Annotated in this window: 56 protein-coding genes (2 of these 56 cut by a window edge); 30 read left to right on the plus strand and 26 right to left on the minus strand. The window is 38.5% G+C overall.

Annotated features, from left to right (window positions below; translation table 11 throughout):
• From QLG01_RS09155 to QLG01_RS09170, 4 genes are all read right to left on the minus strand, one after another.
• On the minus strand, positions 1-14 hold the start of the coding sequence (locus QLG01_RS09155) for an SPFH domain-containing protein (RefSeq protein WP_013196946.1). Its footprint begins 841 nt before the window's first position; only the first 14 of its 855 coding nucleotides appear in the window; it begins with the start codon at positions 12-14; its stop codon lies off the left edge, out of view.
• Positions 15-42: 28 nt separating this feature from the next.
• Positions 43-504 carry an NfeD family protein gene (locus tag QLG01_RS09160; protein ID WP_004789340.1) on the minus strand — a complete coding sequence of 154 codons (462 nt, stop codon included), beginning with the start codon at positions 502-504 and terminating at the stop codon, positions 43-45.
• A gap of 104 nt (positions 505-608) precedes the next feature.
• Positions 609-1,526: a patatin-like phospholipase family protein gene (locus QLG01_RS09165; protein ID WP_282496296.1), complete on the minus strand. Its 918-nt coding sequence runs from the start codon at positions 1,524-1,526 to the stop codon at positions 609-611.
• A 66-nt stretch (positions 1,527-1,592) separates the two neighbouring features.
• Positions 1,593-2,219 (minus strand): lysophospholipid acyltransferase family protein, encoded by a 627-nt coding sequence (locus QLG01_RS09170; RefSeq protein WP_282496297.1) that lies wholly within the window; start codon positions 2,217-2,219, stop codon positions 1,593-1,595.
• A gap of 128 nt (positions 2,220-2,347) precedes the next feature.
• On the opposite strand from QLG01_RS09170, the gene QLG01_RS09175 reads away from it, so the two are divergent.
• The 6 genes from QLG01_RS09175 (at position 2,348) to QLG01_RS09200 (ending at position 9,306) form a co-directional block, all read left to right on the plus strand.
• A complete protein-coding gene (locus QLG01_RS09175; protein ID WP_282496298.1) occupies positions 2,348-3,607 on the plus strand; it encodes an MFS transporter in 1,260 nt (419 codons plus the stop codon).
• 73 nt (positions 3,608-3,680) lie between these two features.
• On the plus strand, positions 3,681-3,872 hold the full coding sequence (locus QLG01_RS09180) for a hypothetical protein (RefSeq protein ID WP_034591627.1): 192 nt from the start codon (positions 3,681-3,683) through the stop codon (positions 3,870-3,872).
• Positions 3,873-4,145: 273 nt separating this feature from the next.
• Positions 4,146-5,429, plus strand: coding sequence for a DcaP family trimeric outer membrane transporter (locus tag QLG01_RS09185; RefSeq protein WP_151768298.1), 1,284 nt, complete (start codon positions 4,146-4,148; stop codon positions 5,427-5,429).
• Between the two features lie 179 nt (positions 5,430-5,608).
• Positions 5,609-7,258 (plus strand): phosphoethanolamine--lipid A transferase, encoded by a 1,650-nt coding sequence (locus tag QLG01_RS09190; RefSeq protein ID WP_282496299.1) that lies wholly within the window; start codon positions 5,609-5,611, stop codon positions 7,256-7,258.
• A gap of 14 nt (positions 7,259-7,272) precedes the next feature.
• On the plus strand, positions 7,273-7,941 hold the full coding sequence (locus QLG01_RS09195) for a DNA-binding response regulator PmrA (RefSeq protein ID WP_005309947.1): 669 nt from the start codon (positions 7,273-7,275) through the stop codon (positions 7,939-7,941).
• 30 nt (positions 7,942-7,971) lie between these two features.
• The gene (locus tag QLG01_RS09200) at positions 7,972-9,306 is read left to right on the plus strand and encodes an ATP-binding protein (RefSeq protein WP_282496300.1); all 1,335 of its coding nucleotides are present in this window, start codon (positions 7,972-7,974) and stop codon (positions 9,304-9,306) included.
• Position 9,307: 1 nt separating this feature from the next.
• Here the strand turns inward: QLG01_RS09200 and QLG01_RS09205 are convergent, their stop codons facing one another.
• The 3 genes from QLG01_RS09205 to QLG01_RS09215 all read right to left on the minus strand — a co-directional run bounded on the left by QLG01_RS09205 (position 9,308) and on the right by QLG01_RS09215 (position 12,610).
• Positions 9,308-10,003, minus strand: a complete 696-nt coding sequence (locus QLG01_RS09205; protein ID WP_282496329.1) for a phosphatase PAP2 family protein — start codon at positions 10,001-10,003, stop codon at positions 9,308-9,310.
• Positions 10,004-10,235: 232 nt separating this feature from the next.
• On the minus strand, positions 10,236-11,423 hold the full coding sequence (locus QLG01_RS09210; RefSeq protein WP_016137075.1) for an ammonium transporter: 1,188 nt from the start codon (positions 11,421-11,423) through the stop codon (positions 10,236-10,238).
• Positions 11,424-11,725: 302 nt separating this feature from the next.
• The gene (locus tag QLG01_RS09215) at positions 11,726-12,610 is read right to left on the minus strand and encodes a LysR family transcriptional regulator (protein WP_282496301.1); all 885 of its coding nucleotides are present in this window, start codon (positions 12,608-12,610) and stop codon (positions 11,726-11,728) included.
• Positions 12,611-12,725: 115 nt separating this feature from the next.
• Between QLG01_RS09215 and QLG01_RS09220 the strand changes: the two genes are divergently transcribed.
• The 3 genes from QLG01_RS09220 to QLG01_RS09230 all read left to right on the plus strand — a co-directional run bounded on the left by QLG01_RS09220 (position 12,726) and on the right by QLG01_RS09230 (position 15,539).
• Entirely contained in the window at positions 12,726-13,631 is a 906-nt protein-coding gene (locus QLG01_RS09220) for an AEC family transporter (RefSeq protein WP_013196956.1), read from the plus strand.
• A 125-nt stretch (positions 13,632-13,756) separates the two neighbouring features.
• On the plus strand, positions 13,757-14,773 hold the full coding sequence (locus QLG01_RS09225) for a molecular chaperone DnaJ (protein WP_282496302.1): 1,017 nt from the start codon (positions 13,757-13,759) through the stop codon (positions 14,771-14,773).
• A gap of 187 nt (positions 14,774-14,960) precedes the next feature.
• On the plus strand, positions 14,961-15,539 hold the full coding sequence (locus tag QLG01_RS09230; protein ID WP_282496303.1) for a methyltransferase domain-containing protein: 579 nt from the start codon (positions 14,961-14,963) through the stop codon (positions 15,537-15,539).
• Between the two features lie 65 nt (positions 15,540-15,604).
• On the opposite strand, the gene QLG01_RS09235 is transcribed toward QLG01_RS09230, so the two are convergent.
• A complete protein-coding gene (locus tag QLG01_RS09235; protein WP_282496304.1) occupies positions 15,605-18,502 on the minus strand; it encodes a valine--tRNA ligase in 2,898 nt (965 codons plus the stop codon).
• Positions 18,503-18,698: 196 nt separating this feature from the next.
• Here QLG01_RS09235 and QLG01_RS09240 point away from each other — a divergent pair, with 196 nt between their 5' ends.
• From QLG01_RS09240 to QLG01_RS09250, 3 genes are read left to right on the plus strand one after another with little or no spacing between them, the layout of a single operon-like run.
• A complete protein-coding gene (locus QLG01_RS09240; RefSeq protein WP_282496305.1) occupies positions 18,699-19,370 on the plus strand; it encodes a hypothetical protein in 672 nt (223 codons plus the stop codon).
• 27 nt (positions 19,371-19,397) lie between these two features.
• Positions 19,398-20,204, plus strand: coding sequence for an SDR family NAD(P)-dependent oxidoreductase (locus QLG01_RS09245; protein ID WP_282496306.1), 807 nt, complete (start codon positions 19,398-19,400; stop codon positions 20,202-20,204).
• 54 nt (positions 20,205-20,258) lie between these two features.
• On the plus strand, positions 20,259-20,693 hold the full coding sequence (locus tag QLG01_RS09250) for a nuclear transport factor 2 family protein (protein WP_004789364.1): 435 nt from the start codon (positions 20,259-20,261) through the stop codon (positions 20,691-20,693).
• On the opposite strand, the gene QLG01_RS09255 is transcribed toward QLG01_RS09250, so the two are convergent.
• From QLG01_RS09255 to sdsA, 8 genes are all read right to left on the minus strand, one after another.
• Positions 20,690-21,124, minus strand: coding sequence for a YbjQ family protein (locus QLG01_RS09255; protein ID WP_151989033.1), 435 nt, complete (start codon positions 21,122-21,124; stop codon positions 20,690-20,692). The two genes, QLG01_RS09250 and QLG01_RS09255, sit on opposite strands and share 4 nt — an antisense overlap.
• A gap of 7 nt (positions 21,125-21,131) precedes the next feature.
• A complete protein-coding gene (locus QLG01_RS09260) occupies positions 21,132-21,482 on the minus strand; it encodes a YbjQ family protein (RefSeq protein WP_151768326.1) in 351 nt (116 codons plus the stop codon).
• Between the two features lie 109 nt (positions 21,483-21,591).
• Positions 21,592-23,046, minus strand: a complete 1,455-nt coding sequence (gene adeK / locus QLG01_RS09265) for a multidrug efflux RND transporter outer membrane channel subunit AdeK (RefSeq protein ID WP_282496330.1) — start codon at positions 23,044-23,046, stop codon at positions 21,592-21,594.
• Positions 23,046-26,222: a multidrug efflux RND transporter permease subunit AdeJ gene (adeJ, locus tag QLG01_RS09270; protein WP_005309992.1), complete on the minus strand. Its 3,177-nt coding sequence runs from the start codon at positions 26,220-26,222 to the stop codon at positions 23,046-23,048. The genes adeK and adeJ overlap by 1 nt, the downstream gene beginning before the upstream one ends.
• 12 nt (positions 26,223-26,234) lie before the next feature.
• Positions 26,235-27,482, minus strand: a complete 1,248-nt coding sequence (adeI, locus tag QLG01_RS09275; protein WP_004789373.1) for a multidrug efflux RND transporter periplasmic adaptor subunit AdeI — start codon at positions 27,480-27,482, stop codon at positions 26,235-26,237.
• Positions 27,483-27,505: 23 nt separating this feature from the next.
• A complete protein-coding gene (locus tag QLG01_RS09280) occupies positions 27,506-28,132 on the minus strand; it encodes a phosphatase PAP2 family protein (RefSeq protein WP_004789375.1) in 627 nt (208 codons plus the stop codon).
• Between the two features lie 183 nt (positions 28,133-28,315).
• Positions 28,316-30,376 carry a site-specific recombinase gene (locus QLG01_RS09285; RefSeq protein ID WP_282496307.1) on the minus strand — a complete coding sequence of 687 codons (2,061 nt, stop codon included), beginning with the start codon at positions 30,374-30,376 and terminating at the stop codon, positions 28,316-28,318.
• A gap of 14 nt (positions 30,377-30,390) precedes the next feature.
• Positions 30,391-31,368: an All-trans-nonaprenyl-diphosphate synthase gene (gene sdsA / locus QLG01_RS09290; protein WP_005310003.1), complete on the minus strand. Its 978-nt coding sequence runs from the start codon at positions 31,366-31,368 to the stop codon at positions 30,391-30,393.
• Positions 31,369-31,811: 443 nt separating this feature from the next.
• Here sdsA and rplU point away from each other — a divergent pair, with 443 nt between their 5' ends.
• The 7 genes from rplU (at position 31,812) to QLG01_RS09325 (ending at position 37,601) form a co-directional block, all read left to right on the plus strand.
• Entirely contained in the window at positions 31,812-32,123 is a 312-nt protein-coding gene (gene rplU / locus QLG01_RS09295) for a 50S ribosomal protein L21 (protein ID WP_004639133.1), read from the plus strand.
• Between the two features lie 18 nt (positions 32,124-32,141).
• Entirely contained in the window at positions 32,142-32,399 is a 258-nt protein-coding gene (gene rpmA, locus QLG01_RS09300; protein WP_002116037.1) for a 50S ribosomal protein L27, read from the plus strand.
• A gap of 240 nt (positions 32,400-32,639) precedes the next feature.
• Positions 32,640-33,335: an outer membrane lipoprotein chaperone LolA gene (gene lolA, locus QLG01_RS09305; RefSeq protein WP_005310008.1), complete on the plus strand. Its 696-nt coding sequence runs from the start codon at positions 32,640-32,642 to the stop codon at positions 33,333-33,335.
• 117 nt (positions 33,336-33,452) lie between these two features.
• Positions 33,453-34,253 (plus strand): RsiV family protein, encoded by an 801-nt coding sequence (locus QLG01_RS09310; protein ID WP_151768328.1) that lies wholly within the window; start codon positions 33,453-33,455, stop codon positions 34,251-34,253.
• 118 nt (positions 34,254-34,371) lie between these two features.
• A complete protein-coding gene (serS, locus tag QLG01_RS09315) occupies positions 34,372-35,643 on the plus strand; it encodes a serine--tRNA ligase (protein ID WP_013196969.1) in 1,272 nt (423 codons plus the stop codon).
• A 67-nt stretch (positions 35,644-35,710) separates the two neighbouring features.
• Complete coding sequence (gene cysG, locus QLG01_RS09320) at positions 35,711-37,084, plus strand: siroheme synthase CysG (protein WP_199987534.1); 1,374 nt, start codon at positions 35,711-35,713, stop codon at positions 37,082-37,084.
• A gap of 43 nt (positions 37,085-37,127) precedes the next feature.
• Positions 37,128-37,601, plus strand: coding sequence for a tRNA (cytidine(34)-2'-O)-methyltransferase (locus QLG01_RS09325; RefSeq protein WP_002116042.1), 474 nt, complete (start codon positions 37,128-37,130; stop codon positions 37,599-37,601).
• A gap of 59 nt (positions 37,602-37,660) precedes the next feature.
• Here QLG01_RS09325 and QLG01_RS09330 read toward each other — a convergent pair whose 3' ends face one another.
• Positions 37,661-39,220 carry a PT dipeptide repeat lipoprotein gene (locus tag QLG01_RS09330; RefSeq protein ID WP_282496308.1) on the minus strand — a complete coding sequence of 520 codons (1,560 nt, stop codon included), beginning with the start codon at positions 39,218-39,220 and terminating at the stop codon, positions 37,661-37,663.
• A 100-nt stretch (positions 39,221-39,320) separates the two neighbouring features.
• Between QLG01_RS09330 and QLG01_RS09335 the strand changes: the two genes are divergently transcribed.
• The 3 genes from QLG01_RS09335 (at position 39,321) to QLG01_RS09345 (ending at position 42,055) form a co-directional block, all read left to right on the plus strand.
• A complete protein-coding gene (locus QLG01_RS09335) occupies positions 39,321-40,511 on the plus strand; it encodes a cupin-like domain-containing protein (protein WP_199943695.1) in 1,191 nt (396 codons plus the stop codon).
• Positions 40,512-40,596: 85 nt separating this feature from the next.
• The gene (locus QLG01_RS09340) at positions 40,597-41,406 is read left to right on the plus strand and encodes a DUF6502 family protein (RefSeq protein WP_013196974.1); all 810 of its coding nucleotides are present in this window, start codon (positions 40,597-40,599) and stop codon (positions 41,404-41,406) included.
• A gap of 16 nt (positions 41,407-41,422) precedes the next feature.
• Positions 41,423-42,055 carry a hypothetical protein gene (locus QLG01_RS09345; RefSeq protein WP_282496331.1) on the plus strand — a complete coding sequence of 211 codons (633 nt, stop codon included), beginning with the start codon at positions 41,423-41,425 and terminating at the stop codon, positions 42,053-42,055.
• 71 nt (positions 42,056-42,126) lie between these two features.
• On the opposite strand, the gene QLG01_RS09350 is transcribed toward QLG01_RS09345, so the two are convergent.
• Positions 42,127-42,507: a helix-turn-helix domain-containing protein gene (locus QLG01_RS09350; protein ID WP_013196976.1), complete on the minus strand. Its 381-nt coding sequence runs from the start codon at positions 42,505-42,507 to the stop codon at positions 42,127-42,129.
• 116 nt (positions 42,508-42,623) lie between these two features.
• On the opposite strand from QLG01_RS09350, the gene QLG01_RS09355 reads away from it, so the two are divergent.
• On the plus strand, positions 42,624-43,184 hold the full coding sequence (locus QLG01_RS09355) for a flavodoxin family protein (RefSeq protein ID WP_151822092.1): 561 nt from the start codon (positions 42,624-42,626) through the stop codon (positions 43,182-43,184).
• A gap of 37 nt (positions 43,185-43,221) precedes the next feature.
• Here the strand turns inward: QLG01_RS09355 and QLG01_RS09360 are convergent, their stop codons facing one another.
• From QLG01_RS09360 to rpoD, 6 genes are all read right to left on the minus strand, one after another.
• The gene (locus QLG01_RS09360) at positions 43,222-44,607 is read right to left on the minus strand and encodes an APC family permease (protein WP_013196978.1); all 1,386 of its coding nucleotides are present in this window, start codon (positions 44,605-44,607) and stop codon (positions 43,222-43,224) included.
• A gap of 266 nt (positions 44,608-44,873) precedes the next feature.
• Positions 44,874-46,058, minus strand: a complete 1,185-nt coding sequence (locus QLG01_RS09365; RefSeq protein ID WP_282496312.1) for an iron-containing alcohol dehydrogenase — start codon at positions 46,056-46,058, stop codon at positions 44,874-44,876.
• Position 46,059: 1 nt separating this feature from the next.
• Positions 46,060-46,593 (minus strand): hypothetical protein, encoded by a 534-nt coding sequence (locus QLG01_RS09370; RefSeq protein ID WP_004789401.1) that lies wholly within the window; start codon positions 46,591-46,593, stop codon positions 46,060-46,062.
• Positions 46,594-46,674: 81 nt separating this feature from the next.
• Positions 46,675-47,328, minus strand: coding sequence for a lipoyl(octanoyl) transferase LipB (lipB, locus tag QLG01_RS09375; RefSeq protein WP_282496314.1), 654 nt, complete (start codon positions 47,326-47,328; stop codon positions 46,675-46,677).
• 206 nt (positions 47,329-47,534) lie between these two features.
• On the minus strand, positions 47,535-47,822 hold the full coding sequence (locus tag QLG01_RS09380) for a DUF493 domain-containing protein (RefSeq protein WP_002116017.1): 288 nt from the start codon (positions 47,820-47,822) through the stop codon (positions 47,535-47,537).
• 97 nt (positions 47,823-47,919) lie between these two features.
• Complete coding sequence (gene rpoD / locus QLG01_RS09385) at positions 47,920-49,803, minus strand: RNA polymerase sigma factor RpoD (protein ID WP_005310050.1); 1,884 nt, start codon at positions 49,801-49,803, stop codon at positions 47,920-47,922.
• Positions 49,804-50,161: 358 nt separating this feature from the next.
• Between rpoD and QLG01_RS09390 the strand changes: the two genes are divergently transcribed.
• The 3 genes from QLG01_RS09390 to QLG01_RS09400 all read left to right on the plus strand — a co-directional run bounded on the left by QLG01_RS09390 (position 50,162) and on the right by QLG01_RS09400 (position 52,282).
• Complete coding sequence (locus QLG01_RS09390) at positions 50,162-50,368, plus strand: hypothetical protein (RefSeq protein WP_002116495.1); 207 nt, start codon at positions 50,162-50,164, stop codon at positions 50,366-50,368.
• A gap of 74 nt (positions 50,369-50,442) precedes the next feature.
• Entirely contained in the window at positions 50,443-50,967 is a 525-nt protein-coding gene (locus tag QLG01_RS09395) for a YecA family protein (RefSeq protein WP_004789407.1), read from the plus strand.
• Between the two features lie 226 nt (positions 50,968-51,193).
• On the plus strand, positions 51,194-52,282 hold the full coding sequence (locus QLG01_RS09400) for a hypothetical protein (RefSeq protein WP_250375752.1): 1,089 nt from the start codon (positions 51,194-51,196) through the stop codon (positions 52,280-52,282).
• A gap of 71 nt (positions 52,283-52,353) precedes the next feature.
• Here the strand turns inward: QLG01_RS09400 and QLG01_RS09405 are convergent, their stop codons facing one another.
• Complete coding sequence (locus QLG01_RS09405; protein WP_005310055.1) at positions 52,354-53,286, minus strand: rhodanese-related sulfurtransferase; 933 nt, start codon at positions 53,284-53,286, stop codon at positions 52,354-52,356.
• A 111-nt stretch (positions 53,287-53,397) separates the two neighbouring features.
• Between QLG01_RS09405 and QLG01_RS09410 the strand changes: the two genes are divergently transcribed.
• Entirely contained in the window at positions 53,398-53,883 is a 486-nt protein-coding gene (locus QLG01_RS09410; RefSeq protein WP_005310058.1) for a DUF1289 domain-containing protein, read from the plus strand.
• 80 nt (positions 53,884-53,963) lie between these two features.
• Here the strand turns inward: QLG01_RS09410 and gltA are convergent, their stop codons facing one another.
• On the minus strand, positions 53,964-55,238 hold the full coding sequence (gene gltA / locus QLG01_RS09415; protein WP_004789414.1) for a citrate synthase: 1,275 nt from the start codon (positions 55,236-55,238) through the stop codon (positions 53,964-53,966).
• 942 nt (positions 55,239-56,180) lie between these two features.
• On the opposite strand from gltA, the gene sdhC reads away from it, so the two are divergent.
• The 3 genes in view from sdhC to sdhA are tightly spaced (at most 12 nt apart) and all read left to right on the plus strand, a layout consistent with a single transcriptional unit that may run on beyond the window.
• Positions 56,181-56,582 (plus strand): succinate dehydrogenase, cytochrome b556 subunit, encoded by a 402-nt coding sequence (sdhC, locus tag QLG01_RS09420; protein WP_081399112.1) that lies wholly within the window; start codon positions 56,181-56,183, stop codon positions 56,580-56,582.
• Positions 56,582-56,947, plus strand: a complete 366-nt coding sequence (gene sdhD, locus QLG01_RS09425) for a succinate dehydrogenase, hydrophobic membrane anchor protein (RefSeq protein WP_003655454.1) — start codon at positions 56,582-56,584, stop codon at positions 56,945-56,947. The genes sdhC and sdhD overlap by 1 nt, the downstream gene beginning before the upstream one ends.
• Positions 56,948-56,959: 12 nt before the next feature.
• Positions 56,960-57,671, plus strand: partial view of a succinate dehydrogenase flavoprotein subunit gene (sdhA, locus tag QLG01_RS09430; RefSeq protein WP_144734960.1) — the start only. It continues 1,124 nt past the right edge of the window; 712 of the gene's 1,836 nt are visible here — the first part of the coding sequence; its start codon is at positions 56,960-56,962; its stop codon lies off the right edge, out of view.

Below are 57,671 nucleotides of genomic sequence, written 5' to 3' on the forward strand. Positions count from 1 at the left end.
GTACCGACTGGCATGAAAATACCCTCTCTTTATCTTTAATGTTTATGAAGTGCCATGGGTTTGAACAATTAAGTCATTACCCGAAATATCAATAACTCTAACACGATCGCCTACTTTAACAGGAGTAGTGCTCCGACAATTCCACTCATCGGCTCCTAAAATAGGCATTGGAAAGCGAACAATAATTTGATCATGGTCTAGACCGGTTTGAATCACCATTCCAATTTGACCAATGGTTGCTTCACGGGGTAATCCCGCTTTCGTTTTATCAATTGATAAGGGTTTAATAAATTTGAACCAAAGAATGGTGCATAGCACGGATAGTATTATCCACAATACAATTTGTGTTGTGAGGCTAATATCTGGAAATAACCAATAGAGAATGCACACCATAATGGCGGCAATACCAAACCAGAGTGCGGCAAAGGCAGGTAGAATCAGTTCAGAAAGAATAAGTAAGATACCCAATACAAACCAGTGCCAAGGTTGTACAACAAACTCCATAAATCTGCTCTTTTATATATCTTTATGATGGGTAAAAGTGACTAATATCACTTTTACCACTGTAGCAGATGATAGGAAATGTGGATAGAAAAAAACCACTTCAATTAGAATTTAGAACGTGGCGCGGGCTTAAATGCTGCTGGAGATTTTTTGAAAGTTGCAATTGCAGTTTCAATTTGGCGAATTTGAGCTTGAGCAGCTTTTTCACCTTCCAAAATTGCCTGATTACTTGATTTGAGGTCAAGTGTACCTAAATGACCCACTTTAGGCTGAATCACAACATTGGCTTGCTTGAGTTCTTCATTAATACTTTGTTGGCCCATAATGTTAATGGTTTGATCTAATAATCCCCACATATTGGCTGGGCGATTACCTGCTGGACGCGCTGAAATATCAACGGCAATCACAATATCTGCACCCATATCACGAGCTGTTTTAACAGGAATTGGGCTAACTAATCCGCCATCAATGTATTTTTGATTGCCGATTGTGGCTGGCACGAACACATTTGGAATACTGCAAGAGGCGCGTACTGCTTGGCCTGCATTGCCTTTAATAAAGTCTGCCTTTTGACCATTATCAAGACGAGTTGCCACAGCCGCAAAACGGATTGGGAACTTCTCAATCGGTTTATTGCCAACATTACGGTTAACGTAGTCTTGTAACTTTTGTCCAAGAATAATGCCTTGACGGTTAAGCGTTAAATCACGGATATCAGACTCTTGTAATCTCAGAGCCAGACTTTGCAATTGATAAGGTGTTTGTCCACTTGCGTAGATACTTCCAACAAAGCTACCTGCGCTGGTACCCGTTACAATTTTAGGCTTAATTCCATGAGACTCTAAAACCTTGATTACACCAATATGTGAAAATCCTTTTGCTCCACCGCCACCTAAAGCAAGAGCAATTACAGGTTCACGGGCTTTAATTGAGGTAGTCAGCGTTGGTGTTTTGCTAAATTTATCACAGCCAAAGAGTGCTAGAGAGATAAATCCAATACTGGCAAATTGAGCAATTTTCATCTTTAAAAATAATCTATGTCGAGATAAATTAAGAAGGGCCATAAGACCAGATTCGCTCAATTTTTGCTAGGTTTTTTTCACTAGATTTTGTAAAGGTTCGGCAAGCCAATTGCGATTTTTAGGTGAAATTTTTCCTTTATAACGCTCAAAAATCTTGGCGAGATCTTCAGCATAGTTACCACTTGAGTCTAAGTGACCTAAGCAGTGAATCGTCTTACGGTCATAATCAAAAGAAAACATCACAATGGGAATATTGGCTTTTGCGGCAATATGGTAAAAACCACTTTTCATTTTTTTTGCTTTTTTACGTGTGCCTTCGGGCGCCATCCCAATCCAGATCTTGTCATATTTTTGAATGGTTGCAACCACTTGTTCAGTAAGTCCATTGGCTGTGTCACGTTTAACAGGAATAACGCCAGCCCAGTCTAACGCTCGCTTAAACGGTGGTTTAAAAAGGGCATCTTTACCTAATACTGTAATTTGGATACCTAATCCAAAAATCGCAAGAAAGCCATACCATCCATCAATATTGGACGTATGGGGTGAAATAATTGCTACTGCTTTTGGAAAATTAGGAACTTCGCCTTCAATTGTCCAACCTTGCGCTAAAAAAAGTTTCTTAAATAGTGCCCGGCTTAAAGCAGTGCCACGTTGGGGTACCAAATCAGGTAAATTAGGGAAATGTTGATCCATATTTTTTTAAATTTTAACTTGTCCTAGTTTTATCTTAATCTTTTGAAATATATGCTTCATTGGCAAAATGTAAGAACAACATGACATTTGATGTTATTCCTCATTAAAGAAATAAAAAGTAGGTATATATGTTTCGGCAGCAAAATCTTTATCTTCTGCTATTTTCCTTATATTGGGCACAAGGGCTACCTGTCGGTTTTATGACCCATGCTTTACCTGTTATTTTAAGGGCACAAGGTGTGTCACTCGCTCATATTGGTGGTTTTGGTCTATTAATGTTGCCTTGGTCAATTAAGATCTTTTGGGCGCCATGGGTTGACCGACATGCACTTTCCCGTTTGGGGCACTATCGTAGTTGGATTTTACCTACGCAGTTTTTGACGGTAGCTGTGCTGTGTATTTTGTCTTTTTTTCCCATTCAAGCTTTAGACCAGCCTCTTTATTTATTTGCCTTTTTTATTTCGCTTCTTTTAATGAACTTAACTGGGGCAACACAAGATATTGCGACCGATGCTTTGGCCGTCAATTTGTTAAAGCATGACCAGCAACATTGGGGAAATACATTTCAGGTGGTTGGTTCCCGACTCGGTTTTATTGTCGGTGGAGGTGCCGTACTCTGGTGTTTAGACTGGTTAACATGGCAACCCACTTTCCTGTTATTAGCAGCCTTAGTGTTTTTAAATACTTTACCCGTTTTATTATTTAAAGAACCTAAACATGCAGGTTATTCAGGTCATCAACTTAAACCTAGCCAGCAAAATTTAGTCATAAAGATTAAAGCCTACTTGAGTTATTTCTCTCAAAATAAAGAGCTTCGTTCTTGGTTAGTTGTCCTTATTACTTTTAAAGTAGCAGATGGTTTAGCTGGACCATTACTTAAAGCTTTAATGGTCGATATGGGGCTAAGTTTTACTCAAATTGGCGTTTATATCACTATGCTCGGTGCAGTGGCAGCACTGGCAGGGGCAGCAATCGCTGGTGGAGTGCTTAAATATTTCTCTAGACCCACTACTTTAATTATTTTTTCAGTATTTAAAATCATGAGTTTAGCTGCCTATGCCTATTTAGCTTATGCTTACGAACAGAAAATTCAACTCAATATCTGGGCTATCTATACAGTCAATGCTTTAGAGGACGCATTCTCGGCCATGTTGTTGGTGGTTATGTTGACCTTAGTCATGCACTACAGTCGAAAAGAATATGCAGGTACAGATTTTACCTTTCAGGTTTCAGTCATGGCGACTGTGAGTGGGGGGCTTTATAGCTTGAGTGGTGTGTTTGGAGATGCTTTCGGTTATTTCCATTATTTGATAGCTATTGTCATTATTGGCACTGTTACTTTGCTCCCTATTTCTCTCTGGAAACATGCAAAACTACAAGAAAAATAATGTTAACTAAATGAAATAAAGAAATTTAATATCGATTAAGGAGTGATCTAGTCATAATCTACTACCTTTGTCTATGTTTTTAAAAATGTATGTTTTTAGCTATTTAAATGCTCTATTAATTGTGCCATCTTGTTTGGGTAGCAAATGGAAGCTAACTGGAGTAAAAATGGATTTCGTTAACAAGAAAAATCATGTGAATCAATTAAAATGGGTAGAAAAATGTTCAAGTAGATTGGATATTAGCCTAAAGTCTAAAAAAGAATAATGAAATAACGATTTAATCATTCTATAAGATAAGAGAGTTGTGTAGGATTCGTTACAACATGAAGTTAAGGTAAAAATCTGTAAGTCAAAGTATGTTTTTTATGTCTTTGGTTATTGGTTTTGGTCTTGCATAACGTTGAAATTGGTTTTGGTTGCGGTAATAAAATTAATGTAACCAAAGTGGAGGAGAGTTGATTTTTTAGCCCCTTAATTTAATGGCGTAAATCAACTTGGCATGGATAGGCAACATAAAATATATTTTTTGGAGTTTTTGATGGATCTATTCCTTAATCGTAAATCTTTCGTTGTTAAAAGTTTAGCTCTTACAGTTACAGCTTTAATGATGAGTGGGGCACATGCTGCGACTTCCGACAAAGCGGAAATTCAACAGCTTCGTAAAGAAGTTGAGGCTTTAAAAGCTTTAATTCAACAACAAAGCCAAGTACAGCAACAACAACAGCAAGTACAGCAACAACAGCAAGTTCAACTCGCTGAAGTGAAAGCACAACCTGTAGCTGCACCAGTTTCGCCGTTAGCAGGATTTAAATCTAAAGCTGGCGCTGATGTGAACCTATATGGTTTTGTTCGTGGTGACGCTAACTATATTATTGAAGGTGCGGATGACGACTTCAATGCTGTAAGCAAGTCAGATGGTAAAACACATGATAAATTACGTGCGACTGCTAAAACGACACGCCTTGGTTTAGATTTTACTGCTCCAGTAAGTGATGCCAAAGTTGGTGGTAAAATTGAAGTTGACTTTGGGGGAACAAGTGATGCATTCCGTATTCGTCATGCTTACTTGACTTATAACAACTGGTTATTTGGTCAAACAACATCTAACTTCTTGGCAAGCCATGCTCCAGAAATGATCGACTTCTCGACCAACATTGGTGGCGGTACTAAACGTGTACCTCAAGTACGTTATAACTACAAACTAGGTCCTACAACTCAATTGTTTGTTTCTGCAGAAAAAGCAGATAGTTCAACATCTACTACTGGCGACCTCAAATATAGCCTACCTGCATTAACTGCTAAAATTACTCAAGGTTATGCAGAGGGTAAAGGTTCTGCATCAGCTCGTGTTCTAGTAGAAAATTATAAATCACAGCTTGCTGATGATAATAAAACTGGTTGGGGCGTAGCTGTTGGTACTGACTTTAAAGTATCTGATCCTTTAAAACTCTTTGCTGACGCATCGTATGTAGTAGGTGATAATACTTATTTATACGGTAGTAACTCTGCTTACGCTGTAGAAGGTAATTCTATTGAGCAAAATAAATTTGTAGCAGTACAAGTGGGTGGAACTTATAAGATTTTACCTAACTTACGTTCTACTCTAGCATATGGTGCTCAATTCGCTGATGATGGTACTGATTTTGCAAGATTAAATGCCTCTGCAAATGAAAAAGTTCAACAAGCATGGCTTAACGTAATTTATACACCAGTAAAACCAATTGATTTGGGTCTGGAATATATCAATGGTAAACGTGATACCTTTGATGGTAAGTCTTACAAAGATAACCGTGTTGGTTTAATGGCTAAATATAGTTTCTAAGAACAATATTTAGTTAAAAATCAAAAAGACGAGGTTAAATTTAACCTCGTCTTTTTATTAGAAAAATTTTGAAATAAGTGTTTTTTAAGATTTATGTATTAGATCATTTTTTATTTAAGTCATTTTTAAGTTTCAATTTCTACAGTAAAGCATCATAAAAAGATTGTAGTTCCCCCAAGATGCTGAATTTTTTTTCTACCTTAAAAAATAAACAGATTTCACTGTTTATGTTTAATTTCATTATAGCCATTTGGTTAGGTGCAGTTTTAAATATTGGTTTTTATAACAAAGTACATCTTTTGACTCCATATTTTGGAGTAAAAGCTATTCTATTTTTAGCTGCTACAGTGCTTATTGTTGTTGCTGCGTATTATGCACTTTTACAAATTTTAAACTGGAAATGGACTGCCAAACTTTTTGCAATTTTGCTGGTCTTTATTGGTGGTTTTAGCTCTTATTTTGTAAATACGTTAGGTGTAATCATCTCGCCTGATCAGATTCAAAATATGATACAAACAGATGTATCTGAAGTTTCTGACTTGGTTTCATTACGCTTTGGACTTTGGACAGTTTTCTTCGTTGTTTTACCTATTTTTTTGATTACTCAGGTAAAGATCAAAAAAGAAAGAATAGTTCCTCTCTTAGTTAAGAAAGTATTATCTATAGCTATTGCCTTCGCAGTTGTAGGTGGTTTGTTGTTTACATATTATGTTGATTTTGCAGCAATATTTAGAGAGCATCGTGATTTAAAAGGTATGATATCTCCTCAAAACACTATTTCTTCTTTAATGTCTTATTATCATAAAAAGGCACCTAAGAAAAATCTTCCTCTTGTGAAATATGGTCAAGATGCTCATCAGGTTCAGTCAGTACAAAAGAACCTGCCTAAATTAATGGTGCTGGTTGTCGGTGAGACAGCGCGTGCGGAAAGTTTTTCACTCAATGGTTATGCTAAAAACACGAATCCAGAGCTTTCTAAACAAGATATTTTGAATTTCTCTCAGGTAAGTTCATGTGGTACAGCAACAGCAGTTTCAGTTCCATGCATGTTCTCGGGCATGCCACGTGTTGACTATGATGAGCAATTAGCAAGTCATCGTGAAGGATTACTTGATATTGCAAAGCGTGCGGGTTATCAGGTGACTTGGATTGATAATAATTCTGGTTGTAAAGGCGCATGTGATCGTGTTGAACAATATCAGATTTCAGAAAAGTTAAAGCAAAAATGGTGTAAAGATGGCGAATGTCTTGATGGTATTTTAATTGATAGCTTAAATGAATATTTAGCTACTATTCCTAAAGAAGACACGCGTCCACGTTTAATTGTTTTACATCAAGTCGGCAGTCATGGCCCAGCCTATTACAAGCGTGCACCTGTGGAATATCAAAAGTTTAAACCGACTTGCGATACTAATGCGATACAGGGTTGTTCTCCAACCGAATTAATAAATAGCTATGATAATTCAATCGTATATACAGACCATGTATTAAGTCAGATGATTAATAATTTAAAAGAAGTATCGAAATATCAAACAGGTTTATGGTATTTATCTGATCATGGCGAATCAACTGGCGAACATGGTTTATATTTACATGGTTCACCTTATGCAATTGCACCGACTCAACAAACACATGTACCAATGATTATGTGGTTCTCTGATAACTGGAAACAGCACAATCTTGCGCAAGTGAGTTGTTTAGGCCAACAAACGAAACAAAAGTTAAGTCAGGATAATTTATTCCCAAGTTTGTTAAGTATGCTGGATGTGAAAACTCAGGTCATTAACCCTCAACTGGACATGTTGCACTCATGTGCCCATGTGAATTAAAGCGAGCCTAGAACATGACAAAAATCTTAATGATTGAAGATGATTTTATGATTGCTGAGTCAACAATAACGTTGCTGCAATATCATCAATTTGAGGTGGAGTGGGTCAATAATGGCTTGGATGGTCTGGCTCAATTAGCTAAAAATAAGTTTGATATCATTTTATTAGACTTAGGTTTGCCGATGATGGATGGCATGCAGGTTTTAAAGCAAATCCGTCAAAGAGCTGTCACTCCAGTTTTAATCATTTCGGCACGAGACCAGTTGCAAAACCGCGTGGATGGATTAAACCACGGTGCAGATGATTACTTAATTAAACCATACGAGTTCGATGAGTTACTTGCCCGTATTCATGCGCTATTGCGCCGTACTGGAGTAGAGGCCCAGCTTGCGAATCATGAGCAACTTTTACAAAATGGCGATCTGGTTTTAAATGTTGAACAACATATTGCAACCTTTAAAGGCCAGCGGATTGATTTGTCGAACCGTGAATGGGCGATTCTTATTCCTTTAATGAGCCATCCAAATAAAATCTTTTCTAAAGCAAATCTTGAAGATAAGTTATATGATTTCGATAGTGAGGTGACCAGTAATACGATTGAGGTATATGTGCATCACTTGAGAGCTAAACTTGGAAAAGACTTTATTCGAACTATTCGAGGGTTGGGTTACCGTTTAGGGTAATCCTCGCTTCAATTTTGGAACTTTATAAAAGTGCATTATTCATTAAAGAAACGACTGATTTGGGGCACCTCAATTTTCAGTGTCATCTTAGGTTGTATATTAATTTTTAGTGCCTATAAGGTTGCACTTCAAGAAGTTGATGAAATTTTAGATACTCAAATGCAGTATTTAGCAGAACGAACAGCTGAGTATCCTTTAAGAACAGTAAGTAGTAAGTTTGATTTACATAAAACTTATCATGAAGAAGATTTGTTTTTAGATATTTGGGCTTATAAAGATCAGGCTCATTTATCTCATCATTTACATCTGTTGGTTGCACCTGTTACACAAGCTGGTTTTTACTCACATAAAACTAGCCAAGGTGTAGTACGAACTTATGTTTTGCCTTTAAAAGATTATCAGATTCAGGTTAGTCAACAAGAACGAGTTCGTGAAGCTTTCGCTTGGGAACTTGCAGGAAGTATGTTTATTCCATATTTAATTATTCTGCCATTTGCAATTTTTGCTTTGGCTGCAATTATTGGTCGAGGCCTAAAGCCGATAGATGACTTTAAAAATGAGCTGAAGGAACGCGATTCGGAAGAGTTAACTCCCATTGAAGTTTCGGACTATCCTCAAGAGTTATTGCCAACTATTGATGAAATGAACCGTTTGTTTGAGCGTATTTCTAAAGCTCAAAATGAGCAAAAACAGTTTATTGCAGATGCTGCTCATGAATTACGAACTCCTGTCACAGCTCTAAATTTACAAACCAAGATTTTAATCAGTCAGTTTCCTGAGCATGAAGCGCTGCAAAACTTGAGTAAAGGATTAGCGCGTATTCAGCATTTGGTTACCCAGCTTTTGGCTTTGGCTAAGCAAGATGTCTCTTTAAGTGTGATTGAACCGACCAGAACTTTTCAACTCAATGATGTCGCTTTAAATTGTGTTGAACAACTGGTTAATTTAGCTATGCAAAAAGATATTGACCTAGGGTTTGTCCGTAACGAACCTATTGAAATGCATAGTGTTGAGCCAACAGTACACTCAATTATTTTTAACTTAATTGATAATGCAATTAAATATACGCCTCATGAAGGAATGATTAACATCTCAGTCTTTACTGCTAAAGATGGCGATGCGTGTATACAAATTGAAGATAGCGGTGCAGGGATTGACCCTGAACATTACGATAAAGTTTTAAAACGTTTTTATCGTGTACACCACCACCTTGAAGTGGGTAGTGGTTTAGGTTTATCAATTGTTGACCGAGCGACTCAGCGTTTAGGTGGAACTTTGACACTAGATCGAAGCTTAGAGCTTGGCGGACTTTCAGTTTTAGTTAAACTGCCTAAAGCTCTACATATTCATGAAGTAAGAACTTGATTTAAACAAGTTCTTGCTTGATTCGTTTTTCAAATTCAAAGCGGTGAATACATACTTTATAAAATAAGATATTCACTGCCCAAACCACCCAGCCTGTCCATAAATTGTGGCTAAGGAAATGGGCGCCACGCATCATTTGTCCCCAGCCCATTAGAAAGCCTAAGATAATGCCAGCGATCAGATAAAAATAGGCGCGTTTAGGTTGCTCAAGGCGATAAACAAAAAAGCCTGTCATTAAAATAAAGCCTGCACTTGCGTGACCACCTGGAAAGCAATGACCATGGGTAGCGGTAAAGTCCCATACATAACTTAAAGCAGTCGGATGAACCATGTTCCAAGGGCAAGCGTGAGCCGATTGTGATTTTAATAGGCCAACTACACCGCTACCAATCATGCTCACAAAAAACATATAGCCATATTGCCAGCGATAAAGCTTCAATTTTTCTACTTTGAATGATGCAATCCACAAACCTAAAAAGATCACATAAACAGTGGTAATGATTTGTTTTACGATTTCATGGTTAACTCTGACAAGGTACCAATTGTCCCGATTAAAGAAATGACCCGTTGAATCCATCCAAGGGTGGATGAAATACATATCAATTTTCCCACCCACTGGAAATATAAATAAAAGTATAAAAAAACTAAGGGCAAGAAAAATAAGATGAAGTTGAAAAAATTGTTTTTGTTGGTTCATTGCCATGCAACATCAATTTGAGTGTGAGTTGAAGGCATTACATAAAATAAAACTTAAATTGTTCTTAAACTAAACAAAATTTAATGTTGAAATAAAATTGTGACTTAAAAAATAATATTGAGGATTCATAGATATATATTATTTATTTAAAGAATTTTAATTAATTTGGATAGTAAAGAATTTTAAGAAAATGATAAGCAGGACATTTTGCCCCTGCTTATCAACTGTTGAATTAGAACATACCTTCTTCAGAGTTTGCAGAAATTTTATGAATAGATAAATCTGCCCCTCTAAACTCATCTTCTTGAGATAAACGAATACCAATAGTTGCTTTGAGTAAGCCATAAACAATAAAGCCACCAGCGAGCGCAATCGCAATCGCTAGCACTGTACCAATGAGCTGTGAAGCAAAAGATACACCGCCTAAGCCACCAAGCCATTTTTGACCGAATAGACCTACTGCAATACCACCAAATGCCCCGCATACGCCGTGTAAAGGCCATACACCCAGCACATCATCTACTTTGAGCTTGTTCTGTGTGTAGGTGAATAGATACACGAACATTGCACCAGCTGCACCACCAATAACCAGCGCACTGACTGGATGAACAATGTCAGAACCCGCACAGATTGCAACTAAGCCTGCAAGTGGACCGTTGTGTAAGAAACCAGGGTCATTTTTCCCAATCGCATTTGCTGTAATCGTTCCGCCCACCATAGCCATGAGTGAGTTAATTGCAACCAGACCAGAAATAGCATCAACACGCTGTGCACTCATCACATTAAAGCCAAACCAACCTACAATTAAAATCCATGAACCGAGCGCTAAAAATGGAATAGAAGATGGCGGATGAGCACTTACACGGCCATCTTTCTTATAACGACCAGAACGTGCACCCAATAAAATCACGGCAGCAAGTGCAATCCAGCCGCCCATAGCATGCACTACGACTGAACCCGCAAAGTCGTGAAAGGCTGCACCAAAAGTTGCTTCTAACCATTTTTGCAGACCGTAGTTACCATTCCAGACCATACCTTCGAAAAATGGATAAACCAGTGCAACTAAAGCGAGTGTCGCAATTGCTTGTGAACGCATTTTTGCACGTTCAGCAATACCACCCGAAATAATGGCAGGAATAGCCGCAGCAAACGTCAGTAAAAAGAAGCAACGCATCAGGTTGTAGCCATGATCACTTGCGAGGCTTGTCCCATCATGGAAGAAGTGCTGACCATAAGAAATGTAATAGCCAACAAAGAAATATGCGATTGCAGAAAGGGCAAAGTCAGTCAGAATTTTACTAAGTGCGTTCACCTGATTTTTATGGCGAACCGTACCAAGTTCCAAGAATGCAAAACCTGCGTGCATGGCAAGAACCAAAACAGCACCAAGTAATAAGAAAAATAGATCTACATTTTGCATAGCATGCTCGAAAAAAGTGCTAAATTCCATTTTGGAACAAATCAAGGTCTGTAAATTGCACCAAAATAGATTTAAGGAATCTAAAAACCTAAGTTTGTCGAAACAAACTCAATTGCATAAAAGTGAATATGCAATAAGTGCACCAATTTGAATTGTAAAAATGGTTTTTGGCGATAAATGGTGCGCCGATTTAGTTAATATAGGGCAGTTATGGCGCTTTTTACGTTACAAGTCATCTAATACGCTTATAAATTGACCTGAAAAAGTTCGTTATCAAATTCCTAAAAATTATTCGTAATCATTTAATGATTTGACCAAACCGATTGGGCAACTTCAATAAATGCTTTCACAGCGGGACTCATGTGCTTTTTATTTTTGACTGCGAGACCAATCGAACGTTTAAGGTTCGGTTTAAAAGGGCGCTTAACTACGTTTGGATAAAGTGAGAGTAACTCTTTAGTGATGACCATATCAGACACAATGGACACCCCTAATTGGTTGTGGACCATGCTAACGATACTCAAAATTTGTGACACATAAAATTTGATGTCTGGTTTCACATTAAAGTTTTTTAAAATTAATTCGACCTGATATCGACTCCCAGCCATTGTCATGATGAAAGGGCAATTTTCTAGCTGTGCTGGATCAATATAGAGTTGTTGCGCAAGTGGAAATTGATTGGGAATTAAGGCAACAAAACGGTCTTCAATTAAAGGGAATGTATCGAATCGCTCATCTGGCATAATCAAAAAACCAACCTCTATGCGCCGTTCCAATAACCACTGAGCAACTTCTTTATCTTCACCTTCATCAATATAAATTTCGATTTTAGGGTAGCGCTGCCGAAAGGTTTCTAAAATTTCAGGCAATAGATAAATGGAAGATGAAGCACCAAAAGAGCCAATACGTAATGTTCCTTCGTTTAAACCATGGATGGCAGCCACTTCTTTTTCTAAGGTATCGGAAATACTCAATAACTCTTTTACATGCATAAGAAGCTGTTGACCTGTCGTGGTGAGCTCAATATCACTCTGAGCTCTTGAAATCAGGTTAATGCCCCATTGTTGTTCTAATGATTTAAGCGCATGGGAAACTGCCGACTGTGAAATTCCTAGCTTTTCTGCTGTAGCAGTAAAGCTTTTTAGTTCAGCAATGAGTGCGAAAATTTCAAGTTGGGTAAAGGTCATGTTGTATTTGTTATGAGTAAAAACTCATTTTATCATGAGTTTTCATTATCTTTAATATATGAGTAAGCCAAGGTAGTTGCCAAACAGCAAACCTCAACAAAACTCGAGTAAAGAAATGAATAGCATTGTTTTATCTCTTTTTCCCTTAGTTGCATTAATTGCATCGGGATACTTATTTAAAAAATATCGTTTTTTTAGCGATGAGTTTTGGGCTGGGGCAGAGAAGCTCAATTACTATATTTTATTTCCTGCTTTGCTTTTTAGTACGCTATCGACTGCAAAAATTAACTTACAAAGCTTGAGCACAGCCATTATTGCGATGTTGATTGTGGTTTTTGCAGTGACCGCCTTTTTATACATACTCCGAATGTTTTGGCACATACCGCCTGCACGTTTTGGTGTGCATGTACAAAGTATGGTTCGCTTTAATACCTATATTGGTTTGGCCTTAGTGACTTCGCTTTTTAAAAGTGAAGGAATGGCAATACTGGCAATTTTATTGGCGCTTTGCATTCCGCTCGTGAACGTTATTTCGGTGCTTGCTCTAACCTCTAAAGAACACATGGCAATTAAACCTGTTTTGATTGCACTCCTTAAAAATCCTTTAATTGCATCGTGTGTGGTCGGGGCAGCAGTCAATGCACTGCATATCCCGATTTGGGAAGGCTTTACTCAGTTTATTAAGCTTTTTTCAGTGTCGAGTTTGCCATTGGGGTTGTTATGTGTTGGCGCAGCTTTGCAGTTTATGCAAATTAAAAAAGACATTGTGGTATTGGCGGCAGACACATTTGCACGACTTTTAGCAGTGCCTGCCTTGGCTTACGCGGTCTGCATGTGGTTTGGTTTACCAAACTTACAAACGCAAATTTTAGTTATTTTCTTTGCACTACCGACGGCTTCTGCTTCATACATTTTAACCAAAGTTTTGGGTGGTGATAGTCAGCTTATGGCAGCTGTGATTAGCTTCCAAACCTTATGTGCTGCCGTGACTTTGCCATTAGTGATTTGGTGGATCTCTTAGGTTATAACTTAGATAATCGCATTCTATTTTCTAAAAATGAATAGGCTGATTCTGACTTAAAGAATGCTTGGCTACCTTCCTCATCTGATTATTGCTACACTTTTTTCTTTTTCAGGTGGATGAGTATGTCCTTCGATCTCAAAGTAAGCTTGCAGCAAAGGTCTGAACCGTCTGCACAGCAGAAAAAACTGAATCGCCTGATTGATAAAATAGAACAGCAAAAAGTTAGCCTAAGCACATGGCAAAATGCACAAGCTGAGATTCAACAGCACATACGACAAAAACTGATGCCTGTGTATAACAATTTACATATAGTGCTATTTCAGCAGTTAGAGCAACTTTGGAATATGTTGCATAGCCATGAGTTTTCAAAAGTGGATATGCAACAACTGGATGAAAAAATTGCCCAGCTTGCACAAATGTTGAAGCGCTCCAAAATGCTATCTGCTGAACAGTTAGAGTTAGTGAGGCAGATCGATACCTTTTATCAGCAACATACACAAGAGTCGGTAAAAAAGAATAAGAAAGCTCAGTCAATAAAATCTGAATATGAAGAAAGTGCTGAGCAAGGTGTAGAGTTAGAAGAAGACTTTGAACAGTATGCTGCTGAGCAACAACAAGCGCGGGAACAAGCCAAACAACAAAGGCAACAACAGAAACATGAACAAGCTGAGCAAATGGCAGCGCAGTCACTCAAAACAGTCTATTTAAAAATTGCTGCGATGATTCACCCAGACCGTGAGCAAGATGAAACCAAAAAAGAAGAAAAAACCGAATTGTTTCAACAGGCAAGTCAGGCCTATGAAAAGCAGGATTTGTTTTATTTACTCAAACTCCAATTACAGCTTGAACAGAATAAGGGGCTAGGTGCTAAAGAACTATCTGCGGAGCAGTTGAGGTTTTATAAACTGGCTTTGGATGCACAAAGTCAGCAGCTTGAAAGTCAAATAGCTGAAATTTTGGACTCTTTTCAGTTAGCCAAGAATGTAAAAGCAGAGCATGTACACATTAGTGATGTTTATAAAGGTGTAGATGTAGACTGTGTTGAATTAAAGCAGCAGTTAAAGTGGGAAAAGGAGCGTTTAAAGCATATGAAAAAAGTGAATGGAGTAGAAATGTTGTTGGGGCATGGGGTGCTTTAATTATCGTTGATAAGCCTATTGGCGTATTCAACTTATGGCAGTAATAATTAGATTTATACTTTATTTGCTGCCATAACCATACTAGTGATGATGTTGTGAGAGAGTAGCTTCTAAAATAAGAAATCGTTGAGGTTATATTCTTTATAAAATATAGTGTGAAAATTATAAAAATTAAAAGATCGGATTTATGAATGAAAAATTTATTGAATTATCAAAAGAACTTAAACATAGACCTATTTTAGAGAGGGCTTTAGGACATTTTCCTAATTTACCTTTAGTTGCTATAGATTGCGGCTGTGGCGCTGGCAATGAATCTGCTTATCTACTCTCAAAGGGATTTAATGTTCATGCTTTTGATATTTCAATTGATGCACAAAAAGTCTGTGCTGAGCGATTCAAAGATGACTCTAAATTTATTTTGTATCATGAATCTTTTGAAGACTTTAATTTCCCGTCTGCAAGCTTAATTATTGCCTCATCAAGTCTATTCTTTTGTGAGCCAAGCTATTTTTATAGTGTAATTAAACGAATTATAAATGCGCTTCCTGAAGGCGGAATTCTGGTAGCTGATTTATTGGGGACTCAAGATGAATGGGTTATGAGCGAACCTGAAAAATTTATAGGATTTACTTATCAAGATATTGCCGATTTGTTTTTATGCGAGTTTAATTTATTGTTTCATAAAGAAATTAATGAAAATTTACCTTTATTGAATGGTTATATAAAATCATGGCATCTTCATATGCTGATTCTACAAAAAAAGTAATTTTAAAATATAGAAAGACCCAGAACCTGCTTGCACAGATTCTGGGTTTATTCGACTAAAAAAGCTTAAAGCGCAGCAATTTGCTCCATATTCGCTTTAACTTTCTCTAACTGAGCAGCAAATTCAGCAAGCTTCGCTTTTTCACCTTCAACAACCGCTGCTGGCGCTTTAGATACAAAACCTTCATTTGCAAGTTTGCCCGCGATTTGGTCGTGTTGCTTTTGGATTTTATCCAAGTCTTTTTGCAAACGAGCAAGTTCAGCTTTAGGGTCGATTAAGCCTTTCATTGGTACAAATACCGATGCATGGCTAACAACGCTAGAGCAAGACAAAGGTGGCTCTTGGTCTTTATTCAAGAACTCAATGCTTTCAACTTTAGCCAAGGCTTTGAACAAAGCTTCAATACGAATGATTTGTTCACGTTCAGCGTCAGAAGTGTTTTGAAGTAATACTGGCAATAAGCGCGCATTACCTAAGCCTAACTCACCACGAATGTTACGTACCGCACCAATCAAACCTTGAAGCCATTGCATATCTGCTTCAGCTTGTTCATTGATTTTTGCTTGCTCAGGAATAGGGTATTGAGCAGTCATAATCGTTGGGCCGCCTTGACCAAGCATTGGTGCAAGAGTCTGCCAGATTTCTTCTGTCAAATACGGCATTAATGGATGAGCCAAACGTAAAGAAGCTTCCATGACTGCAAGCAATACACGGCGTACTTCAGCTTTACGCTCTTCAGAAACTTCTGCATCGTTAAGAACTGGTTTAGTTAACTCAACGTACCAGTCACAGTATTCATTCCAGATAAAGTCATAAATCGCTTGTGCAGCAAGGTCTAAACGGTAGGTTGCAAACGCTTGGTGTACAGCAGCTTCTGCTTTTTGCAGACGGCTCATAATCCATTGTTCTGGAAGTTCCCAAAGATCAGGACGAGCTTTTTGCCCAACAGTTTGACCTTCAACATTCATGAGAACGAAACGGGTTGCATTCCAGATTTTGTTACAGAAGTTACGGTAGCCTTCAACACGTTTTAAGTCGAACTTGATATCACGGCCAGTGTTTGCAAGCGCACAGAACGTGAAACGTACTGCATCAGTACCGTAAGCATTAATGCCTTCTGGGAACTCTTTGCGCGTTGATTTTTCAATCTTCGCTGCATCTTTCGGGTTCATTAGGCCAGTCGTACGTTTTGCAACCAAGCTTTCTAAATCAATACCGTCAATCAAGTCTAACGGGTCAAGTACGTTACCTTTAGACTTCGACATTTTTTGACCTTCACCATCACGTACCAAGCCGTGAACGTAAACAGTCTTAAATGGAACTTGCGATGAACCATCTTCATTTTTCATGAAGTGCAGGGTCATCATGATCATGCGAGCAACCCAGAAGAAAATGATGTCAAAACCAGTCACCAACACATCTGTTGGGTGGAAGGTTTTAAGGAAATCATTTGCTGCATCTTGTTTGTTGTCACCAGTCCAACCTAAAGTTGAGAATGTCCAAAGTGCAGATGAGAACCATGTATCAAGAACGTCTTCGTCTTGTTTAAGTTCAACATCAGCAGCGATGTTGTTTTTCGCGCGTACTTCTTCTTCGTTACGACCCACATAGATATTGCCATTTGCATCGTACCAAGCTGGAATACGGTGACCCCACCAAAGCTGACGTGAAATACACCAGTCTTGAATGTCACGCATCCATGCCATGTACATGTTGCTGTACTGCTCTGGAACAAACTTAATACGGCCATCTTGAACTGCTTCAATTGCAGGTTCAGCAAGCGGAGCAATTTTTACGTACCATTGGTCAGTAAGTAACGGCTCAATGATCACGCCTGAACGGTCGCCACGTGGAGCTTTTAAGTCATACGGTTGGATTTGATCTAACCAGCCTTCAGCTTCAGCTTGAGCAACTAATTTTTTACGTGCTGCAAAACGTTCTAAACCAGCATAGTCCGCAGGTGCAGTAATGGTTTTAGAAATCTGTTCGCCAGCTTTTGCAATATATTCAAACTCACCTAGAACTTCGGCGTTTTTGTTGAAGATATTAATGATTGGCAAGCTATTACGTTTACCTAGGTCATAGTCATTGAAGTCATGAGCAGGGGTAATTTTTACACAGCCAGTACCAAAGTCTTTTTCAACGTAGTCGTCAGCAACGATCGGAATTAAACGACCAGTAATTGGCAATACAATATTTTTACCAACAAGGTGTGCATAACGCTCATCTTCTGGGTGAACGGCAACAGCCGTATCTCCTAGTAAAGTTTCAGGACGAGTCGTTGCAACGACTAAATAGTCTTTGCCGTCTTGAGTTTTAACTGATTTGTCTTCAAAGAAATATTTAAAGTGCCAAAGTGAGCCTTTTTCTTCTTTGCTTTCTACTTCAAGGTCAGAAAGTGCTGTTTGAAGTTTAGGGTCCCAGTTTACAAGGCGCTTACCACGGTAAATTAAACCGTCTTCGTGCAAACGAACGAATACTTCTTTAACTGCGTTAGATAAACCTTCGTCCATCGTGAAGCGTTCACGTGACCAGTCTACAGATGAACCTAAGCGACGAATTTGTTTCGTAATTGTGCCGCCAGATTGTTCTTTCCATTCCCAAACTTTTTCGATGAACTTATCACGGCCTAAGTCATGACGAGTTACACCTTGTAAGCCAAGTTGACGCTCAACAACCATTTGCGTTGCAATACCAGCATGGTCAGTACCCGGTTGCCACAAAGTGTTTTTACCCATCATACGGTTATAACGGGTGAGGGCATCCATAATGGCATTGTTAAAGCCATGGCCCATGTGCAAACTACCTGTGACGTTTGGTGGTGGAATCATGATACAGAATGATTCACCGTGACCAGAAGGTTTGAAGTAACCTTGTTCTTCCCACGTTTGGTACCACTTCTTTTCGATCTCGGTTGGATCGTATGTGGTCGCAATATTTTGAGCGGTTTGAGCGTCAGTCATAGTAGCTTAGATCGAATATGCATAAAAAATTGCACCTATTGTATCAAAAAAATGCCTCGAAATTAATGTGCTGAAAACAGATAAACGGTTTTGTATTTTTTTCAAAAAACGGTAGATTTATGAAGGATGGATCACAATTTAATCGTGTAGACACACGGCACAAAAATTACAAACGAATTGAAAAAGGATGTTGCTCATGAGTTATGAAGTTTTTTTGAAAATTTCCGATTCAACTTATACACAATTCGAGACCATTCGGCAGAAACTGCATGATGGGGTAAGTCAAAGTCAGGCAAAACCTTTAGGCGATGTACTCTCTGATCTTTCTTGTGAAATTATTGAGCAGGTTTTTTCTGTGCTTTTACAGTCAGGAAGTGCAACTATGTCTCCAAAACAACAAGCTGAGTCTGAAAAAGTTATTCAACAGGTCTTAGAGACTTTTCGAAAATATATGCCGTGGTCAGTTTCATTTTTTGGAAATGAGCGTCTTTTGCCTTTAGTCGATTACATGACATCTCTAATGAAAGAACAGGGACAGCAAGTTTATATTACCTACCCAGTTACCTTGCAACTCGTACAACAAGCTCACAACCTTACACAGCAAATTCGTGATGGTAATATGCAAAGTATTGCAGCTGCTTTTGAAACACTAATACAAATTGTAGATTTAGGCGTAACAAGCCTAGTACGTGAGCCTAAAAAGCGTTTAAAATTTAATTTAGTTGTCGATAAAACTCTTAACGGAGTGATCAACATGACGACGCATTTGGGCTATAAACGTTTGGAAAAGTTAGGTACACAGGTCGATCAGACCACAGCAACTCATTATATCAACCACTTTTTGGCCTTCATGCATCAAGCAGCATAATTTAAAAAGATAATAGGAACATAAAGCATGGCCAAACTTGATACTTTGCAAAATAAAGTGGTATGGATTACCGGAGCATCTTCTGGTCTGGGTAAGGCCTTAGCCGGTGAGTTGGCTTTGCAAGGGGCCGAAGTGATTTTGACCTCGCGTCGTTTTGAAGAATTAGAAGAAGTTCGGGTTGGCTTGTTAAACGCTGACCGTCATTTGTCGGTAGTTGCCGATATTACTGATGAAAAACAAGTAAACGAAGCTTATAAGCAGATTTTAAAAGCGAAAGGCCGTATTGACTGGCTCATCAATAATGCTGGCTTAAGCCAACGTGCTTTAATTGAAGATACGACGATGGCAACTGAACGGGCCATTATGGAAGTCGACTATTTCTCTCAAGTGGCATTAACCAAAACTGTGCTGCCGACCATGCTAAAACAAAAGTCTGGCCGAGTTGTATTTGTGTCGAGTGTAGCGGGTTTATTAGGCACTCAGTACCGTGCAAGCTACTCTGCTGCTAAGGCGGCAATTCACATGTGGGCAAATAGTTTACGTGCTGAAGTCTCCGATCAAGGTGTTGAAGTTTCAGTTATTTTCCCAGGCTTTGTAAAAACGAATGTTTCGTTCAATGCGCTAAATGGTGCGGGGCAACCTCAAGGTCATCAAGATGAGGCTATCGAGAATGGTTTAGAGGCAGATGTATTTGCAGAGCAATCTGTAAAAGCATTAATGCAGGGTCAAGAATATATTGTTGTGGGTGGAGCAAAAGAAAAACTAGGTGTGATGGTTTCTCGGATGTCACCAAAACTTCTTTATAAAATGATTCGGAAAACAAAAGTAAAATAAAAAAGTGATTTCGCCGTGCTAAATTGATGGAAAAACCCGCATAGAAGGTTCGCCATGGATCAAGATTATCACCGTATTTTAGACGTCATTACGCGTTTTCAATTGGTCTTTGACCAGAAAAATTGGGACGCTTTTGATGAGTTATTGGCAGATCAACTTGAGGTGGACTATTTCCAGTTTAGGGGAGAGCCTTTATGTGTCGTGTCTTGTCATGAATATAAAGGTTCTCGGCAACAAGCTTTATCGCATTTAAGGCTACAGCACAATTTGAGTAATCCACTTATCCGTATTGAACAAGATCAAGCATGGTTAGAATGTAATTATCAAATTTATCGTTTTTCGGAAAATGATTATTTTCATTCGTTTGGTCGTTATTATTTTACTTTGGCAAAACAACAAGAGAGTTGGAAAATTACCGGAATTTGCCAACACTTAACTAAAAATATTGGCAATCCGCGCATTCATTTTTCTGCTATGGGGCAGTGCTAGTCTTTTACTGCTGTACCGTATGCAAATACTTCGACCATTCCTCCCTGCATACCAAGTTCGGTTGTACTCAGCCGAACTCCCATAATATGGTTAGCTCCTGCGGTATGGGCTTGTTGTTTTAAGCGAACAATGGCTTCACGGCGAGCACGCTCAACTACACTTTCATAACTGGTAAGTCTTCCACCCAAAACATTCTTAATGGATGCCAATACGTATTTAAAGTAGTCATGAGAAATCACGACATTACTACTAATCAAATGACCTAGCTGATCACTCGTTGCAAAACGATTGGTATCAATTCTAATATGGGCAAATTGCTGTTCTTTTTCTAGAAGCTCTTTCAAATGTTTTTGTTCAATATGGCGGCCAAAACCCCAACCAATACTGAAAAGAATCAGAAAAATAACAAGCTGAAAAATAAGATTGTCCATTTTCTACCTATGCACTAAATGGATCTGGTAGATGAGGCGCTTGAGTTTGAACAACCACAGCTGTGCCATATACGAATAATTCAGAAGCGCCTTGGGCAATATTTGAAGTTGAAAAACGAATACCAACAATTGCATTTGCACCAAGTTGCTGAGCTTTGGTAATCATACGATCCATGGCTTCTTGGCGGGATTCTTCTAATAATTCGGTATAACCTGTAAGTTCACCACCTACAATATTTTTTAAACTTGCCATCAAATCACGGCCAACATGCTTACTACGGACGGTACTTCCATAAACAACATCAAGTTGCTTTACAATCTGGTGGCCCGGAACACTTTCTAAATTACTCAGTAACATTGTTTTTTATCAATCTAAATTCTTAAGGTTTCAAGATAAAAAATATTCACATCAGATGCAATAAAAAAGCCCACCGAAGTGAGCTTTTATAAATTAAGTTATTTAAAACTTATTGCTTTTTAAGTTCAGCACTTGATGGTTGATTAACCACTGTATCTGAAGTATTTGCTTTTAAACCACCGCCTAGAGTTTTATATAACTCGATTTGGTTATTTAAGTTAGCTTGTTGAAGCAACAATAAACCTTGTTCTGCTGAATAAGATGAACGCTGTGCATCAAGAACTGTCAAGTAACTGTCAATACCAGCACGGAAGCGGGCATTTGACAGTGTGTAGTTGCGGTTAGTTGCTTCTACTAGACGTTGTTGAGCTGTTAAACGCTCACCAATATTGGCACGAGTTGCAAGCGCATCATTAACTTCGCGGAACGCAGACTGAACTGATTTTTCATAATCAGACAATGCAATTTTCTGATCGGTTTCAGAAATTCTCACATTGGCTTTACGTGTACCCCAGTCAAAGATTGGTAAGTCTAAGCTTGGACCAATTGACCAAACAAAACCACCAGACTTAAATAGATCACTTAAGTCAGTTGATGCATAACCTGCAGAACCCGTTAAGCTAATGGTTGGGAATAAACGTGCTTTTGCAGCACCAATATTCGCACCAGCAGCGCTTAAGTTATATTCAGCAGCTTTCACATCTGGACGGTTGTTAAGCAAGTCACTCGGTAAACCAGCTGTATATACATTTTGTTGAGTAATGCGTTTTACAGGTTGGTTTGGCAACAAGTTTTGTGGAACTGATTGGCCCACTAACAAGTTCAACAAGTTTTGTGCTTGAGCAATCTGTGTTTTGTAGTTGGCTACATCATTACGCGCAGTTTCTACAGAAATCTGTGCCTGACGTAGTGGAACTTCACTGTCGATGCCCACATCAAAACGTTTTTTGTTGAGATTGTAAGAGTCTTGTTGTGCTTTAAGCGTTTGCTCTGCAAGTCTTAAATTCGCAGTTGCGAAAGAATAGTTTAACCATGCTTGAGCAACTTGGCTGATCAGACTGATTTGAGTCGAATCACGTGCACTTTGCGTTGAAAGATAACTATCTAGTGCAGCATCTTTTAAGCTACGTACGCGGCCCCAAAAATCGAGTTCATAGGCAGTTACACCCAAACCTACTTGGTAAGTAGAGTAGGGGTTATTCGGATCACGGCTTTGAGAAACCTGACGAATTGCACTACCACTTGCTCCGATTGTTGGAAGCTGGTTGTTTTGCGTAATTCGATATTGCTGTTGGGCACGTTCAATATTGAGCGTTGCTGTACGTAAGTCGCGGTTGTTGGCAAGCGCCAAATCAATCACTCCGAGCAAACGAGGATCGCTAAAGAACTGTTTGTAACCCTGTTCAGCAATAGACGTACCAGAAGCGCTGTTATATGCATAGCTTTCTGGAATATCGGTTTTCACGACTGGTTCTGGGCCGCGCATGCTTTGACAAGCTGACAAAGCAAGCGCAAGTGCAGATACCGCAATGCTACGACCTGAAATAGACCATACTTTTTGCATCACGATTTATGCTCCTGAGTGTTTATGGTTTTTGGTTTGTACTTAAAGATACTACGAATCCACACATAGAATACAGGGATAAAGAAGATACCTAAGAACGTTGCACTGAGTACGCCACCGAGTACACCGAAACCGACTGAGTGCTGACTTCCTGCACCAGCACCTGTTGAAAGGGCAAGTGGAAGTACACCGAAACCGAAGGCAAGGGTAGTCATGATAATTGGACGTAAACGCATTTTTGAAGCATGTAAAGTTGCCTCAAGTAGGTCTTCACCTTTTTCCTGCAACTCTTTTGCGAACTCAACGATCAAGATCGCATTTTTTGCAGAAAGACCAATGACCGCGATCATCGCTACCTGGAAGTAAATGTTATTTGAGAGATTTGGATCTCCTTTAATAATCATACCCAAGTAAGTCAATACGATTGCACCAATAATACCAAGTGGTACTACAAGTAAAACCGAGAACGGAATAGACCAGCTTTCGTACAATGCCGCTAAGCAAAGGAAAACGATTAACAATGAAAGCGCATATAAGAATGGAGCTTGAGCACCAGACTCACGTTCTTCAAGTGATAAACCTGTCCATTCATAGTCGAAACCTTGTAAGCCCATAGATGGTAACTTAGCAATAATTTCTTCCATGGCTTTCATAGAGTCACCAGAGCTCACGCCAGGTGCAGGTGTACCTTGAATGTTAACCGATGACACGCCGTTATAACGTTCAAGACGAGGAGAACCATATGTCCATTTGCCTGTAGCAAATGCAGAGAACGGTACCATTTCGCCTTTGCTATTACGTACATACCACTTGTTTAAGTCTTCAGGCATCATGCGGCTATCCGAATCACCTTGAACATAAACTTTTTTCACACGACCACGGTCAACGAAGTCGTTAATGTATGAGCCACCCCATGCAATACGCATAGTGTTGTTAATGTCAGCAATACTAACGCCCATAGCACCAGCTTGAGCCTGATCTACATCAATTTGATACTGAGGTGTATCTTCTTGACCATTAGGACGTACCCCTACAAGACGTTTATCTTGTGAAGCCAAACCTAAGATCGTATTACGTGCTGCAATAAGTTTCTCATGGCCTTGACCACTTGAATCTTTAAGTTGCAAGTTAAATCCAGCTGTTACACCAAGTTCAGGCATTGCAGGAAGCTGTAATGGCATAATGTAAGATGCGTCTTTGACGATCATATTTAATGCCATACCGCGCTGAATTAACGCACCGATTTGAGACTCTGGTGAAGTACGTTCACTCCAGTCTTTCAATTTAACGAACCCAATACCAGCATTTTGACCAACACCCGTGAATGAGAAGCCCGAAACGGTGAAAATAGATTCCACAGTATCTTTTTCATTCATGAAGAAGTTTGTCATGGTGTCAATCACTTTACCTGTACGGTCAAGCGTTGCGTTTGGTGGTAATTGAACAAGTGTCATAACCACACCCTGATCTTCTTCTGGTAAGAATGAAGATGGGAGTTTCTGGAACAAGAACACGAGTAGGCCAATCACTACAGCGTAAAGTACGCCAGAGAAGATTTTGCCTTTAAGCATGCGGCTAACACCATTTTGGTAGCTATGCGACATGCGGTCAAAACCGTTGTTAAATCCTCTGAAGAAACGAGCAAAAATATTATTGCTTGGTTCTTTGTTAGGATCATGCTGTTTTAAAATGGTTGCACAAAGTGCAGGGGTGAAAGTTAACGCTACAATTAACGATAGAACCATTGCTGTTACAAGGGTAATCGAGAATTGACGGTAAATCACACCTGTTGTACCACCAAAGAATGCCATTGGTACGAATACCGCTGTCAATACGCTTGTAATACCAATTAACGCACCAGAAATCTGTTGCATTGATCGTGAAGTTGCCGTGACCGGATCGGTATGCTCTTCACTCATCACACGCTCAACGTTTTCCACTACAACAATGGCGTCATCGACCAGAAGACCAATTGCCAATACCATAGCGAACATGGTTAAGGTGTTAATTGAGAAACCAAAGATATTAATAACAGCAAATGTACCTAATACAACAACAGGTACAGCAAGTGTTGGAATAATCGTTGCACGCCAGTTCTGCAAGAACAAGAACATAACAATGAACACTAAAATTACCGCTTCAATTAATGTGTGTACAACACTTTCAATTGAAAGACGAATAAATGGAGTAGTGTCATAAGCCAGTTTATCTGCAAGGCCTGTTGGATAGTTCTTACGTAATTCTGCTAAACGGTGTTCAACAGCGTCAGCGGTGTCAAGTGCGTTCGCACCAGTTGCAATTTTAATTGCGAGACCGCCAGCAGGTTTACCATTAAACTTCGAATCGAACTGGTAGTTATCAGAACCTAACTCTACACGTGCAACATCTTTTAAACGAACTTCAGCACCTGATGCTGTGTTCTTTAAGAAGATATTTTTAAATTGTTCAGGTGTTTGTAACAAGCTTTGCGCATTTACTGTTGCGTTAAGCACTTGACCTTGAACCGCTGGTGCACCACCTAACTGACCTACAGCAACTTGTGAGTTTTGCGCTTGTAAAGCAGTCGCAATATCACTTGGTGTTAGCTGATAGTTGGTAAGTTTTGCAGGGTCGAGCCAGATACGCATTGCGTATGAACCACCAAAGACTTGTACCTCACCAACACCAGCAACACGGCTAAGAGGTTCTTTAATTGACGAGTTTACGTAATCTTTAATGTCTGAGTCTGACAGGGTATTGTCTGGTGAATAGAATGCAATAACTTGCAAGAAGCTTGCACCAGATTTAGTAACCGTCACACCTTGGCGTTGAACGTCTTCAGGCAAAAGAGCAGTTGCAGATTGCAGTTTGTTTTGAACCTGAACCTGTGCAATATCCGGATCAATACCTTGTTCAAAGTTTAATTGAATAGAAGCCTGACCGTTACCCGCACTGTTAGATGAAATATAACGTAAACCATCTAGACCATTCATTTGTTGTTCAATGATCTGGGTTACAGTATTTTCAACAGTCTCAGCCGATGCACCAGGATAAGTTGCAGCAATTGTAACTGTCGGTGGTGCAATCGTCGGATACTGTGCAATAGGCATTTTAGTTAGCGTGAGAATACCCGCCAACATAATGACTAATGCAATCACCCACGCAAAAATGGGGCGATGAATAAAAAATTGTGCCATTCAATCTACCCCTTATGCATTAGATGCTTTCTGTTCTGCTTGAGGTTTACCTGATTGAGCCGGTTTTGTAGCATTTGGAGCTGCACCTTGAGGATTCGCTGGTTGAGCTTGGTAAGGTTTTGCTGACACTTCTTGCCCTTCTTTAACTTTGGCAACACCATCAACAATCACTTTTTCACCAGCTTTGAGACCATTAGTCACAATCCAGTTTTGTCCTTGAACACCAGAGGTTTCAACAGGACGACTCTCAACAGCGCCTTTAGCATTAACAAGCATTGCTACAGCTTGACCTGTCGGTAAACGCGTAATTGCGGCTTGAGGGATCAGATAAGCATTTGGAACTACACCTTGAACAATCTGCGCAGTTGTATACATACCCGGAAGTAACAGATGGTTCGGGTTCGAGAATACGGCACGTAAAGTAATCGTTCCTGTATCCTGATTTACAGAAGCATCAGAGAAAGCAAGTTGTCCTTCGATTGGATAAGTCGAACCATCTTCAAGCTTCAACTTCACTTTCGTGTTGTTACTGTTGTTTAAACTGCCTTTGCTGAGTTGTTGGCGTAAACGTAATAACTCGGCACTAGACTGGTTAATATCAACATAGATTGGATCTAACTGTTGAATCGTCACTAAAGGATCAGTTTGGTTTGCCGTAACTAAAGCACCAGCTGTTACAGAAGAACGTCCAGACTGACCAGAAATTGGTGAGCGAATTGTAGAATAACCAAGATCTACATTTGCATTCGTTACTTGAGCTTTTGCAGCAGAAACTTGTGCTTCAGCAACATTAACCTGACCAAGTAAGTCGTCATATTCTTGTTTAGATACAGCATTACTCGAAACAAGTTGCTTATAACGGTTTAGCTTGGTACGTAATGAAGCTAGATTTGCCTGTTGTTGTAAAAGAGATGCTTTTGCATTTTCAAGCGTTGCACGGTTTGTTCGAGAGTCCAGTTCATAAAGAGCCTGACCTTCACGTACATAACTTCCTTCAGCAAACAAGCGTTTTAAAATTACACCACTTGTTTGAGGACGAACTTCAGAAATTTGATATGCTGAAGTACGGCCAGAAAGCTCAACGCTTTGTTCAACACTTTGTGGTTGAGCAACAATAACACCTACCTCAGCAGGCGGCATTTTCTGAGCAGCAGCAGCTTGCTGTTTCTCATCGGAGCCTTTGCCACAACCAACAAGTGCGATACTTGTTGCTAATGCGCAAGCAGTAAGGGCAGGAGCCCAAAGCTTAGCCGACATCATTGTTCCACCTCGTTAGATAAAATCTAAAAATATATTTGTTTTTTACTTAACCTACTTTGTGTTTGTAATAACCAGAGCCAAAGCAGTGCAATCCAAATAAAACCTATGCCCCAACCGGCGAGTACATCTGTTGGAAAATGAACTCCAGCATATATTCTTGAAAGCCCCATGCAGATAAACCAAAGGCAAGAAATCAAAATGATATAAGGAGAGTTAATGTTGGGCTTATGGCATAACATTATCATTGCCAGACAAGCCAGTGTTGATGCATAAACACTGTGTGCACTTGGGAACGATGCACCGTAACTTTCGACAATATGATATACCTGTGGGGGTCTTGGGCGATCAACACACCACTTGAGCAGCCAACCCATGGTGATACTGCCAAGAACTCCCACGCTAATGAAAATAACAGTAATATATTTTTTATACCATGCCTGATATATACACACCAGAAAGGATAAAAAAAGTACAAAAGGCATACCGCCTATCCGTGCTAGGAAGATCGTAATAGAGTTAAGATAATCTGAACGATATTCACTCAATATTTGAACGCTGAGAAGATCCAAAGACTGAAGTCTTGGTACAAAAAGACCAAGAACACCTAATCCTAAAAAAATACAACCAATAAAAAGCAACAAATAGGGCATATAAATACCTTTGCTTATTCAAGCAGTGTCCACTACTGAAAGCCGTTAAAAGTGTACTTGCCAGTACACTTTTTTTCAAGCCTGATAGATCATCGTAAATTCATTTTGAAAAATTTTTAACATTTGGAAAAACAATCACAACAAAATTGACGGAATTCACATTTTGTGTACAAAGCAAAATTCTTAATGTTCTATCTTTTTTCCATTATTTGTAGTCGTATTTTCTTCAAGTTCTAGCGGCTGTTTTGGGGGCCAGAAAAAATCGCTTGGGCGAGTCAGAAAATGGGTCATAACGAGTTTGGCTAAAGGTTTCCATTGTTCGAAGCGAACACGACGTGCACGTAGAGCCACAATAATCGTTAAGGTGAAACTAACGAATAAGTTAGTGAGACCAATACATAACACACCTAGAAAGGACACGATAATCAGTCCGATGTCTGGACTGCCGTTAATGGTCATTAAACCTTGAATAAAGTTAGCCGAAGCAAAGGCAATATGACGGATATCTAAAGGTAAACCTAAAATAAACCCTATGGTACCCATGCTTCCTAACATAATCCCGAATAAGAAGTTACCCGCTAACGCTCCTAAATTGCGCTCAATATATTCAGCAAAACGGTTGAGGCGATCTTGCCCAAACCAGTTTGCTAAGCGGCGATGCGCTCTTAGGCGTGGACCGACTTTCCGGTAAACAGCTAGGTTATCGAAGTATCCAGCAATGAGACCCGACAAAAATAAACACACTCCGGCAATCGCTGCATGTGGAACTGCTAATGAAGTGAAGGGGTTTAAGCTGTGCAACAAATACGTTGCTTTAGTATGAGTTAACAAGGGCTCATCAAGATAGAACTGCCAAGCAAAAGTAATGAGTGCGGCAGTAGGAATCGCAATTGAAATATTGCCTAAAATAGCAATGAATTGTGTTCGAATAATATTAATAATCAGGGCTGCTAACTCTGCAATTTGAGCTGTTTTAGAGCCTTTACGCTGTTGCACAGTGGCTGCGAGGGCCGCAGCTGTCATTGCAGGTTGTTTGGTTGCAACTGTGAAATGCAGTACATGAATCAGAATGAATCCTAGAGAATAATTCATACTGAAAGTAAAGGCCTGCATGAGCGGAGCCATTGTCATTCTTGCTGCAAGAATTTTTAAAGATGCCATACAGGCAATAATGATGCCCGCTCCAGCAGCAGCTTTATACATGCCCCAAAAGCCTTTGGTATCAGTACTTACATAATGTTCACCTGTTCGGCTGGCATTTTCAGTTACTTGAAAAGCAATAAGTTCACTTGTTGTACTTAATAAAGAGCGAACACTTTTTTCACTATAGTGCGCCTTGGTTAAATCGGAAATCAGATGTCCTAAAGAGACATATTTTCCTTTAGTGTTATCTACAACCAAATAAAGCAGTAATTCAATTCGATCGAGGCACTGCTCAAGTAATGACAATAAATAAGTCAAACTTAAGCTGACCCCAATTCTTTTGGTAGCACGGCGAATTTTTAAAACCACATCCCGACACTGTTCCAGCATAACAAATGCTTGTGATGCATCCGGAGGGGAGGTCACCGCAATTTCATGTTCAAAAAGTTCTTGTTTTTTGTACTTCTCGATAAATTCAACAATTTCACGGTTTTGAACTAAAAATGGTGATTCATATTCAGTTAATTCCGGTTGAGCATTAATAAATTCGGGGTAAAGACCAATTCCACTAATTCGATAAGATAAAACGGTAATAGCTTTAATCATTTCACTTTGAATGACAAGCTTTTCATCTACATTACTTTGGCTTTGTCCAATAAGACCAAATAGATTTGCCCAATCTTCCTCATCAATATTATTGAGCCAAATTTTGTCACTTTCTAAATAGAAAATTCTACCAATTAATATTTTGAGTTGGCTTGCATCTTCGATTAACGGTAAAAAATGTGCTCCGAGTCTTTGTCCTAGCTGGTTCCAAAAACCATCTAAAGACAAAATTCCGCTATCAGCATATAAGCTGACTTGTTTATAGCGATTAATTAGACGTAATAAAAAAGTTTGTAGCAGGAAGGGAGCTGTAGGTGTGCGTAATAGGCTTTCAATTAAAGCCTGAATTTTTTGCTTTATCTCATCCGTATTTTGAGGATTGGATGGGCGAATAGCATTGACTAACTCAATGAGTAGATTTTCGTCAATGACAGCTTGAGAATCCTCAAGCTGTTTCTGTATTTTTAAAAAAAGATCTGAAAAATTTATATGCATAGGCAAAATAATATCTATTGTATTCGATGTAACGCAAGCTGAGTTAAGTTAATCAAAGCCTGACGATACGGTGTATCAGGTAGGTTTGATAAAGCTTGCAGTGCTGCTTCTGTTTCTTCTTGGGCACGTTGGTGACAATAATCTAAAGCACCAGACTTCTGTACAATTTCTATGACCTGAGATAATTGGTCCACTCCACCAGTTGCAATGCTGCGACGAATAATCGCATGCTCTTCACCTGTTGAGTGTGCTAATGCAGAAATTAACGGTAAAGTTGGCTTACCTTCCATTAAATCATCACCAATATTTTTACCTAATGTTTCAGCATCTGAAGTGTAGTCTAAAATATCATCAATAATTTGGAATGCATTACCAAAATGACCGGCAAACAATCTTAAAGGTTCACGATACGCCTCTTGTCCAGCCAGAATAGCAGCGCCTTCTGTAGCCAACTCAAACAGGCGAGATGTTTTACCGTGAATAATTTTTAAATATGTTTCTTCGGTTGTATCGGGTTGATGCTGTGATTGAAGTTGTAATACTTCACCTTCAGCAATTTCACATGTACCTGTTGAAAAGTCTTTCAATAAAGTCATGTTGTTTAAATCAACCAATAGGTCAAAAGCGCGAGCAATAAGGAAGTCACCGACTAAAACGGCTGTTTGATTATTCCATGTCGCATTTGCTGTAGGTCGACCACGACGAAGCCCAGATTCATCTACCACATCATCATGGACTAATGTCGCGGTATGCAACATTTCAATGATTGCAGCCAGACGTTGAGCATTTTGCATGTTGTCTAAACCACAAGCGCGAGCCGCCAGTAAACACATAATCGGGCGCATACGCTTTCCGCCAGCTTCAACCACATGTTTGCTGACAGACATGACTAAACCGACTTTTGAGCTAATTCCTTCATTAATCAAGTGATCCATCGCAGCAAAGTCTGAGGCAACAGGCGCAAGAATGTCTTGCTTGAAATCGATGACCATATGAAGAAAAACCCCGTATTGGTAGATAAGTGGCGTTAGTGTAACAATTAAAGGTGTGTTGCACAGGTAAACAACTGGCTGATATTAATCATTTCTATTGTCTTTATGCGTTCTTTGTTCTTTATTTAAGCAAAACATGATATTTCCGGCAAAACAATAAATTTAATGACATCAGCATTAATACAACTTGTTCTTGTCGCAATTTGTGTCTGGAACTGTATTTTAATTTTCATTCAGAATCAATGAAAACTGCTAAATTCCAATCGAAGCTGTCTGTTGATTTTGTAAAAAGAGGGGAATAGGAGCCACTGATAAATAGAAAATACTTGTCGTTTGATCAAATTTCACTTAAAATCTGTCGCCTTATATAACCCCAGTGGCGAGCGTTTTAAGATCGATATATCCCTTATCGGCACGACGACACGGGCTAATTGGAGTACATTATGTACGCAGTAATCCAAAGCGGTGGTAAACAGCACCGTGTAGTTGAGGGTGAAACCCTTAAAGTTGAATTATTGAAAGCTGAATCTGGCGCGACTATTACATTTGATGATGTATTAATGGTTGTAAACGGTGACAGCATTCAAATCGGTGCTCCAGTTGTAGCTGGCGCTAAAGTAACTGCAGAAGTGGTTGGCCATGGTCGTCACGACAAAATCCGCATTATCAAAATGCGTCGTCGTAAACACTACCGTAAACAACAAGGTCACCGTCAATGGTTCACTGAGTTGAAAATTACTGGTATTTCAGGCTAATCACGAGGAGTAAGAGACATGGCAACTAAAAAAGCCGGTGGATCGACGAAGAACGGTCGTGATTCAAACCCAAAAATGTTAGGTGTTAAAGTTTACGGCGGTCAAGCTGTAACTGCTGGTAACATCATCGTTCGTCAACGTGGTACTGAGTTCCACGCTGGTGCAAATGTTGGTATGGGCCGTGACCATACTTTATTTGCTACTGCTGACGGCGTAGTAAAATTCGAAGTGAAAGGTCAATTTGGCCGTCGCTACGTAAAAGTTGAAACTGTATAAGTTTTAGCTTCAAAAAAAGCCCACATTTTGTGGGCTTTTTTTATGGAATTTAATCTGGTGTATCTTCATCATGATGAATGAAATTCTACAAACAACATGAATAACATAACAAAATATCTTATTTTCTCAATGATTAGCACAGAGTTTGTCGGTTAATATGAGTCTTGAATTAAGAGCTTGCTAAGTTTCATAACTTTGGAAGATGGCAAGTTGTCTTACAGCAACTAAAAAGGTGATGACATGAATATGCTTCGTAAAACTATGTGTGCTATTACACTCAGCGCGTCAGTGCTTGCTCCTGTAATGAGTACTACAGTGTTTGCTGCGCCTGTAGCAGCACCGGAGCAACAGGCAATTGGGAACCTGGTTAATCAGTTATCAGGTTTACAGCGTTTGACTGCCGATTTTGAACAAACAACTAAAGCCAATACAAAAACTGTGGCACAGAAAAAGAGTTTAAGTGCACAGCATATGAACCAGACATTCAAAGGCTCAATGAAAGTTGAACGTCCAGGGAAATTTTATTGGGAAACAGTAAGTCCTGCTAAACAAACGATTGTAACAAGTGGGAAAACAGTTTGGATCTATGATCCAGATTTACAACAAGCGGTTCGCCAAAGCTTAGATGATCAGGTTGCAGATACACCAGCGTTATTACTCTCTGGTAATACTAATCAAATCATGAAATCTTACCGTGTAACGCAACCCGATAAATCAAAACTTTATTTCACATTATTCCCTAAAAAAGAAGATGGCGCTTTCCAAAGCTTAACAATTAGTTTTGGAGCAAATAAAGCGCCTACGCTTATGGTGTTACAAGACTCATTAGGTCAGACTACTTATGTGCGCTTTAAGAACGTGAAAGTAAATGCTTCAATTCCAGCATCTGTCTTTAACTTTACGCCACCAAAAGGCACAGATATTATTGATCAATAATTAAAGCCTCTTCAAAAAAAGCTACCTTTCACGGTAGCTTTTTTTATATAAGAGAGATAGATACATTTTTTAACCCCACCTCGATCGGACGCTTTGTATAGTGATAGAGGTAAATTCATGGGGATTATTATGCGACTTTACGATAAAAAAATTATTTGTATTCTTCCATTAATGGCTGCAATGGCAATTGTGAGTGGTTGCCAACCAAAGTCGACAGCCAAAGAAGAGCAGGCTGCTTCGACTGCAAAAGTTAAAGAAACTAAAGAGGCTGGTGTTCCTGTAATTCAGGCAAAAGTAATCCCAGTAAAATTGCCAAAATCAAAAGTTTGTTTAGAAGATGGTTGTACTGAGTATGACTTTCAAACAGTACAAACCAATCAAAAGTGGATTAATGATTACTTCACTAATCGAATAAAGAAAGCAGATCCGAATGCTTTTGCAAACTTGGCTGATAAACCTGTAGAGGTACCTGAAGGTGAGCCGCGTTCGAGTCAAAGCGCAATTTATGTTCGCTATTTAGGGCAAAATTATAATCTTGCAACTTTTGCATTACAGACTTATTCGTATTCTGTTGGCGCAGCACATGGCATGTCACATCAAGAGTTCGTGACTTTTGATTTATTAAATAAAAAACATATTACTGTTGCTGAGCTCATTCAGCCTGATGTTGAAAAACAATTAGTTGATGCACTTTTTGATGCAAATACAAATTGGCTTCAAGAGCACAATATCAGTCGTGAAAAACTGCAATTAAGTGATAATTTCTACTACGGCGCAAATGGGATTGTTTTTGTCTATCCAATTTATGAATTGGCTTCTTATGCCGAAGGAATGTCTGAATTAACACTGCCGTATTTTGAAGCGAGTAAATTCATTAAACCTGAGTATTTACCGAGTGTGCCAAACTATAAGTTCTAAAATAGGTGATCTATTCTAACAATTGTGTGAAAGCTATTCGTTATGAAGATGATCACTATATTTTTTAGTGTGAAGGCCTTACACTATAGCCAGTTTTTTACCCATATTATGATTGATTATGATCGACCCTAAGTTACTCAGAAATAATATTGAAGCTGTTAATGCAGCTTTGGCAAAACGTGGTGTTCAATTAGATGTTCAAGAATGGGCTTCTTTAGAAACTCGCCGTAAAGACTTGCAATCAAAAACTGAAAAATTGCAGGCAGAACGTAATGCCGGTGCAAAACAAGTGGGTCAGATTAAAAAATCCGGTGGTGATGCTTCTGAAATCATGGCGCGTATGCAAGCGATTGGTGATGAAATCAAAGCTGCTGAAGTAGCTTTATCAGAGCTCCAAAACGAGATTGAACAAAAAGCGCTTAGCATCCCTAACTTACCAGATGAGTCTGTTCCTGCTGGTAAAGATGAAGATGATAACGTTGAAATTTCAAAATGGGGTACGCCTCGTCAGTTTGATTTTGAAATCAAAGATCATACTGACTTAGGTGAGTGGATGGGCGGTTTAGAGTTTGAAACTGCGACTAAATTGACTGGTTCACGTTTTAGTGTGTTGAAAGGTTCTTTAGCGCGTCTACAACGTGCTTTAACACAGTTCATGCTTGATACCCATACTTTAAAGAATGGTTATACAGAAGCTTATGTGCCTTATTTGGTAAATGCTGATTCACTTCGTGGTACTGGTCAGTTACCAAAATTTGAAGAAGATTTGTTCAAACTTCAAGGTGAAAAAGAATATTACCTCATCCCTACAGCAGAAGTTCCTGTTACTAACTTTGTTCGTGATGAGATTATTGATACCGAACGCTTGCCATTAAAATATGCAGCGCATACACCGTGTTTCCGCAGTGAAGCTGGTTCTTATGGTCGCGATACCCGTGGTTTAATTCGTCAGCATCAGTTTGATAAAGTTGAGATGGTGCAAATCGTTAAACCTGAAACTTCTATGCAGGCACTTGAAGATCTTACTGCACATGCTGAGGGCATTTTGCAGGCACTTGGTTTGCCATACCGCAAAATTTTGCTCTGTGGTGGAGATATGGGCTTCGGTGCGACTAAAACTTACGACTTAGAAGTTTGGGTTCCAAGCCAAAATACTTACCGTGAAATCTCAAGCTGCTCTAATATGGGTGATTTTCAGGCACGCCGCATGAAAGCACGTTACAGAATGGATCAAAAGAAGACTGAATTAGTGCACACACTAAATGGTTCAGGTCTTGCAGTTGGACGTACTTTGCTTGCTGTAATGGAAAATTACCAGCGTGAAGATGGTTCTATCGAGATTCCAGAAGTATTACGCCCATATATGGGTGGTTTAACCTTTATTGACTAAGCTTTGCATCTAAATTGTGCACGGTTTTTGCTTAACCCAAATCAGATGATTAATGTAGAGGTTTAAGGTGGATATTTTTCCAATCTCTTTAAAGTTGCAACAGCAACGTTGTCTGATTGTGGGTGGTGGGCATATTGCTTTGCGCAAAGCAAATCTTTTAGCCAAAGCTGGAGCCGTAATTGATATTATTGCTCCAGCAATTGAAGATCAGCTTTTAGAGTTGGTTCAGGCGAGTGGAGGACAGTATTTTGCTGAGACCTTTGCCGAAATTTTTTTAAATACACCTTATAGATTAGTCATTGCTGCGACTAATGATGCGCAAGTGAACAAAGCTGTTTTTGAGCAATGTGAAGTGCGTAATTTACTGGTAAATAGTGTCGATGATATTCCACACTGCCGTTTTATGGTTCCAGCAATTATTGATCGTTCTCCATTGATCATTTCTGTTGCCTCAAATGGCGCATCACCTGTTTTATCTAGACAACTTCGTACTCAAATAGAAACGATTGTTCCACATGGCATGGGGAAACTTGCTGAGTTTTCTGGTCAATGGCGTAAGCAAGTAAAAGAAAAGATTAGTAACCCAGATGAGCGTCGAATCTTTTGGGAAAACTTATATGCTAGCCCATTAAAAGAACAAGTTTTTAATGACAATTTAGAAGTTGCAAATGATTTGATTCAGCAAGCCTTAACAGAATGGACTGCACCTAAAGGTGAAGTTTATTTGGTGGGGGCTGGGCCAGGTGATCCTGAACTACTGACATTAAAAGCATTGCGTCTTATGCAGCAAGCAGATGTCGTGATTTATGATCGTTTGGTGTCTGCACCGATCTTAGAACTTTGCCGTCGCGATGCGACCAAAGTTTATGTAGGTAAAGCCCGTTCAAATCACTCTGTTCCTCAAGATGGTATCAATGCTTTACTGGTTGAATATGCTCAAAAAGGAAAGCGTGTTTGTCGTCTAAAAGGTGGTGATCCGTTTATCTTTGGGCGTGGTGGTGAAGAGATTCAAGAGCTAGTTGAGGCAAATGTCACTTTCCAAGTTGTGCCAGGAATAACAGCAGCATCTGGTTGTTCAGCTTATGCAGGAATTCCATTAACTCATCGTGACTATGCACAAAGTGTACGTTTCTTGACTGGGCATTTAAAGGAAGGTTCACCTGAACTCCCTTGGAATGAACTAGTTTATGAAAATCAAACTTTAGTCCTCTATATGGGGTTAGTTGGTTTAGAACGCATTTGTGAGCAACTTATTGCTCATGGTCAACGTGCTGATATGCCTGTAGCTTTAATATCTAAAGGAACCACACCAGAACAGAAAGTTATTGTTGGAACATTAGCTGATATTGCAACTAAAGTGTCTGAACATCATATCGTAGCACCGACTTTAACCATTATTGGTGAAGTGGTGAATTTACGTGAACAGTTAAAATGGCAATAAATTTATCTGAATTTATTGCTGGTTATTAAAGTCGAGAAAATTTGTGATTCATGTTGTCCTATACGAGCCTGAAATTCCTGCCAATACAGGCAATATCATTCGTTTATGTGCTAATACGGGCGCACAGCTACATTTAGTCAAGCCACTAGGTTTTGAATTAGATGATAAAAAGCTCAAACGAGCAGGTCTTGATTATCATGAATGGGCGCGTATGCAGATTTGGGACAACATTGAACTATGCCTTGCAGACTTAAAAGCTAAAGGTGTTGAGCATGTTTTTCCACTCACCACTAAAGGCTCAGCGACTCCACATACAGTCGATTTGAATCGACCTGTGGCTTTACTGATGGGGCCAGAAACACGTGGTTTGCCTGAGCATGTCCGCTTAATGTTTCCACAAGAACAGTGGATCCGTTTGCCAATGGCCGAAAACTCAAGAAGTTTAAATTTATCTAATGCAACCGCCGTGATTGTTTATGAAGCATGGCGTCAGCAGGGCTTTAAAAACTTAGGATAAGTTATCTAATTTTAAGTAAGAATAAGGCCACAGTTGTGGCCTTATTTGTTTTAGATGTCTTATTTAGGGAAAATTACACCACTTGCTAAATCATAATTTGTTGGTGAGTTGGTATAGACCGATCCAAGTCGAACTGCAAAGAACCAACCTAATTTACCTTGGTCTTGAATTCGATTTTCAACGAGATATGGCTCATCTGTTTCGGATGCAGCATCTTCAATAAATACTTTATATTCAATAGGCCCTGTATTTTCACTATCACGCTCAAATAGATAACCATCAATATTAAAGAAGCCTAGATTATTGTTCGCATCCACCAATCTATAACCTTCAGCTGCCTGCTCTTTAAGAAGTTTTTCAAGTTTTATTGCATCTTCCTTGTTAAACGGAATATGTTGTGGAACTTCAAAATAACGATACGCATAGGTTCCGTTATGTGTACTGCTATTTACACAAGTAGGTACATAGAAGGTTCCATTCGTTGTGCCGTTATTGGTGAATTCCGAGTTTGCGTAAATTAGCTTACAACCTTGTGCACCAAGTTCATTGAAGGCATTCAAAATACTCGTGCGAGAAGTGTTGGTTAAGAAGCGATTAGAATAAGAATATGTTGCTGGTTTCTTATCATTTTTAACAAATAAATATTTATCTGTATTCGAAGTTACTTCTCCAAATGAAAGTTTATATATATAGCCTAAGCTACCTTGTTTATTTAACTCATTTACCCATAGTAAATAACGGTTTGCCACTGAATTAGTTTTAACATCAACTGTTTTATAGGTGTATGTATCAGTGGTTTTATTGTTTTTGACATATAAATTTTTATATAGGGCAAAGCTACTATTAGGATTATCCAAACTGACTGATGGTGTGAGAAGGGCGTAGCCTTGGCGTCCTTGATCATTAAGTTGGGTTAATAGATCTGCCCAAGATTCTTTATTGTCCGCTAGTCTATAACTTGCTGTTGCCAATACTTGTGTCGGCTTTTGCATGCTTGCTGGTGGAGTTGTTTTTGTGAAGCAAGTATTCATGAGATCAAAGTTTGCTTGCTGCAAATAATTATGTATCGCATTTGGTTCATTCGTAGGGACTAGGCAGAATTGATTTGCATTTTTAAAACCTAAAATAGCAGATTGTTTTTGCTCCAATTCTCCAGCTACAACAAGCTGCCAATCTACTTTATTATAGCTTGAGGTTTGTATTGTCTGAGGTGCTCCAATATTTGAAACCAGACTAAAATCTTCAGCTTGGCGGTAACTTGCAACGATGTTACCTGTGCAGTTTGATTCATTCTCATAACGTACTGTTTCACTGGCAAATCGAACACTGTTATCAGAAACCTTAATAATGTTCATTTTTAGAGCAGAACCGTTAATACAACCTCCTTTGCCCGCTAACCAACTTCCAACAAAGCGATCCGCTACACTTGTTGGTGTTGGTGTTGGTGTTGGTGTTGGTGTTGGTGTTGGTGTTGGTGTTGGTGTTGGTGTCGGTGTTGGTGTCGGTGTAGGTGTAGGTGTAGGTGTAGGTGTAGGTGTCGAATCATTATCGTCAGACCCGCACCCACTTAAAGCTATAAAAATCAAAGCAATGCTGCTTCCTTTTACTATGTTATTCATCACATGAACCTTTTTTTATTAAAAATGTGAAAATTTAACATTTTTAAAATAGATCAATTATAATGCAGTTGTAAAGATCAAATTTGAAAAAAGGTTCAACATGGCAGCTTATAATCAAATTGAAATATTCGAACAAAGCCAAAAATGGTTTGACCAGTTGCCATTAGAATGGAAAAACTGGCTTGAAGAAAATTTAGAAAAAGGGTGTGGAATTGAACAGTTAGTCGATGTATTAAAAGCAAATGGATTTGAGCCAAGATTTGAAATGAATGATTTGAAATTTCAGACTTTATCGGATCATGATCAAGAGTGGATAATTGAACAAGTTTTAAATAAGGTCACGTCTGCGGAAATTATAAAAATATTAATAGAGCAGGGGTATGATGGTTTAAAAGTAAAAGAGTATTTAAATAATTTAGAAAATAATCAGCTATATAAAATTTTGAAGAAAAAGCATCATCAACTTAAAAAACGTGAATGGTTAATAGAAACTGTAGATCAATTGGCACAGCTAAACTCTGGCTATAGTGAAGAAATTCCTTCAATTATTGCTCCACAGTTCTCTGGCTTTATAAAGGATTACTATAGTCAACATCGCCCTGTGATTTTAAAAGAAGGAATAGAACATTGGCCAGCTTTGCATAAATGGTCTCCGCAATATTTTGCTTCTAAATTTGGCCATCATTCGGTTGAAGTTCAGATGAATAGAAATTTAGATGAACAGTTTGAAAGACATTCTCTATTACTAAAACAGAAAATGAAGATGTCAGAGTTTGTATCAAAAGTTATGTCAGTTGATGCCAGTAATGATTTTTATATGACTGCAAATAATGCGACCAACAGCCATCAGATGCTTCAAGAACTATTTTTAGATATAGGTGATTTTGCAGAAGGTTATTGTGACTTGGCTTTAAAAGATGAGCGTAGTTTTTTATGGTTTGGACCTAAAGGAACATTTACGCCATTACATCATGATTTAACGAATAATATGTTAGTTCAAATTTATGGACGCAAAAAAATAACTTTAATTCCTGCCTTGCAAGTTCCTCATCTATATAACGATCATTGGGTGTTTAGCGAATTAAGTAATGCAAAAAAAATTGATTTTGAAAAATATCCTTTGGCAAGATCAATCACTCCAGTGGAATGTATTTTGAATGCTGGGGAAGCTTTGTTTATACCAATTGGTTGGTGGCATAGTGTAGAAAGTTTAGATGTCTCAATCAGTATTTCTTTTACCCATTTTAATGCGCCAAATCATTATGTTGATCGGTTTCCAAAAGAGGTCTAAGAATGAAAATTGCATCTTAAACCGTTCAGTGTGACAATTGCTCGGCCCATACTGTTTTTCAAATATGAAGGAAAATTGTTACCCTATGACCACACTCCAAACGAACAATGCAGAACTTAATCAGAAGCAGGTATTAATGTTAATGGAATACCTGACGCAATGGTTAATTCGTTCAGGAGTGGGATATAACGACTTTGTGACTGCTTTGAAACCTGTTTTCTATCAACAGGCTTTAACTGAGCTAGAGCGTATAGAACAAAAGCCAACTGATTCAGCGGTCAGTTTACTTTCAGGGTTACATCGCAAAGATGTGAATGCCTTTAAAAAGGCGATGCAGGCTGGGCAGCCTTTAACAGAAGCAAAAGTAGCAGAGCCCGTAAGTGTTCCTGCTCGGGTGATTGGCTTGTGGCTTGCAGAGGGATTGGCAGAAAAAATTCCTTTTATTAGCGAAGATCAGATTAGCTTTGAAAGTTTGGTAAAGAAAGTTTCAACTGAAAAACACCCAAGATCTATTTTGAATGAACTTGAGCGTCTGAACATTGTGAAAGAACAAGATGGCCTTGTGGTGTTGCAGCAGCGTAGTTTTATGCCTGATGTTGAGCAATTCGAAGTTCGAAAATTATTAACGAATAACTTAGAGGCACATTTAGCTGCTGGAGTTCATAATTTATTTCAACCAGAAAAAGAACCCTATTTAGAACAAGCAATTTTTGCTGATGAACTAACAGATGAATCGATCACTTTACTTAAAGAAGCAAGTTTACGCTTGTGGGAAGATCTATCATTACAAGTACTCAAGTTAGCCATTGAACGTTGTGCACTCGATGAAGGAAAAGAGGGTGCAACCAAAATTTTCCGTTTCGGAGCTTATCAATATGATGAAAATAACTTATAAAAAATTAATAATATCCATGAGTTTCATTTTGATGGGTGGTCTTTTGACTGCTTGTGGAGAGGATTTATTCGCGGGTGGTGCCAGTTTAGGTGGATCGGGAAATCCGACTAAACCCGGTAAACCAGGTGATTATGAAACACCTGCCGATGGTGAGAAAGGTGACTCAAAAGATAATGAAATCTGGTTACCTGCGCCTGTTGAAGATGACTGTAATGGCTTGCATCGTAAATTACAGTTCCTAAATAATGTAACGCGTGAACCCATCGAAAAAGAAACAGTTTTTAAATATGCACAGCAGTTAACTTTAAATGGCACAATTGCATTGCAGATTACTCAAACTAATAAGGGATTAGAGAAAATACAAGAACGACAACCTGCATGTTATGTGCCTTTAGAACTCTATTTATTTGGAAATACTAAACGTTCTTATCCAGAAAATGAGTGTAAAGAGACTCAAACTTACGAATATCAGCCTAATGAAACCAAAACTTTCATTGTCAATTATCCTGCATTTGAAGTCATGAATGGTACTTGGAAATATGGTCTAGAAAGCATCTATTTGAAAAATGAGCAGGAGTTAAAACAATGCGAACCTTTAACTATTCAATTTAAAATAAGTGCGCCACCTGAACCGATTAAAATTAATTAAGTTGAGCGGCTTTTAAGCTAAGAAAAAAGCCTAATCGATCAAGTTCAATAAAATTTTAAAGGATGTATGGGTTAAGCTTGCTCTAGCACTTTTTCATCATAAGTCATTTGAGCTGCTAAAACTTGCTCAATATTGGTTTCGGCCCATTCCTTTAATTGGAATGCCATTGAAGCTACATTTTGCCCTAAAGCGGTAAGTGAGTAATCAACACGAATTGGGGATGTATTCTGAATTTTACGCTCAATAAAACCGTCTCTCTCCAGCATTTTTAACTTCTGTGATAAGACTTTAGGGGAGATACCTTGAATATTCTTTTTGAGCAAATTGAAGTGTTGAGTTTCTTCCTCAAGAACATTCAAAATCAATAAAACCCATTTATCTGCAATTTTTTCAAAAAATAAACGAGCAGGGCAATGTTGTTGAAAAATATTATATTTTAGACATTCATTCATACCATTTACCTATAATTTCTTGAAAAATTACCCTAGTTACCAACTAGTAACTAATTGACACCTAGTTTCTAAAATATATCATAAAGTGGAATTTAATAAAACAAAGGTTTGCTCCCATGTCTAACTCTAATATCGCGGTTGTATATTTCTCTGGTTATGGCCACACTAAAGTCGTGGCTGAAACGTTTGCAAACGAAATTAATGCTCAGCTCATCCAAATTGATCAAGATGGAAATATTACTGATCAAGATTGGCAGACATTAAATGATGCGAAGGGGATTGTTTTTGGTGCGCCTACTTATATGGGTACAGCGCCATGGCAGTTTAAAAAGTTTGCTGATGCAACTTCAAAAGTGTGGTTTACACGTGGTTGGCAAGATAAAGTATTTGCAGGTTTTACAAACAGCGCGAGCTTAAATGGTGATAAGCAAGTAACTCTTATTCAACTACAAACTTTAGCATCACAGCATGGTGGCATTTGGGTGAGTCTTGGCTTATTGCCAGCAAATACGAAAGATGCAACACGTGAAGATGTAAACAACTTAGGCGGCTCAGTTGGGCTTTTAGTTCAATCGCCTTCTGATGCAAGTGTGGAAGAGGTTCCAACAGGTGATCTTGAAACAGCAAAACTTTATGCTCAACGTGTACAAAGCATTGTAAATAAAATTTTTGGTTAATTTGACCATAAAAAAGGCGCTTTAAGCGCCTTTTTTATTACTCATGTTCATTATGCTGTGGAGCATTATATTTAAAGCCTTTGGTTTTATAGGCAAGATAACCTACACCAATAACGGCCCAAGCTAAGCCAATTTGTAAGGCAAGCTTATCAATCTCTAACCACATCATAAACACACTGGCAAAACCAAGCGTTGGTATAGCAATATAATTAATGATGTCTTTAAGCGTTTTATTCTTGCCATCTCTTAATGCATAGCGAGAAACTACAGAGAAGTTAACAAAACTAAAAGCAGTTAAAGCACCAAAACTAATCAAGTTAACAATATGCTCAAGATCTAGAAAACCAGCAGATAAAGCAACCACACCAACAATAAGAATGTTGTAAGTTGGAGTATGCAATTTTGGACTGATATGACCAAATAATTTCTTGTTGATGACCCCATCGCGTCCCATCACGTACATTAAGCGTGATACACCCGCATGGGCAGAAATACCTGATGCCATCACAGCGACTACAGCAAAATATAAAACCAAAGTTTTAAACATCAAACTACCAATCGCAGCGACCATCACAGGTTGTGATTCATCTAAAGGATTGAAGTAAGTGTTTGGATTGCTTGGGAAATATAATTGGATGAAGTAAGTACTTACAATGAAAATAATACCTGCAAGTAATGCTGTAGAAAAAATAGCTTTTGGTAGCGTTTTTTCTGCATCTTTTGTTTCTTCAGCAAGAGACGATAAAGCATCAAATCCAGTAAAAGAGAAGCAGAGTACAGTCGCGCCAGCAATTAAAGAGCTGACAGACGTCATATCGTTCCAAAAAGGAGTTAATGACCACAATGCTGCTTTATCTGGATTTAAAGTTCCATCTGCATATACACCTTGAGTAAGTAAGATATATACTTGATAAACAAAATAAAAAATTACGCCAAGCTGAATAACAACAATCGTACTGTTAAAACGTGCAACGAACCGTGCACCAAATAAATTAATAACAGTCATGAGCGTTGTTAAACCAATCACCCATAACCAGTTATTTACTTCTGGAAAAAGAGCTCTTAGATAAATATCTGCCAAGATAATATTAACAAGCGGTGACAGTAGATAGTCTAACCAAGAAGACCAACCCACCATAAAGCCAACATTAGGGTGAATTGATTTTTGAGCATACGTATAAGCCGACCCAGAAGAAGGGTAGCGCTTAATCATATGTCCATAACTGATCGATGTTAATAAGATTGCGACTAATGCAAAAATGTAGGAAGTTGGTACATGACCACCACTTCGTTCTGACACTAAACCAAAAGTATCAAATAACGTTAATGGCTGAATGTAAGCTAAACCAATAATAACAATATGCCAAAGTACAAGATTCTTTTGAAGCTTGCCTGTTGGTTTAGTCCCAGATAAATTTGTCAACGGCGTTATCCTCATAATCGTTGATCAAGGATCAGCTTGGTGTTAAGGATCGTTTGAGACGAACGATCCCCCCTACAGAAAAAGATAAAGTGCGCCAATCTATCCTAAATTGATATAAATTGTCAGTACTTTCATCTATTTTTTAGCAATTTTTTTGCCATATGTTTCAAATAAAATAATCAATAAAAATGCTTAGTGATAAAAAAGGTCTGATTCATTATATAAATCAGACCTTTATGGAATTTATTGAAGTTTAACTTATCGAATTACCAAGCTTTTTCTAAGATATCTCGGATATCTTTTAAGCTTGCTTCTTTCGGGTTATAAATAATTGAGCCATCATTTAGTGCTTTTTCTGCAACTTCATCAAGCTGTGCTTCAGTTACTTTACCTGTTTCACGTAGAGTGCGTGGTAACTTTGTTAAAGTAAATAGGCGATCACGCATTGCTAAGATAGTCGTAATTGCTCTATCTGCACGCTGTGTTGCAGGCGTTTGTGCATAAATATCTGCACCAGCAAGCGGTAATAGTAACTCACCAATTTTCTGACCATTTACTTGTTTATTATATTCAAGTACATAAGGTAAGAATAAATTCATGCATAGACCGTGGGGTAGGTGAGCAACAGCACCTAAAGCATGTCCTAAAGAGTGAACTAAGCCGACCATTGAATTAGAAAATGCAATACCCGCCATTGTTGAAGCTTGAGCTAACTCTAAACGGCCTTGTGAGTCATTTGGGTTTTCTAAGACATTAAAGAGATTTTCACTAATCTTTTTAATTCCGGCACTTGCATAAGCATCACTTAATGGATTGGCAGCCATACATGTATAGGCTTCAACACAATGCGTTAATGCATCCATACCAGTCATTGCAGTTAAATGAGGTGGTAATGTAAGCGTCATGCGTGGATCCAAAATCGCTGCATGTGGCATTAAATAATAAGAAGCAAATGCTAACTTAACATTCTTTTGAGTATCTGAAACCACAGCAACCATTGTTACTTCAGAACCAGTGCCAGAAGTTGTTGGAATCACAAAAAATGGTTTTAATGGCTTCGGTAGGTTGTGAGCACCTGCATATTGCAATAAGTCATTTCCACCTTCAGATACCAAAATGTTGGTTGCTTTAGATGTGTCTATAACTGAACCGCCACCTACAGCAATGATCGCATCACATTTATTTGTACGATAAGCTTCTGCTGCAAGACGAACGACCTCTAAACTCGAGTCGGGTGGAACATCATCAAAAACGTGACCAATGACAGCATCAGTTGTACTAAATGCAGCTTCAATCGGATTTAATAAGCCGTTTGCACGTACACCTTTATCTGTAATGATAAGAGGGCGTTTTGCACCCAAAGTTGCAAGCTCAAAAGGAATATGTTCTAGCGCAGCATTACCAGCAATGACTTTTACAGGACAAAAGAATTCGTAATATGGTTTGGCCATGTTATGCGCTCCGCTTGAAATAGGACTTGGCTACTTTTAGGTAAATATTTGCAGCTTCGTTGAATTTTTCTTTTAGGCTAAGTTCGGTTGGGTATTCTTTGACTGCTAGTGAAGCAACCAATTTAGGTAAAATAAGAGCTTCCATTTTATTTAGGCAACGTACTAAGCGGATAGCAGCAGATACATCACCATCGGCAATCATTCGGTCATTGGCAAATGCTTGAGCAGTACTTTCTTGAAAAGAAAACACCAAAAAGGCATGGGTGACATGTTTGAATGTAATCGTTAAGTCTGGTTTTCTTTCAGCTCTTTGAAGTAGTTCTAACTGTTTGTCTTCTGTCACTCGAGCAAAAAATGCTGGTCCATTCGGGAAAACATTCATTGAAAGTACAAAGTGAACAGGAAATTTAGATACTTCCTCTTGTATTTCAGTGTCCACTTGACTTGCCATGACCAAGCCACGACCAATAACATCCATCATGAGCTTAACGTAGGCAAGTTGCAGAGTCGGCTTTACCGCTTTTGTCGAAATCACTCGCGTATCCCTTGTTAAAATTATGCGAAAGCAAATTTAGAGTAATTACTCTAATCCATTTTTATTTCATCGCAAAGCGATTTATTCATATTTGACTTTAGGGTCATTAAAGTACCCAGTACTATTAATATACTCAATAAAGTCCTGACAGAGTTGACCAAATGATGGATAGGGAGTCACTAAATCTTGTATACGTACCATTTCTAAGCCTGCATAGCCGCAAGGATTGATGGTCTGGAATCCATTTAAGGCACAGTCCAAGTTTAATGCTAATCCATGATAACTTCGACCACGACGAATTTTAAAACCTAAAGAACCAATCTTACGACCATCTACATATACCCCAGGTGCATCGGGCTTGGCATAAGCTTCAATTCCATATTTTTTTAAAACATCTATCATGAATTGTTCAGCAAAACTGACCAATGTACGTACGTTCCATTTTAGACGATTAAGATCAAACATGAAGTAAGCCACAAGTTGACCAGGTCCATGCCAAGTCACTTGTCCGCCACGGTCAGTTTGTACGACTGGAATATCTGAAGAAATTAGGATGTGCTCAGGTTTACCAGCTTGACCTTGTGTTAAGACATTATGATGTTGGAGTAACCATAACTCATCAGGCGTATCTTGATCACGCTCATTTGTTAAGAGTTTCATGGTTTCGAACTTGCTTTGATAATCTTGTAAATCGTTCCATTGGCGAATGATCAAGTTGGGTTTATCAAGGCTCATCACAATATCTTCCTATAAGTTGGTTTCTGCGGCACCCAGTTAATATCTGCAAGATAGAAGCCGAAAACCCTGTAATTTTAAAGGATTTTATAATAGGGTTTCTAAATATTTGTATTGTTTTTTCACTGTTTGATAGCTTAAAAATTTCTCAAAAAAAATACCACAGTAAGAGTGTCTGACTGTGGTATTGATTGAAGAACTTAAAATTAAAGCGCAGTTCTAATCTGCGGGCAAGCAGCCAAGTCAGCATAAAGTGCATGAACTTGTTCTAATTCTTCAAAGCGCAATTGTGCTGTTAAAGAATGATACTTGCCGGTGCGAGATTCTTGAACTTTTAATGTTGAGTGGTCGAAGTCTGGGAAATGTTTCACCAAAATATCGACTACAGCAACACGTAATTCTTCACCCGCATCGCCAATAAGTTTAATTGGATAATCCATCGGAAATACCCAAAGATGTTCTTGTAGTTCGCGAGATGGAGTGCGGTCTAACATAAGTTACCTCATGATTTGAAACGCCTGCATTATCGCAGGCGTTTATAGCTCTTTCTATTAAATGAGGCTTGGTTTTGAAATTTCAAGCCTTCAAAACTTAGTCATTTTCCAAGAAAGAACGTAAGTGTTCAGAACGAGAAGGGTGGCGTAATTTGCGCAATGCTTTCGCTTCAATCTGACGAATACGTTCACGTGTTACATCAAACTGCTTACCCACTTCTTCTAGGGTGTGATCGGTTGGCATATCAATACCAAAACGCATCTTCAATACTTTTGCTTCACGTTCAGTTAAGTTTTCCAATACTTCGCGTGTTGCTTCTTTTAAGCCTTCTGAAGTCGCAGCATCAATTGGAGAAGTGATGTTTTGATCTTCAATGAAATCACCAAGATGCGAATCTTCATCATCACCAATAGGTGTTTCCATTGAAATCGGTTCTTTGGCAATCTTAAGTACCTTACGAACCTTAACTTCGTCCATTTCTAAACGTTCACCTAATTCTTCAGGTGTTGGTTCACGGCCCATTTCTTGTAACAATTGACGAGATACACGGTTGATCTTGTTAATCGTTTCAATCATATGTACAGGAATACGAATTGTGCGAGCCTGATCGGCAATAGAACGGGTAATCGCCTGACGAATCCACCAAGTTGCATAAGTCGAGAATTTATAACCACGACGATATTCAAACTTGTCTACCGCTTTCATCAAACCAATGTTCCCTTCTTGAATCAAGTCAAGGAACTGTAAACCACGGTTGGTATATTTCTTCGCAATCGAAATTACCAAACGAAGGTTGGCTTCTACCATTTCTTTCTTAGCACGGCGTGCTTTCGCTTCGCCAATCGCCATACGCTTAGAAATATCTTTAATTTCAGCAACGCTTAAACTAAGTTCTTTCTCAATATCTGCAATTTTTTGCTGGAATGCTAAAACATCCGGACGAACTTTTTCTAAATGCGCCTTGATTTCAGCAGGAGCTTTAGCAATCTGTTCATCTAACCAAGCTGGATTAGATTCTTGCTTAGGGAAAGATGTACGGAATTGAGTACGGTCCATACGGCCACGACGTACTGCGTAACGCATGATTTCACGTTCATTGGCACGAATTTGTTCATGTGTGCCACGAATCATTTCAGAAATGATATCGAATAAACGTGGTGTAAATTTAAACATCATGAACACAGTAGCTAATGCTTCTAAAGCTTCATCTGCTTCAGGGCTGTTACGGCCATGTTTCTCAATAATACCTTTTGTTTTAGTCCATGCAGATTCAAGTTCATTAAAGCGAATTTTTGCAACTTCAGGGTCTGGACCAGACTCACCTTCAGAATCATCGTCGCTTTCTGACTCTTCATCTTCTTCGTCATCGTCAAGCTTAACTTCTTTTGCTGGTGTAGCTGGCGCATCATCTTCTTCAAGTTCTGTTTCTTCTTCTAGAACTTCAGGAATATCTTCGTCAGTTTCCGGGTCAAGATAGCCAGATAAAATATCGGCAAGGCGACGTTCGCCAGTCAAGAAATCATTATATTCTTTTAATACAACTTCAACAGCATTTGGCCAGTACGCAATTGAATTAAGGACATCACGGATCCCTTCTTCAATACGTTTTGCAATGCTGATTTCACCTTCACGGGTTAACAGTTCAACTGTACCCATTTCACGCATGTACATACGTACAGGATCTGTCGTACGTCCAGGCTCATTTTCAACCGATGCAAGTACGGCAGCAGCTTCTTCTTCAGCAACTTCATCAGCTGTGTCAGTTGACTCACCGAACATGGTATCGTCAGATTCAGGTGCACGCTCGTGTACAGGAATACCAACGTCTTGAAGCATTTGAATAATGTCTTCAATCTGTTCGCTTTCAGTAATCGAGTCCGGCAGATGATCGTTAACCTCAGCGTAAGTTAAGTAACCTTGTTCTTTGCCTCGGCTAATCAGAGCCGCTACTTGAGAAGTAGGGGAATGCATATCGCTCATCTTTGCTTACTCTTCGTTGAATCTGTGGCAGTGAAAAACCGTGCATGATAGCACAATTTGCTTGAAATGTTTTGGGTTTGGTCGGTAACCGTTAAATAAAAAATATCTTTGAATTCACGTCTGTTTTTTGAATATTGGGCTAAAATCATTTTTTTCAAGCTTAAATCATAGAAAAGATCATAGAATTTTTTCTTGATCAAAAAAATAGTTGAGTTTTATAAATACACAATTTTTCGGGTGAAAAAAAGTACAAATATGCAGTTTAATGAAAAAAATATAAATAAAACTTGACATGATTCTGTAAGAGAGATAAATAGCGCCTAGACCCATTCACATTTTTTCATTAGAGGTAGTTTTAGTGTCTTCTACAGATTTTGAACTAGATGATAACTACGGTGATGATGATGATGTCGGTTTTGATGAGTCATCAGGCAAAATCACTGCGAAAGAATCATTAGAAAAACGTAGATTAATTGATGATCTATTGGCTCAACGCCGTTTAGAGCGTGAGTTGAAAGATTTTGATTACGATTTAGACGATGATGATCTTGATGATGAAGACTAATCAAATCTGAATAGGGCATCGTCGGCTTAAATGCTATGCTATCGTAGATTTCTTTTTTATAGTCAGGTAACACAATGAGTGCGTTAGATTTAGACCAATTAAGTGAATATCTAGATGGAGACCACAATGAGTATGGTCTAGATTTCGCTGCAACTCATGGTTTTCTGTGTGCAATTGCAGTAGGCCCTCAGTTTGACCGTTGGTTAGATGAGCTGTTTGATAATAACCATAAAAAGGTTCCTGCTGAAATTATTCAGCAAATCAAGGCGTGGTTAGAGTCAATTCGACAAGACTTAGCAAATGAGAATGGAATTGTATTTCCATTTGAAATTGAAGAAGCTGATGTTGAATCTAGCTTAGGCGACTGGAGTGTGGGATTTGTTGATGCGATGTTCTTAAATGAAGAGGCATGGTTTGCCCCTGAACATGAAGAACAATTAATTGATTTAACTTTACCAATGATGGTATTTAGTGGAATTGATGAAGAAGATCCGCAGATGGAATCTTTCCGTCGTAATGGACAGTTAATGGATGAACTGGCAGAAGAAATTCCAGATAATTTGAATGAATTATATTTGATGTACCATACTCCAAATTAATTTATTAGAAGAAATAATAAATAACGTCCTTTCTAGGGCGTTTTTTATTACCTGAATTTTTTAATAGGTAATTGAGCATAATAATATTTTTACATTAATTTTATTTATATATAATATTTATTGTTATTTTAAAATTATACTTTTAATAGAGTTTAATTTACCTATCATCATGTATTAGTCCATGGTTGATATAAAAATTTTTAGTGTTATAACAATGCGATTTAATATGAATATAATTTGTAAAATTAGTGGCTTGCTCTCAGTAATATTGCTTATAGCTTGTGGTGGTGAAAATAGTAACAGTGTTAGTGAGGATAAAATTTCACAATCTAATCAAAATGAAGTTACTTATAAATTAATCTCTGGTACAGCATTTTCAAATTCTGCTTTGAATGGTGCAAATGTAACAGCAATTTGTAAAGATGGAGCTGGTTTTAAAAATACTGTAAATGTTAATGTCCAAGGTAAATGGCAAGGTGAAGTAGACAATAGTAAGTTTCCTTGTCGTTTACAGGTAAAGGCTAATGGACAAAGCTACTATAGTTATGTCGAGCGTGAGGATAATGTAAATATTAATCCGCTTACGGATATGGTCGTTGCTTATGCTAGTAACCAAGTTCCTGGAACGTGGTATCAATCTGGAACCATGACTACAGAAAAGTTAAATTCTGCAAATTCTGCTTTGGTAGCTGAACTTATTAAAAAGGGGTATGGTATTAATAATGATATGGATCTATTTAATGCTGAGATGAAAGCAAATAATCCTATTCATCAAGCTATTCAAGAGTTATTGGAAGCTATTAAGAATAATAGAGACATTAAAGACTATGATGCACTGTTAATGTTAATTAAAGATGGAAATTTATCTCAATTACCGGTGAAATCAGATCAAATTCTTGTCAATCCTTTAAATATTAATATAGATACGACGGCTTGCCAACAATATGACTCAGGTATAATTGAAAGATATAATTATTGTACTTCAGATGTTTTACCTGATTTTAAGGAAGATCAGTTAATTACACCTTTTGGTGAAAAGTGTAGTTTAACAAAAGTGGGTGATATGCTCACAGTTAGTAATGGTAAATTGACTATATCTACGTTTATCAATAAAGACGAGAATGATGGGATTCCTTCGAAAACATCTATTGGTACTTTATTTGTAGCCTCTAATCCTGTTTTATCGGCCCAAGAGGATGTTTTATATAATATTGGAATTTCATTTCTGACTAATGGGCAAATTAATGGTGTAAGTGCTGGTAATGGGGAGGGTGATGCTTTAGTTTGTGCAACAACTAGATCACGTACCTCATAATAACGACTCATATCTTAAATTTGCTTTATATAACCTATTATGAAGAGGGCATCATTTGATGCCCTCTTTTATTACAAGCGTTTACGCTTTGCAGCTGCAATTTGCGACTGGCGCATACGGAAACCAGCTTTTTGTTTTTCAGTTGTCTTGTCGATGCAATACACGCATGAAACACCATGTTCATAACTCGTTAAAGCTGACTCTTCTGGAGTTAATGGCCAACCACACGCATGACATTTAATATTTACGCCTTCTTCAACGCCATGAGTTACAGCTGTACGTCCGTCAAATACGAAACATTCGCCTTCCCATAAACTTTCATCGGCTGGGGTTTCTTCTAAGTATTTAAGGATACCGCCTTTGAGGTGATAAACCTCTTGGAAGCCTTCTTGAAGAAGTAAAGATGTTGATTTTTCACAGCGAATACCGCCTGTGCAGAACATCGCAATTTTTTTATCTTTATGTTGCTCTAGCTCTTTTTTGACATATTCTGGGAACTCGCGGAATGTCTCGGTTTTCGGGTCGATTGCACCTTTGAAAGTACCCGCCTTATATTCATAGTCATTACGCGTGTCGATTAAAATTACATCATCACGTGCAATTAAATCATTCCATTCTTTTGGATCAAGGTAGTGGCCCACTAAGTCGCGGGGTTTAACCTCAACACCTAAAGTCACAATTTCTTCTTTAAGTTTAACTTTCATTTTACGGAAAGGTTTGTCAGAGCTATGGGATTCTTTGTATTCCATAGAAGCAAAACCTTCATTAAGCAAAAATTGATAGAGACTATCAATTGCTACACGATCGCCCGCAACAGTACCATTAATTCCTTCACCTGCTACAATCAGAGTTCCACAAAGGTTAATTGTTTTCACTAAGTCTAATAGACGTTGCTGAAGATCTGCAGGATCTTGAACTTCTTTAAATTGATATAGTGCTGCAACAACCCAACCCGCGGTCGCTTGCTGTTCTACAGGTGCAAGCTGTTCTACAGTAGCGTTCATGGAAAACTCCAAATGTATTAAGATATAAATTTAAGGCGCATATTTTAGCGCGAAAATGTGTAATAAGCGAGAAAACCATAAAAAGTATATGGTTTATTTAAGGAGTTTGTTTTGAGTAATGATCATCGAATGCTCTCTCTCACCCCATGTGCAGGGCGTTGTTCAACAGTTTTTGGTGATCAGGTGTGCCGTGGTTGTCGCCGTTTTAACCATGAAGTGATTCAATGGAATACGTATACAGCAGAGCAACGCTTGGCTGTGTGGAAGCGCTTAGATGATCAGTTGAATCAAATCCTAGTACCTATGTTGCCTCATGCGAACTTACAGCATGTAGAGGGATTTATTTTAAGTAAGCGTGTTCGGTTGATGGAAGGGGCGAGTAAAGGTCGCAAGCTTTATCATGCTTTAAAAATATGTGAAAAAAATAAGCATCTGGCAACAGAAAGTGGTTTGGGTATTTCAGAACCTCAAGTCAAAACAATCTGGGTTGAATTTGAAAGACGTGTTCTAGCTTTGGCTAAAGCGAGTTATGAGTTGGCTTGGTTAAGAGCTGATGGAATTAGTCATCATTTATTAAGTGTGTTTGATGAAGAATAAGTTTTTAAATTGAATTGAAAATACCACAATAAAAAAGCTGCCAGAAGGCAGCTTTTTTATCATTAATTTTCTTTCGAATATTAACGTTTGATGTCGCGCTGAGTCGGGCCAGTGTAAAGCTGACGAGGACGACCGATTTTGTATGGTGCGCTGTGCATTTCTAACCAGTGGCTGATCCAACCTACTGTACGTGCAAGAGCAAAGATTACTGTAAACATTTCTGTTGGGATACCAATCGCTTTAAGGATGATACCTGAGTAGAAGTCTACGTTAGGGTAAAGTTTACGTTCAACAAAGTACGGGTCGTTCAATGCAATACGTTCAAGTTCCATAGCAAGCGCTAATTGAGGATCATTGATATTTAATGCTTCAAGAACTTCGTCACAAGTTTGTTTCATGACTTTAGCACGTGGGTCGAAGTTTTTGTACACACGGTGACCGAAGCCCATGAGTTTAACTTCTTTACGTTTTACTTTTTCCATGAACTCAGCAACGTTTTCTACACTGCCGATTTCATCAAGCATCTTAAGAACAGCTTCGTTTGCACCACCGTGAGCAGGTCCCCAAAGCGCAGAAATACCTGAAGAGATACATGCGTATGGGTTTGCACCAGTAGAACCAGCAAGACGTACTGTAGATGTCGAAGCATTTTGTTCGTGATCAGCGTGAAGCGTGAAGATACGATCCATTGCACGAGCAAGAACAGGATTTACTTTGTAATCACGGTCAGCAGGAGTAGCAAACATCATGTGTAAGAAGTTTTCCGCGTAATTTAAGTCATTACGTGGATAGATGAATGGTTGACCTACTGTGTATTTGTAACTCCAAGCAGCAAGTGTTGGAATTTTTGCAATTAGACGAATCGCAGTGATTTCACGGTGATTGATGTCTTCAATGTCAAGATTGTTGTGATAGAACGCAGATAATGCACCAACAACACCAACCATGATCGCCATAGGATGAGCATCACGACGGAAACCATTGAAGAAACGGCTAACTTGGTCGTGAACCATAGTGTGAGCACGAACTTTGGCATCAAATTCTGTTTTTTGTTCAGCAGTTGGGAGCTCGCCATTTAATAATAAATAACAAGTTTCAAGATAGTCTGCTTGAGTTGCTAACTGGTCGATTGGGTAACCGCGGTGTAATAAAATACCTTTGTCACCATCAATGAACGTAATTTTAGACTCGCATGCAGCTGTCGCCATAAAACCAGGATCGAAAGTAAAATGACCTTCTTTCAATATGCTGCTGACATCAATTACATCTGGACCTAAAGTGCCACTGTAGATTGGTAAACCAATTTCTTTGCCATCAAGATGTAATACGGCTTTTTTGCCATTTGCTTCAGACATTCAATAGATCTCCTGTCCTGGTGAATGTTGATCTGACTCGAAATCCTAATGTTCTCATGTGCGAATCAGACGGTGTCAAAATTTGCTATAAGATTAGTGAGTACTGAAATTTTGTCAATTATACTTATGGATAAAAAATAACGTTCTCACAGAGAGTTAGTCATCAAGACCCGAGCAAAAAAGTCAGTAAAATCACTGCATCGGGATGGTATAATAAGTCAATTCAACAACAACGTGCAGAAAAAAAATGAAGTATCAGTACAATTGTAAGCAAATTTTTAAATTAAGATTGGGAATGGTAAGTCGGTAGAAAATGCCAATCCAATTAAAAAAATCATAAAACTCATGGTGTAATTTAAAATTGCTAATCAAAAAAAACTCTATTTTTATTTAGTTGTAACAAAGAATGTTGATGTTTTTTTAAGTTTAATTGTATAAAAAATAGCTAATTGAACAGCTTTAAAATAATTAAAAATTTTATTTTCAATAAAAATTGCTTTCTCAAATGTATTTTAGATTGACTGATTTGTATTGAATCCAACTAACTTCACTTAGTTGAATTGTAGCTTTTATTGAAAATATGACCAGTTACTAACATTTTTCTATTTATATGATGAATTTATGACTTTATCTTTAGTCTAAAATTTGCTTATTTAAAAGAAATTGCAGAAAAAATGAAATTAAATAAAAAGTTATTTTAAACAATAACATGATGGAACTCTGCATGCCATTTTAACAGGGTTAATAGGGTGATATCATTGTTAATGATTCTTATTTAATTGTTTTTTGCTTAAATGGGAAAGTGGATTGTTTGTATTTTGATACTTCGCGTTTTATAATTCAGTGTCGTTTATAGGTTAGGCATGAGCTGTGCTTGCCTAACAATGCCAGCTTTCCTTGGAATTAATTCAACAAACTCCGGTCGGAGTTTCTACCTACAGGATGCCCGCTGTGAAAAGCAACAGACCTGTCAATTTGTCCATGGGTCAGGTGTTAGCGGTAAATTTACGCTCACCCGTGGCTATTGCATCAATTTTACACCGTTTATCAGGTGTCATCGTTTTCTTATTAGTACCAGTTCTATTATGGATTTTAGATAAATCATTATCTTCACCAGAAGGATTTGACTACGTTAAAAATGTCGTGTTTGGAAATATCCTTGTACGTTTTATCGTTTGGGTATTTGTAGCCGGCTTGTTATTCCACTTTATTGCTGGAGTAAAGCACTTACTTGCAGATTTAGGTTTTGCTGAAGAACTGCAAAGTGGTCGTATAGCAGCGACAATTTCATTGATCTTATCTGTGGTAGCTATTATCGCAGCCTTTATATGGATTATGTTCTAATGAAAAGTGCTACAGGTTTAACTGGTTCAGGTTCTCGTGATTGGTTTATCCAGCGTGTAAGTGCGGTTGTACTTGCAGCCTATACTGTTGTTCTTTTGGGTTGGATTCTCTGCAAAGGTGGATTTGACTATCAACAATGGGCTGGTTTCATGATGACATTACCAATGAAGATTTTCTCTTTATTGGCAATTTTATCGCTTATCGCACACGCATGGATTGGTATGTGGCAAGTTTTTACTGACTATGTCACTACTCGTCAAATGGGTCCTTCAGCGAAAGGTTTACGCCTTGTACTGACGACGGCTGTCATTATTGCAGTGTTTGTGTACGCAATCTGGGGTATCCAGATTTTCTGGGCGAATTGATAGGAAGACATCATGGGCGCGATAACCCCTAAAGAAGATTATTCAAATATTCAAAACCTCACTTTCGATGCAGTTATCGTTGGTGGTGGTGGTTCTGGTATGCGTGCATCTTACCAACTTGCTCAAGCAGGTTTGAAAGTTGCAGTACTCACTAAAGTTTTCCCAACACGTTCGCACACTGTAGCTGCTCAAGGTGGTATCGGTGCGTCGTTAGGTAATATGCAAGAAGATAACTGGCATTTCCATTTTTACGATACAGTAAAAGGTTCTGACTGGTTAGGTGACCAAGACGCAATTGAGTTTATGTGTCGTGAAGCACCAAAAGTTGTATATGAACTTGAACACATGGGTATGCCGTTTGACCGTAACGCTGATGGTACAATTTACCAACGTCCGTTCGGTGGTCACTCTGCTAACTATGGTGATAAACCAGTTCCACGTGCTTGTGCAGCTGCGGACCGTACAGGTCATGCATTATTGCACACGCTTTATCAAAGCAACGTGAAAATGGGTACTCAATTCTTCGTTGAGTGGATCGCTCTTGATTTGATTCGTAACGAAGCTGGTGATGTTCTTGGTGTAACAGCAATTGACCAAGAAACTGGTAACATTTCAGTATTCCAAGCAAAAGCGACATTATTTGCTACTGGTGGTGCTGGTCGTGTTTACCGTGCATCAACTAATGCTTATATCAACACTGGTGACGGTCTTGGTATGGCTGCTC

The organism is Acinetobacter sp. V89_4 (assembly GCF_029967875.1).
Lineage (GTDB): Bacteria > Pseudomonadota > Gammaproteobacteria > Pseudomonadales > Moraxellaceae > Acinetobacter > Acinetobacter oleivorans.

Coding starts and splice junctions, on each gene's coding strand:
- QLG01_RS09380 (WP_002116017.1), bottom strand. CDS start 47,822: ATGTTAGACCGCACTCCATCTCGCGAACTACAAGAACATCTTTGGGTA.
- QLG01_RS09195 (WP_005309947.1), top strand. CDS start 7,273: ATGACAAAAATCTTAATGATTGAAGATGATTTTATGATTGCTGAGTCA.
- rplU (WP_004639133.1), top strand. CDS start 31,812: ATGTACGCAGTAATCCAAAGCGGTGGTAAACAGCACCGTGTAGTTGAG.
- QLG01_RS09255 (WP_151989033.1), bottom strand. CDS start 21,124: ATGGACAATCTTATTTTTCAGCTTGTTATTTTTCTGATTCTTTTCAGT.
- rpoD (WP_005310050.1), bottom strand. CDS start 49,803: ATGAGCGATATGCATTCCCCTACTTCTCAAGTAGCGGCTCTGATTAGC.
- QLG01_RS09345 (WP_282496331.1), top strand. CDS start 41,423: ATGAGTTTCATTTTGATGGGTGGTCTTTTGACTGCTTGTGGAGAGGAT.
- QLG01_RS09220 (WP_013196956.1), top strand. CDS start 12,726: ATGAATAGCATTGTTTTATCTCTTTTTCCCTTAGTTGCATTAATTGCA.
- QLG01_RS09210 (WP_016137075.1), bottom strand. CDS start 11,423: ATGCAAAATGTAGATCTATTTTTCTTATTACTTGGTGCTGTTTTGGTT.
- sdhD (WP_003655454.1), top strand. CDS start 56,582: ATGAAAAGTGCTACAGGTTTAACTGGTTCAGGTTCTCGTGATTGGTTT.
- QLG01_RS09245 (WP_282496306.1), top strand. CDS start 19,398: ATGGCCAAACTTGATACTTTGCAAAATAAAGTGGTATGGATTACCGGA.
- QLG01_RS09285 (WP_282496307.1), bottom strand. CDS start 30,376: ATGCATATAAATTTTTCAGATCTTTTTTTAAAAATACAGAAACAGCTT.
- gltA (WP_004789414.1), bottom strand. CDS start 55,238: ATGTCTGAAGCAAATGGCAAAAAAGCCGTATTACATCTTGATGGCAAA.
- sdsA (WP_005310003.1), bottom strand. CDS start 31,368: ATGGTCATCGATTTCAAGCAAGACATTCTTGCGCCTGTTGCCTCAGAC.
- adeJ (WP_005309992.1), bottom strand. CDS start 26,222: ATGGCACAATTTTTTATTCATCGCCCCATTTTTGCGTGGGTGATTGCA.
- QLG01_RS09185 (WP_151768298.1), top strand. CDS start 4,146: ATGGATCTATTCCTTAATCGTAAATCTTTCGTTGTTAAAAGTTTAGCT.
- QLG01_RS09395 (WP_004789407.1), top strand. CDS start 50,443: ATGAGTGCGTTAGATTTAGACCAATTAAGTGAATATCTAGATGGAGAC.
- adeI (WP_004789373.1), bottom strand. CDS start 27,482: ATGATGTCGGCTAAGCTTTGGGCTCCTGCCCTTACTGCTTGCGCATTA.
- QLG01_RS09230 (WP_282496303.1), top strand. CDS start 14,961: ATGAATGAAAAATTTATTGAATTATCAAAAGAACTTAAACATAGACCT.
- QLG01_RS09180 (WP_034591627.1), top strand. CDS start 3,681: ATGTTTTTAAAAATGTATGTTTTTAGCTATTTAAATGCTCTATTAATT.
- sdhC (WP_081399112.1), top strand. CDS start 56,181: ATGCCCGCTGTGAAAAGCAACAGACCTGTCAATTTGTCCATGGGTCAG.
- QLG01_RS09335 (WP_199943695.1), top strand. CDS start 39,321: ATGGCAGCTTATAATCAAATTGAAATATTCGAACAAAGCCAAAAATGG.
- QLG01_RS09170 (WP_282496297.1), bottom strand. CDS start 2,219: ATGGATCAACATTTCCCTAATTTACCTGATTTGGTACCCCAACGTGGC.
- QLG01_RS09350 (WP_013196976.1), bottom strand. CDS start 42,507: ATGAATGAATGTCTAAAATATAATATTTTTCAACAACATTGCCCTGCT.
- QLG01_RS09405 (WP_005310055.1), bottom strand. CDS start 53,286: ATGAACGCTACTGTAGAACAGCTTGCACCTGTAGAACAGCAAGCGACC.
- QLG01_RS09400 (WP_250375752.1), top strand. CDS start 51,194: ATGAATATAATTTGTAAAATTAGTGGCTTGCTCTCAGTAATATTGCTT.
- QLG01_RS09260 (WP_151768326.1), bottom strand. CDS start 21,482: ATGTTACTGAGTAATTTAGAAAGTGTTCCGGGCCACCAGATTGTAAAG.
- QLG01_RS09175 (WP_282496298.1), top strand. CDS start 2,348: ATGTTTCGGCAGCAAAATCTTTATCTTCTGCTATTTTCCTTATATTGG.
- QLG01_RS09330 (WP_282496308.1), bottom strand. CDS start 39,220: ATGAATAACATAGTAAAAGGAAGCAGCATTGCTTTGATTTTTATAGCT.
- QLG01_RS09160 (WP_004789340.1), bottom strand. CDS start 504: ATGGAGTTTGTTGTACAACCTTGGCACTGGTTTGTATTGGGTATCTTA.
- QLG01_RS09310 (WP_151768328.1), top strand. CDS start 33,453: ATGGGGATTATTATGCGACTTTACGATAAAAAAATTATTTGTATTCTT.
- lipB (WP_282496314.1), bottom strand. CDS start 47,328: ATGAGCCTTGATAAACCCAACTTGATCATTCGCCAATGGAACGATTTA.
- QLG01_RS09365 (WP_282496312.1), bottom strand. CDS start 46,058: ATGGCCAAACCATATTACGAATTCTTTTGTCCTGTAAAAGTCATTGCT.
- QLG01_RS09340 (WP_013196974.1), top strand. CDS start 40,597: ATGACCACACTCCAAACGAACAATGCAGAACTTAATCAGAAGCAGGTA.
- QLG01_RS09280 (WP_004789375.1), bottom strand. CDS start 28,132: ATGCCCTATTTGTTGCTTTTTATTGGTTGTATTTTTTTAGGATTAGGT.
- QLG01_RS09190 (WP_282496299.1), top strand. CDS start 5,609: ATGCTGAATTTTTTTTCTACCTTAAAAAATAAACAGATTTCACTGTTT.
- QLG01_RS09235 (WP_282496304.1), bottom strand. CDS start 18,502: ATGACTGACGCTCAAACCGCTCAAAATATTGCGACCACATACGATCCA.
- QLG01_RS09215 (WP_282496301.1), bottom strand. CDS start 12,610: ATGACCTTTACCCAACTTGAAATTTTCGCACTCATTGCTGAACTAAAA.
- lolA (WP_005310008.1), top strand. CDS start 32,640: ATGAATATGCTTCGTAAAACTATGTGTGCTATTACACTCAGCGCGTCA.
- QLG01_RS09240 (WP_282496305.1), top strand. CDS start 18,699: ATGAGTTATGAAGTTTTTTTGAAAATTTCCGATTCAACTTATACACAA.
- QLG01_RS09355 (WP_151822092.1), top strand. CDS start 42,624: ATGTCTAACTCTAATATCGCGGTTGTATATTTCTCTGGTTATGGCCAC.
- QLG01_RS09225 (WP_282496302.1), top strand. CDS start 13,757: ATGTCCTTCGATCTCAAAGTAAGCTTGCAGCAAAGGTCTGAACCGTCT.
- QLG01_RS09165 (WP_282496296.1), bottom strand. CDS start 1,526: ATGAAAATTGCTCAATTTGCCAGTATTGGATTTATCTCTCTAGCACTC.
- rpmA (WP_002116037.1), top strand. CDS start 32,142: ATGGCAACTAAAAAAGCCGGTGGATCGACGAAGAACGGTCGTGATTCA.
- QLG01_RS09250 (WP_004789364.1), top strand. CDS start 20,259: ATGGATCAAGATTATCACCGTATTTTAGACGTCATTACGCGTTTTCAA.
- QLG01_RS09205 (WP_282496329.1), bottom strand. CDS start 10,003: ATGAACCAACAAAAACAATTTTTTCAACTTCATCTTATTTTTCTTGCC.
- adeK (WP_282496330.1), bottom strand. CDS start 23,046: ATGCAAAAAGTATGGTCTATTTCAGGTCGTAGCATTGCGGTATCTGCA.
- serS (WP_013196969.1), top strand. CDS start 34,372: ATGATCGACCCTAAGTTACTCAGAAATAATATTGAAGCTGTTAATGCA.